Origin of the sequence: Microcoleus sp. Aus8_D2, assembly GCF_036702665.1 — a bacterium.
Classification (GTDB): domain Bacteria; phylum Cyanobacteriota; class Cyanobacteriia; order Cyanobacteriales; family Microcoleaceae; genus Microcoleus.
In genome coordinates, this window is sequence record NZ_JAUBUN010000004.1 from 64,490 (window position 1) to 120,685 (window position 56,196).

At 45.7% G+C, this 56,196-nt stretch carries 42 protein-coding genes and 1 pseudogene; 25 read left to right on the forward strand and 18 right to left on the reverse strand.

What is annotated here, in order from left to right; translation table 11 throughout:
- Positions 1 to 142: 142 nt before the first annotated feature.
- Together QUB64_RS04420 and QUB64_RS04425 are read left to right on the forward strand one after the other, a co-directional pair.
- On the forward strand, positions 143 to 994 hold the full coding sequence (locus tag QUB64_RS04420) for a hypothetical protein (RefSeq protein ID WP_333269557.1): 852 nt from the start codon (positions 143 to 145) through the stop codon (positions 992 to 994).
- A 258-nt stretch (positions 995 to 1,252) separates the two neighbouring features.
- Positions 1,253 to 2,428 carry a sulfotransferase family protein gene (locus QUB64_RS04425; RefSeq protein WP_333269556.1) on the forward strand — a complete coding sequence of 392 codons (1,176 nt, stop codon included), beginning with the start codon at positions 1,253 to 1,255 and terminating at the stop codon, positions 2,426 to 2,428.
- Positions 2,429 to 2,744: 316 nt separating this feature from the next.
- On the opposite strand, the gene QUB64_RS04430 is transcribed toward QUB64_RS04425, so the two are convergent.
- The 3 genes from QUB64_RS04430 to QUB64_RS04440 all read right to left on the reverse strand — a co-directional run bounded on the left by QUB64_RS04430 (position 2,745) and on the right by QUB64_RS04440 (position 7,315).
- Positions 2,745 to 4,226 (reverse strand): S-layer homology domain-containing protein, encoded by a 1,482-nt coding sequence (locus QUB64_RS04430; RefSeq protein ID WP_333269555.1) that lies wholly within the window; start codon positions 4,224 to 4,226, stop codon positions 2,745 to 2,747.
- Between the two features lie 186 nt (positions 4,227 to 4,412).
- On the reverse strand, positions 4,413 to 6,509 hold the full coding sequence (locus tag QUB64_RS04435; protein WP_333269554.1) for a M10 family metallopeptidase C-terminal domain-containing protein: 2,097 nt from the start codon (positions 6,507 to 6,509) through the stop codon (positions 4,413 to 4,415).
- A gap of 131 nt (positions 6,510 to 6,640) precedes the next feature.
- Positions 6,641 to 7,315 (reverse strand): polysaccharide deacetylase family protein, encoded by a 675-nt coding sequence (locus QUB64_RS04440; RefSeq protein ID WP_333269553.1) that lies wholly within the window; start codon positions 7,313 to 7,315, stop codon positions 6,641 to 6,643.
- Positions 7,316 to 7,395: 80 nt separating this feature from the next.
- Here QUB64_RS04440 and QUB64_RS04445 point away from each other — a divergent pair, with 80 nt between their 5' ends.
- The 4 genes from QUB64_RS04445 (at position 7,396) to QUB64_RS04460 (ending at position 10,552) form a co-directional block, all read left to right on the forward strand.
- Positions 7,396 to 7,695 carry a DUF433 domain-containing protein gene (locus QUB64_RS04445; RefSeq protein ID WP_333269552.1) on the forward strand — a complete coding sequence of 100 codons (300 nt, stop codon included), beginning with the start codon at positions 7,396 to 7,398 and terminating at the stop codon, positions 7,693 to 7,695.
- A gap of 220 nt (positions 7,696 to 7,915) precedes the next feature.
- Positions 7,916 to 8,683: a ChaB family protein gene (locus tag QUB64_RS04450; protein ID WP_333269551.1), complete on the forward strand. Its 768-nt coding sequence runs from the start codon at positions 7,916 to 7,918 to the stop codon at positions 8,681 to 8,683.
- Between the two features lie 426 nt (positions 8,684 to 9,109).
- Entirely contained in the window at positions 9,110 to 9,274 is a 165-nt protein-coding gene (gene rd, locus QUB64_RS04455) for a rubredoxin (protein ID WP_333269550.1), read from the forward strand.
- Between the two features lie 12 nt (positions 9,275 to 9,286).
- A complete protein-coding gene (locus tag QUB64_RS04460; protein WP_333269549.1) occupies positions 9,287 to 10,552 on the forward strand; it encodes an NAD(P)/FAD-dependent oxidoreductase in 1,266 nt (421 codons plus the stop codon).
- 302 nt (positions 10,553 to 10,854) lie between these two features.
- Here the strand turns inward: QUB64_RS04460 and QUB64_RS04465 are convergent, their stop codons facing one another.
- Together QUB64_RS04465 and QUB64_RS04470 are read right to left on the reverse strand one after the other, a co-directional pair.
- Complete coding sequence (locus QUB64_RS04465) at positions 10,855 to 12,729, reverse strand: GAF domain-containing SpoIIE family protein phosphatase (protein ID WP_333269548.1); 1,875 nt, start codon at positions 12,727 to 12,729, stop codon at positions 10,855 to 10,857.
- Between the two features lie 9 nt (positions 12,730 to 12,738).
- Positions 12,739 to 13,836, reverse strand: a complete 1,098-nt coding sequence (locus QUB64_RS04470; protein ID WP_333269547.1) for an RNA-guided endonuclease InsQ/TnpB family protein — start codon at positions 13,834 to 13,836, stop codon at positions 12,739 to 12,741.
- A gap of 115 nt (positions 13,837 to 13,951) precedes the next feature.
- Here QUB64_RS04470 and tnpA point away from each other — a divergent pair, with 115 nt between their 5' ends.
- A complete protein-coding gene (gene tnpA / locus QUB64_RS04475) occupies positions 13,952 to 14,353 on the forward strand; it encodes an IS200/IS605 family transposase (RefSeq protein ID WP_333269546.1) in 402 nt (133 codons plus the stop codon).
- Here tnpA and QUB64_RS04480 read toward each other — a convergent pair.
- The gene (locus QUB64_RS04480) at positions 14,316 to 15,248 is read right to left on the reverse strand and encodes a hypothetical protein (RefSeq protein ID WP_333269545.1); all 933 of its coding nucleotides are present in this window, start codon (positions 15,246 to 15,248) and stop codon (positions 14,316 to 14,318) included. The two genes, tnpA and QUB64_RS04480, sit on opposite strands and share 38 nt — an antisense overlap.
- A 253-nt stretch (positions 15,249 to 15,501) precedes the next feature.
- Between QUB64_RS04480 and QUB64_RS04485 the strand changes: the two genes are divergently transcribed.
- Positions 15,502 to 16,182: a hypothetical protein gene (locus QUB64_RS04485; RefSeq protein WP_333269544.1), complete on the forward strand. Its 681-nt coding sequence runs from the start codon at positions 15,502 to 15,504 to the stop codon at positions 16,180 to 16,182.
- Between the two features lie 333 nt (positions 16,183 to 16,515).
- Positions 16,516 to 17,289 carry a class II aldolase/adducin family protein gene (locus tag QUB64_RS04490; RefSeq protein ID WP_333269543.1) on the forward strand — a complete coding sequence of 258 codons (774 nt, stop codon included), beginning with the start codon at positions 16,516 to 16,518 and terminating at the stop codon, positions 17,287 to 17,289.
- Between the two features lie 245 nt (positions 17,290 to 17,534).
- On the opposite strand, the gene QUB64_RS04495 is transcribed toward QUB64_RS04490, so the two are convergent.
- The 3 genes from QUB64_RS04495 to QUB64_RS04505 all read right to left on the reverse strand — a co-directional run bounded on the left by QUB64_RS04495 (position 17,535) and on the right by QUB64_RS04505 (position 20,085).
- Positions 17,535 to 18,434, reverse strand: a complete 900-nt coding sequence (locus QUB64_RS04495) for an Rpn family recombination-promoting nuclease/putative transposase (protein WP_333269542.1) — start codon at positions 18,432 to 18,434, stop codon at positions 17,535 to 17,537.
- Positions 18,435 to 18,489: 55 nt separating this feature from the next.
- Complete coding sequence (locus QUB64_RS04500) at positions 18,490 to 19,236, reverse strand: HEAT repeat domain-containing protein (RefSeq protein WP_333269541.1); 747 nt, start codon at positions 19,234 to 19,236, stop codon at positions 18,490 to 18,492.
- 333 nt (positions 19,237 to 19,569) lie between these two features.
- On the reverse strand, positions 19,570 to 20,085 hold the full coding sequence (locus QUB64_RS04505; protein WP_333269540.1) for a GNAT family N-acetyltransferase: 516 nt from the start codon (positions 20,083 to 20,085) through the stop codon (positions 19,570 to 19,572).
- A gap of 345 nt (positions 20,086 to 20,430) precedes the next feature.
- Here QUB64_RS04505 and QUB64_RS04515 point away from each other — a divergent pair, with 345 nt between their 5' ends.
- Entirely contained in the window at positions 20,431 to 21,801 is a 1,371-nt protein-coding gene (locus QUB64_RS04515) for an Mbeg1-like protein (protein ID WP_333269538.1), read from the forward strand.
- A 232-nt stretch (positions 21,802 to 22,033) separates the two neighbouring features.
- Positions 22,034 to 23,392, forward strand: coding sequence for a calcium-binding protein (locus QUB64_RS04520; RefSeq protein WP_333269537.1), 1,359 nt, complete (start codon positions 22,034 to 22,036; stop codon positions 23,390 to 23,392).
- A gap of 219 nt (positions 23,393 to 23,611) precedes the next feature.
- Here QUB64_RS04520 and QUB64_RS04525 read toward each other — a convergent pair whose 3' ends face one another.
- Positions 23,612 to 24,976 (reverse strand): MFS transporter, encoded by a 1,365-nt coding sequence (locus QUB64_RS04525; RefSeq protein ID WP_333269536.1) that lies wholly within the window; start codon positions 24,974 to 24,976, stop codon positions 23,612 to 23,614.
- A gap of 265 nt (positions 24,977 to 25,241) precedes the next feature.
- Positions 25,242 to 27,800, reverse strand: a complete 2,559-nt coding sequence (locus QUB64_RS04530; protein WP_333269535.1) for a BsuBI/PstI family type II restriction endonuclease — start codon at positions 27,798 to 27,800, stop codon at positions 25,242 to 25,244.
- 155 nt (positions 27,801 to 27,955) lie between these two features.
- On the opposite strand from QUB64_RS04530, the gene QUB64_RS04535 reads away from it, so the two are divergent.
- Positions 27,956 to 29,572: a family 10 glycosylhydrolase gene (locus tag QUB64_RS04535; protein WP_333269534.1), complete on the forward strand. Its 1,617-nt coding sequence runs from the start codon at positions 27,956 to 27,958 to the stop codon at positions 29,570 to 29,572.
- A gap of 190 nt (positions 29,573 to 29,762) precedes the next feature.
- On the opposite strand, the gene argF is transcribed toward QUB64_RS04535, so the two are convergent.
- Together argF and dusB are read right to left on the reverse strand one after the other, a co-directional pair.
- Positions 29,763 to 30,683, reverse strand: coding sequence for an ornithine carbamoyltransferase (gene argF, locus QUB64_RS04540; protein ID WP_333269533.1), 921 nt, complete (start codon positions 30,681 to 30,683; stop codon positions 29,763 to 29,765).
- Between the two features lie 395 nt (positions 30,684 to 31,078).
- The gene (gene dusB, locus QUB64_RS04545; RefSeq protein WP_333269532.1) at positions 31,079 to 32,089 is read right to left on the reverse strand and encodes a tRNA dihydrouridine synthase DusB; all 1,011 of its coding nucleotides are present in this window, start codon (positions 32,087 to 32,089) and stop codon (positions 31,079 to 31,081) included.
- 659 nt (positions 32,090 to 32,748) lie between these two features.
- Between dusB and QUB64_RS04550 the strand changes: the two genes are divergently transcribed.
- The 3 genes from QUB64_RS04550 (at position 32,749) to QUB64_RS04560 (ending at position 36,609) form a co-directional block, all read left to right on the forward strand.
- Positions 32,749 to 34,341 carry a glucose-6-phosphate isomerase gene (locus QUB64_RS04550; RefSeq protein ID WP_333269531.1) on the forward strand — a complete coding sequence of 531 codons (1,593 nt, stop codon included), beginning with the start codon at positions 32,749 to 32,751 and terminating at the stop codon, positions 34,339 to 34,341.
- 72 nt (positions 34,342 to 34,413) lie between these two features.
- Positions 34,414 to 35,148: a DNA-binding response regulator gene (locus tag QUB64_RS04555; RefSeq protein WP_333269629.1), complete on the forward strand. Its 735-nt coding sequence runs from the start codon at positions 34,414 to 34,416 to the stop codon at positions 35,146 to 35,148.
- 48 nt (positions 35,149 to 35,196) lie between these two features.
- Positions 35,197 to 36,609, forward strand: coding sequence for a hypothetical protein (locus tag QUB64_RS04560; protein ID WP_333269530.1), 1,413 nt, complete (start codon positions 35,197 to 35,199; stop codon positions 36,607 to 36,609).
- Here the strand turns inward: QUB64_RS04560 and QUB64_RS04565 are convergent.
- From QUB64_RS04565 to murC, 4 genes are all read right to left on the reverse strand, one after another.
- Positions 36,606 to 37,109 (reverse strand): low molecular weight protein-tyrosine-phosphatase, encoded by a 504-nt coding sequence (locus QUB64_RS04565; protein WP_333269529.1) that lies wholly within the window; start codon positions 37,107 to 37,109, stop codon positions 36,606 to 36,608. The two genes, QUB64_RS04560 and QUB64_RS04565, sit on opposite strands and share 4 nt — an antisense overlap.
- A 319-nt stretch (positions 37,110 to 37,428) precedes the next feature.
- Positions 37,429 to 37,776, reverse strand: coding sequence for a YbaB/EbfC family nucleoid-associated protein (locus tag QUB64_RS04570; protein WP_333269528.1), 348 nt, complete (start codon positions 37,774 to 37,776; stop codon positions 37,429 to 37,431).
- A 62-nt stretch (positions 37,777 to 37,838) separates the two neighbouring features.
- A complete protein-coding gene (murB, locus tag QUB64_RS04575; RefSeq protein ID WP_333269628.1) occupies positions 37,839 to 38,795 on the reverse strand; it encodes a UDP-N-acetylmuramate dehydrogenase in 957 nt (318 codons plus the stop codon).
- A 148-nt stretch (positions 38,796 to 38,943) separates the two neighbouring features.
- Positions 38,944 to 40,500, reverse strand: coding sequence for a UDP-N-acetylmuramate--L-alanine ligase (murC, locus tag QUB64_RS04580; protein ID WP_333269527.1), 1,557 nt, complete (start codon positions 40,498 to 40,500; stop codon positions 38,944 to 38,946).
- 384 nt (positions 40,501 to 40,884) lie between these two features.
- On the opposite strand from murC, the gene nadD reads away from it, so the two are divergent.
- The 6 genes from nadD (at position 40,885) to QUB64_RS04610 (ending at position 51,686) form a co-directional block, all read left to right on the forward strand.
- Positions 40,885 to 41,559: a nicotinate (nicotinamide) nucleotide adenylyltransferase gene (gene nadD, locus QUB64_RS04585; RefSeq protein ID WP_333269526.1), complete on the forward strand. Its 675-nt coding sequence runs from the start codon at positions 40,885 to 40,887 to the stop codon at positions 41,557 to 41,559.
- A 191-nt stretch (positions 41,560 to 41,750) separates the two neighbouring features.
- A complete protein-coding gene (locus QUB64_RS04590) occupies positions 41,751 to 42,770 on the forward strand; it encodes a type I glyceraldehyde-3-phosphate dehydrogenase (protein ID WP_333269525.1) in 1,020 nt (339 codons plus the stop codon).
- 642 nt (positions 42,771 to 43,412) lie between these two features.
- Positions 43,413 to 44,372: a GDP-mannose 4,6-dehydratase gene (locus QUB64_RS04595; RefSeq protein WP_333269524.1), complete on the forward strand. Its 960-nt coding sequence runs from the start codon at positions 43,413 to 43,415 to the stop codon at positions 44,370 to 44,372.
- A gap of 210 nt (positions 44,373 to 44,582) precedes the next feature.
- A complete protein-coding gene (rfbF, locus tag QUB64_RS04600) occupies positions 44,583 to 45,359 on the forward strand; it encodes a glucose-1-phosphate cytidylyltransferase (RefSeq protein WP_333269523.1) in 777 nt (258 codons plus the stop codon).
- Positions 45,356 to 45,655 carry a hypothetical protein gene (locus QUB64_RS04605; RefSeq protein ID WP_333269522.1) on the forward strand — a complete coding sequence of 100 codons (300 nt, stop codon included), beginning with the start codon at positions 45,356 to 45,358 and terminating at the stop codon, positions 45,653 to 45,655. The genes rfbF and QUB64_RS04605 overlap by 4 nt, the downstream gene beginning before the upstream one ends.
- Positions 45,656 to 45,779: 124 nt before the next feature.
- Positions 45,780 to 51,686: an FkbM family methyltransferase gene (locus QUB64_RS04610; RefSeq protein WP_333269521.1), complete on the forward strand. Its 5,907-nt coding sequence runs from the start codon at positions 45,780 to 45,782 to the stop codon at positions 51,684 to 51,686.
- A 170-nt stretch (positions 51,687 to 51,856) separates the two neighbouring features.
- Here the strand turns inward: QUB64_RS04610 and QUB64_RS04615 are convergent, their stop codons facing one another.
- Entirely contained in the window at positions 51,857 to 52,846 is a 990-nt protein-coding gene (locus QUB64_RS04615) for a methyltransferase domain-containing protein (RefSeq protein ID WP_333269520.1), read from the reverse strand.
- Between the two features lie 487 nt (positions 52,847 to 53,333).
- On the opposite strand from QUB64_RS04615, the gene QUB64_RS04620 reads away from it, so the two are divergent.
- The 4 genes and pseudogenes from QUB64_RS04620 to QUB64_RS04630 all read left to right on the forward strand — a co-directional run.
- Positions 53,334 to 53,942 (forward strand): DUF5678 domain-containing protein, encoded by a 609-nt coding sequence (locus tag QUB64_RS04620; RefSeq protein ID WP_333269519.1) that lies wholly within the window; start codon positions 53,334 to 53,336, stop codon positions 53,940 to 53,942.
- Positions 53,943 to 54,027: 85 nt separating this feature from the next.
- Positions 54,028 to 54,213: a hypothetical protein gene (locus tag QUB64_RS04625; protein ID WP_333269518.1), complete on the forward strand. Its 186-nt coding sequence runs from the start codon at positions 54,028 to 54,030 to the stop codon at positions 54,211 to 54,213.
- 408 nt (positions 54,214 to 54,621) lie between these two features.
- On the forward strand, positions 54,622 to 54,762 hold the full coding sequence (locus QUB64_RS32890; RefSeq protein ID WP_369124805.1) for a hypothetical protein: 141 nt from the start codon (positions 54,622 to 54,624) through the stop codon (positions 54,760 to 54,762).
- Positions 54,763 to 55,012: 250 nt separating this feature from the next.
- Positions 55,013 to 56,196, forward strand: a pseudogene (locus QUB64_RS04630) (hypothetical protein); the annotation flags it as partial.

Sequence of the window (56,196 nt, forward strand, 5' to 3'; positions counted from 1 at the left end):
ACGGACTAAAGTCCTTACTACGAACCTGGAGTTTTGAGGAACGGACTAAAGTCCTTACTACGAACCTGGAGTTTTGAGGAACGGACTAAAGTCCTTACTACGAACCTGGAGTTTAAGAATTGCGATTTATACATATTTAATAATGTACAGTCTCCGTCAAAGTATAGTAATTTATCGCTGTCAAAATTGCGAGTTTCCAGCTAAAGAAGAGTCCGAAATTCCGCGATTGTGGCTGAGTTCGGGCACGCAGTTAGCTGTTGACAATGTGTCCGATCGCCTTCAGTATTGTGAAGGGGCTTTTATGCCGAAAGCACCCTGGAGAAAACCGACGCCCGCAGAGTCCGCACTGCTTTGGACAGACGAACCGCCACCCCACTATGCAGGTGTTGGAATTGTGCGTTTACCTGCGGATGTTTTGGCTTTGTTAGCCGATCCTGCTATCGCTTCGCTAACCACTCCGCTACAGGTGGCTGAGTTTAAATCTCAGGAAAAATGCGCGCAAATACTCGATCGACTAATTGACTATTTTCAGCCTTTTTGTCTGTCGGATGCGCCGCCAGTTATTAGCGGTATGGGCGGCCGACAGCCCGGATTGAGTACGGCGACAATTGATAACAAACGCGGTTGTCGCAACGGTTTGCATACTGATAGTTGGGACAATCTGTCCCTGGATAAAAAGCAGGAGGCGACTAATCGGATTTGTGTAAATTTAGGGCGGGATAGCCGTTATTTTTTGTTTGTGAATTTAACTGAGATGGATCTTTTTGAAATGCTGGGATATTCTGATTCCCTTATTGGGAAACTTTGGACGCGACAGTTAACTTATGAGTTTATGCAGCGCTATCCAGAATATCCGGTGGTGAAGCTGAGAATTGCACCGGGTGAGGCTTATATTGCACCGACTGAAAATATGATTCACGATGCTTCTACGGCAGATATGAAGCATTTGGATGTTAAGGTGATGATGCGCGGTTATTACAGGATTCCGGTATGAGTTTTGCGGTTATATCGTTTCCGATTGTATCGTCAGGTGATTTAACCGCAGAGAACGCAGAGGGCGCAGAGAGAGAAGAGAGAAAGATGAATAATTCAGATGCTACCCGATTTGATATTAGCGAAGCTTGGGCGAGAGGATGGCACTTTCAAATATCTTTTCTAAAGAGACCCAAAACAATGGGGATAAATTGCATATTTTGGGCAGCGTCGAAGTCCACCCCACAATAATTTGATTGTTTCTTAAAATACAATTTAAATGCAGAACAGCTTAAACGATCGCGAAAAATTGCAACAGTCGATCGCGCTTTACGAAAGAGCGATCGTCCAAAATCCCCATTCGCCCTCAGCTTACCACGATTTAGGAAAAGCCTTGCAACAAAACGGCCAAATTGCCGCAGCCGTCGCCTGTCACCAAAAAGCCATTCTCCTGCAACCAAACTTTACCGCCGCTTACTTCCCGTTAATGTACGCGCCCCTCCCCAAAGATTCTCCTCTGATTGACGGTTTGGTGGCTCTTTACCGCGAAGTTATCGAGATTTTGCCAAATTTTCCCTTAGCCTATATTAACTTGGCAGTGACGCTCAGCAAGCAGGGAAAAATCCAGGAGTCGAGATCGCTTTTTCAAACCGCAGTCCGCTTGCAAACTGTAGCATCTCGCCCGGAACTCTCCCAAGTTGAATGGAATGCAAAGGCATTGCGCGAACCCGATTTCATCATCATCGGTTCTCCGAGGTGCGGCACAACATCTCTCTACAAATATATCACTGCACACCCTCAGATTTTACCCGCGGCAAATAAAGAAATCTGTTTCTTCTCAGAACATTTCAACAAAGGATTAGCTTGGTATCAAGCGCACTTTCCGCCGCACATAGAAACGCATCATTTTTTGACGGGAGAAGCAACTCCGACTTATCTAACTCACCCGCTAGCTGCGTCAAGATTGCACGGATGTTTGCCAAAAGTTAAGCTGATTGTGATTTTGCGAAATCCAGTCGATCGCGCTTTTTCGCACTATCAAATGCTGGTGAGGCGCGGCACGGAATGCAGGACGTTTGAGGTGGCGATCGATGCCGAGTTGCAATTACTTGCTGGCACTACCGAAACAAGTTTAGCAGATCAAAGTTATTGGAAAGATTGTCACTACATTTATAAGAGTCTTTATGCTTGCAGCCTCAAACAGTGGATGAATCTTTTTCCCAGGGAACAGTTTTTGATTTTGCCGAGTGAAGAATTTTATGCAAATCCGGCTGCGACACTCAGCCAAGTCTTTAATTTTTTAGGTTTGCCAGATTATCAACTCAGCGATTACAAACAATATAACGGGGGTAATTATCAGCCTGCGGATGATGTTGTCAGCCAGCGATTGCGCGAGTATTTTCAGCAGCACAATCGAGAATTAGGGGAATATGTGGAGAGAGAATTTGCATGGTAAGTATCGTATACTGTAGGGTGTGTCAGCTTCTGACGCACCTTATATAATTCAATAAATTTCAGTTAGGTTCGTCATTGCGAGGAACGAAGCAATCGCAGTGTCTATTTTTCCGTTCGTTTTGGCTCCCAGACGATCTTAACCCAACGGTATTGTCATATAATGATGTTCAATCATTAACTAGGATCGATCCCCCCTAACCCCCCTTAAAAAGGGGGGGACAAGAGTCTTCAACGTCCCCTTTATTGAGGCGAAAACAAGAGTCTTCACAGTCAACCCCTACTCCCCTTTTTAAGGGGGATGCGAGGGGGCTCTTTATCTACTTACTCGCATAACCAGTGTTCACCAAAAACTCGCGCAACTTCCCAAAGAATTGAGTGCGATCGCGCCCTTGATAACCCCCCTCCAATAACCGCCAGCCTTCCGCCTCCTGGCCCGTGACATATTTGCTCGCCATGAAGGCCGCCAACACCCCTTTCACCTCTCCATCTTCGCTTAAGCGCTTCCGAGACTCCAGCCACAGCTCAGCAGAACTCGTGTACACTTCCACCGGATACTGCTTGGTAACATCTTCCATTTTACCTTGGCGGTACTGCCAAATTTGCAGCGGTAAGCGAGAATCCGCATAATTTGTAAAAGCCTCGGCAAATCGCCCGTCCTGACTCTTGAACTCCGGGATATCATTTTTGCCAAAATCGACAATTTCGTAGCTCACATTGCCCCAGAAATGCTTGATGTGAGTGTATTTCTTTGTCGCCGAGTCGTAGCGGTAAATAAACGAATAATTGCAGCAGCGGACGCCGCTTTTGATTGAGACTAAATCTGCCAGCACTTCCGGTTCCTTGTCCCCGTCTACATCGCGGATTCGCACCGATAACAAACGCCCTTCGGATACTTCATCGCTGGCTTTTATATCGGGATTGTCTGCTAGAGAACGAGTCGGAATTAGCACTGGTTCTTCTAATAAACTTTGACCGTCGCGGATGATTTTGATGCGGATATTTTTAGCATTTTCTGCTTCCTTCGCGAAAGAAACTTCTACCCTAACTTTCCCCGAATCCGAGGTTTCTGTGGTTCTCGGCGGGCCGATATCCGGCGGAACTTGCGCGATGTATTCGGAAGGAACTAGGGCAGTTTGGCCGGGTTTGGCGATCGCCTGACACAAGAAAGTTGCTACTTCGGCGCGGCTGGCATTCCGAGTAGGTTCTAGCTGTTTGACGGCGGGATAATTGACAACAAGCCGTTTTTCTGCGGCGGCGGCGATCGCATTTCTCGCCAATTCGGGAATATCTCGCGCATCTTCAAAAGTCGCATCTAAAATCTCAGGTGCTGAACCCGCCGGCGTATATTTCAAGCCGCTGCTTAAGGCTACCAAAACCTGCCAGCGGGGAATGTTCAAAGTCGCGTTAAAAATACTGCCACTGGAACCGGACATAAAACCCGTTTGATAAGCTTCTCGAATTGCTTTATAACCCCAGTAGTTCGTGGGGATATCCGCAAAGTCGATCGGATTGCGGACGGTTTTCGCATCAGGAAAAGCTCTGCGCAGCATCGCCGCAAATTCAGCGCGGCTGACTGGGCGGTTCGGGCGAAAAGTGCCGTCTTCGTAGTAGCCGCTGATGATTTTTTTCTCGGCTAATTCTTCTATGCAGGCTTGAGCCCAATGGTCTTTGACATCTTTAAATTTGGCTTCTGCCAAGGCCGGCGCTACATTCAGGCCTGGAAACACTAAATTCCCGATGATTGTACCCAGGGCTACCACTAAAGCAATGACAGCTTGACGTTTGTGCGATCGAACCATATAACAGCCTCCTCATAATTCGCAAATATACCAAAACCTACAGCACTTATGCACTCATATTAAAGAAACCGGCTTTGATGGACGAAAATCTTTGGCTGTAGCCCTCAAATTAGGTGAAAAACCCGGTTTCTTTGGTGGGAATGCGTAAGTCCTATGGTAAAAAACCCTCGTTTCTGACTATCTCTGCTAAAACAAAGCAGCAGTAGCGCCTGATACACGGAAACGTGGAATAATATAGCTGATAGCAACTTTGTCACCTGCGATCGCGATGTTATCCCCAAAGGAACTAGCTGGCTGAACTTTACCCAAAACGTAACCAAAGTCTGTACCCAAATAAGTCTCTATCAAGTTCCCTGTGGTACTGTTAAAGCGATATACAGCGCCTTGAGACTCATAAGAGCTGGCTCCAATCAGAATCTCACTGTCTGTAACTGCCAAACTACCTCCGAAACCATCGTTTGTGTATAAGTCGAAATCGGGTTGGTTTGGGTTGGAAAATTTTCGGATCAATGAGCCTGTATTGCCGTCAAACAGGTACGCTGCACCCCTACCGCTATCGGCAAATGGCGCTCCGATGAGAACATCATTACCAACTGCTGCGATCGCTTTACCGAAAGTAAAGCTACCGTCTCTAGGATCTGGGCTTGGTAAAGTCTGGATAAGTTGACCGGTGATGCTATCGAACAGATAAACTGCTGCATTAATGGAGGGTTTGTCTGTTAAGCCTGCGATCGCAACTTTGTTTCCTACAGCACTTGCATATTCAACCGGAAAAAGATTTCTCGGGATGGGACTGAAAAAGCTTTGCAGTTGCACGCCTGTATTGGAGTCGAACACGTATGCAGGAGCCACTGTTTGATAACTGAAAGGTAAGTCTGGAGTGGGAGAAATCAGGACGTTGTTACCAACAAAGGCGACTTTTATAGGAGTGCCGGAACTAAAAGGTTTGGTATCCCCAGTGCTGAAGCTTTGCCGCAGTACACCTGTATTCGTATCAAATAAGTATGATTTGTTGTTACCTGATGAAATCAGGGCTTTGTTATCAGCTATAGCGACGTTGTTACCAAAGAAAACAGATTGTGTAGGTGGCCCAAAAGTCTGGAGGTACTTCCCCGTATTGCTGTCAAACAAGTCAGCAGATCCTGGTTGTTTGTTATCACGGCTTGGGCTGCCAAGGAGCAGTCGATTGCCGTCGGCTGCGATCGCATTGACGAACTCGAAGGTTTGAATCGGAGAGGGTGGGTTGCTATCGTCTAGAACTTTTAATGTAGCTGTATTCTGCGTGCTAATATTAGTGAGGCCCGTAGGTTCGGTCAATGTTAGCAAAGCCGAGCGAGGATAATGACGAATTGCATCATCGACTAAAGGAATATTAATAGTTTTAGGTGTAGTGTCTCCAGCGGCAAAATTGACCGTACCTAACTTGACTGGAAAAAAGGCAGCATTTAAGTTTGATGGCCGCAAGCTGGCCTCCACAAATGGATTGGGATAATCCAGCGTTACTGTGGCGCTGACAGCAGCGTCACTGCCGTCCGTGCGAGTCACGGTGACAGTTTGGGAAACACTGCTTTCATTGGTTATGAAATCATTGGTGCTAAAGGCTAACGTGCCGGGAACAATAAAGTCCGATCGAGCTAAAGTGCTGCTGCTAACATCTTTTAAAACTGCCAAAAACTCCCCTGTATTTTGCTGAATTACAGTGTTATTTTGATTTTGAGAGTCCGGCAAAATTATGAGATTTTCAAATTTAAGCCCGTCTGCTAAGGCAATTTTATCCTTACCCTTGTCAAAATCAGTAATAGTATCTGCTAGAGCAACAGTAGAACCGCCAAGTTTATTTGTGAGTACAAATACGTCATTGCCTTCGTCTCCGGTGAGAGTATCTACACCAATATCGCCGTAGAGAGTATCGTTACCGAAGCCGCCAAATAGTGCATCGTTACCTTTGCCGCCCCGCAAAATGTCGTCGCCGGTCAAACCGATCAGAGTATCATTGCCTACTTCGCCTTTGAGTAAGTCGTTGCCATTTTCTCCTACCAGCAAATCGTCGCCTTTGCCACCGTAAAGTGAATCGTTGCCATCATTGCCAAAAATGCGATCGTCACCAGCATTCCCCAGAATCAATTCTACACTTGAGGAACCCGTTACAGTATCCTCTCCGCCCAACAACCACGCTCCCTCAGAAAAATTAGCAAGCTGTCCGGGGGAAAGCGTAACATTTTCCGATGTGTTGTCTCCTACCAACCGCGGCAGGTTATAAAAAGTGTCTGCTTTTAGTGCCATCTTCGCCTCCTCTTTCCTAAATTGAACTTTTGGACAGAAACCGGGTTTTTCGAGCGCAATACTTGCTGAAACCCCTTAATATCCGTTAAAAACCAGATTTTTGGTTCCCAAGAGCGATCGCACTGACGCAATCAGACAGAAATTTGTTGCCAAAGGCGATCGATTGTTACAAACTTGTAACCTTTATACAAAAGCAATGGAATTATTTTATCAGCAGAAGTCGCCACATCTTCGCCGCCGCAATAGCCGTCGTGCAGTACAATTATTGAACCATTTTCTGTTTGCTGCACGACGCGACTCATCACTTTTTTCACCCCCGGCCGCACCCAATCTTCCGGGACAACACTCCACATTACCGGGCGATATTCCCACTGTTGCAATAACTCTAATGTTCGTGGCGTAAAAATGCCGTTTGGCGGCCGCACGTCGCGGATTAATTCTGGGTCTAAATCGCAAGCTTTGCTAATTGCTTTTTGCGTGTCTGCTAAACTTAGTTTGAGTTCGTGAGTTTTGAGTTTTGCAAAGGATACGTGCTGGTAGCCGTGGAGGCCGATCCAGTGTCCGCGATCGTATACTTCTTTAGCCGTTTCTGGATGCCTGTCCACGCAAAATCCCAGCCAGAAAAAACTCGCTTTGATGTCGTATTTATCTAAAACTTTTAGCAGTTGAGGTGTGTGCAGTCGGTGCGGCCCGTCGTCAAATGTGAGGGCAATTTCTCGGCTGTTGATATCTCCCGTCCACAGGCATCTGGGAAAAGCTGTTTTGAGAATGGGATGAACGACAGGAAACAAAGGTGCTAAGGGCATTGGTTAATGTTGCAAAAGTGCGATCGGGTAGAAATGAAGCTGCGTTACAATAGAATAAAGTTAACTCAATCGAGGCAAATATGACAACTGCTGTTGATATTGGAACCCTAATTGTCAGCACGCCGGGAACTTGCGGCGGCCGCCCCCGCATCGCAGGTACAAGAATGTCAGTGCAAAGCATAGCCATTGACTACAAAGCGGGAATGACTCCTGAAAAAATCGCTGAAGAATTTCCGCACCTGACCTTAGCACAAATTTATGCGGCTTTGGCTTACTATTATGCTAATCAAGACCAGATTGACGCGGATATAGCAGTAGAAAATTCTGAGTGGGAGCGTTTGGAAGCAGAATATACCACAAAGATTAAACCGTTACCATAAAATCCTATTTGGGGCTAGTTGAAAGCTTATATGAGAGTTAAATAACTGTTCATAAAAAAGGAAATCTCGCACCAGCATAAAAAGCTTTAACTCTTTTGATAGAGCCTCAAACTATCTCCGATCGCACTTACCTCTATCTCAAGATCGATGCGATCGCCCTACAGTGTCCTCCTATACTGAAAACAAGCATAAATAATCGATAAACCATTAAGGAGGAACAATGTCAGAGGAATATCTAGCAGAACGCACAGTTTCAGCCGTATTTAAGGAAGAAGAACAATTAGACGGCGTAATTCGGCGCTTGCTCGATCGCGGAGTCTCCCGCGACCACATCTCAGTCATGGGCAAAAACTTTCAGTCCAAAACTAAAATTGCCGGCTTTCTGACTAAAAAAGATGTGATTTTAGGAGGCCTGAGAAGCGGCGCGATTTTTGGTTCCTTATTCGGTTCTTTTTTGGGTTTGCTAACCGGCGTCGGCGTGCTGTTTATTCCCTTTGTCGGTGCAGTAGTATCCGCAGGCCCGCTGGGTGCTGTATTGTTGGGTGCAGCTAGCGGCGCGATCGCAGGTTCGGCCGGTGCGGGCTTAGTTTCGGCATTAGTCGCTTTGGGAATGCCCGAAGACAAAGCAACTATCTATCAAACCCGCGTTGAAGCAGGCGAATTTCTCGTGATGGCGGAAGTTCCCGCCGACAAATCGGGCGAATTTCAACTATTGCTAGAAAGTGCAGGCGGCGAAGAGATAACTACTAGCGAAATGACACTACCGCGCGCCGTCAAAGGTCGCTGCAACAGTCCGGCTGACTTGTCTCCCGAAGTGCGATCGCACCTGTCGGAACCAGCACAAAAAACCTTTATGGAATCCTACAACGCCGCATTTGATGAAAGCAATGACTCGATCCAAGCCGAACACGCCGCTTGGGAAGCCATTCACAAGGAGTACGAAGAAGATGAAAGCGGCGTTTGGACTAAGCCTTTAGCAAAAGTCTAGTACCCCGATTGTGGTTAACTAATAAAAGATAGAATGCAGCCTCTAAAACTTCGGTTTTAGAGGATTGTAATATTTGAAAGTTTACATTAGATAGACAATATTGTCTCAGTCCTTTTATATCAAATCCGGTAGCATCGTCCTGTATTCATCTCTCTATGCTCTCTCTGTGTTCTCTGCGCTCTCTGCGGTTAAATCACCTGACGATACAACCGGAAACGATATTAATCAAATTTGGGCACGATGCTCAAAACCCATCCCACAATAAAAAAAATTGTGGGACGTTGCTCTAAGCAGCGTCCTATTTATTTTTGCAAGAGGTCTATTTTATAATTGTGAATTGTGAAAAATTTAATTCCTCTGGTATTGCACAAAGTTGCGTTATCAAGTACAATCTACAGGCTGACAATATAAATTTGAGCGAACCAAATGAAAAAATACGTTTGTACAACTTGCAATTACGTCTACGATCCAGAAGTAGGCGACCCCGACGGAGACATACCGCCCGGTACTGCCTTTGAAGATATCCCTGACGATTGGTCTTGTCCCACTTGTGGGGTGACAAAATCCGATTTTGAACCAGAAGAAGAATAAGCGAGAATAAATTTGTCCGATCGAACCCTCAAAATTACAGTCATAGGTGGCGGTGCAGCAGGTTTTTTTAGTGCAATTACTTGTGCTAAAACATACCCCCAAGCCCGCGTCACTTTACTAGAAGCAGGCCGCCAACTCCTAGCAAAAGTTCGCATCTCTGGCGGCGGACGCTGCAACGTCACTCATGCTTGTTTTGACCCTGGTGTTTTAGTGCAGAATTACCCCAGAGGTGGAAAAGCTCTGCGCGGTGCTTTTACTCGATTTCAACCCCGCGATACGGTTGATTGGTTCGCCACTCACGGCGTGAAGTTGAAAACAGAAGCAGACGGGCGAATGTTTCCAATTACAGACGATTCGGAGACAATTGTTAACTGTTTGATCCGCGCCGCTGAGGATGCAGGCGTGAAAATTCGCACGGGCGATGCAGTTGTTTCAGTCAAGAAATTAACCGGGAATACCGCAGAGGGCGAGGGCGGGCACGGGGGCACCGCCCCTACGTTTATAATTGAGTTGAAATCGGGGGAAGAGTTGAAGTGCGATCGCATCCTTCTCGCTACAGGTAGCAATCCGTCGGGTTTCAAGTGGGCAAAAGATTTAGGTAATACCGTAGAATTGCCCGTTCCTTCTCTATTTACTTTTAATATTGCTGACGGCAGAATCAAAGATTTAGCCGGGGTTTCGGTTCCGAATGCTAAGGTGAAATTGCCGGGAGCAAAATTAGAACAAAGCGGGCCTTTGTTAATTACTCACTGGGGTGTCAGCGGGCCGGCTGTACTCAAACTTTCGGCTTGGGGTGCGAGATTTTTGCACGATCGCCATTATCGAACATCTGTGCTGATTAATTGGCTTCCCCAGTACAATGCAGAGGTTTTGCGCCAGCAACTCCTAGGGGTCAAATCGCAGTTGTCGCACCGCTTAATTGTCTCTAGCTGTCCGTTTCCGATGCCGCGCCGCCTCTGGGAACGTTTGACAAGTGCGATCGGCATTGACGAACAAAAACGCTGGGCTGACTTATCCAACAAAACCCTGGATCGCCTTTTACAAGAACTCGTCCAAGGCGAATATCAAATCGCAGGAAAAGGCGCATTTAAGGAAGAATTCGTCACCTGTGGCGGTGTCAATCTCAAGGAAGTCGATTTCAAGACAATGGAAAGCCGCCGCTGTCCCGGACTTTTCTTTGCTGGGGAAATCTTGGATATCGACGGCGTGACGGGCGGTTTCAACTTCCAAAGTGCTTGGACTACGGCGTGGTTGGCTGGAATCGCGATCGGCAAATAAGAAGTCATTGGTCATTGGTCATTAGTCATTAGTCATTAGTCATTGGTCATTGGTCATTGGTCATTGGTCATCAGTCATCAAGAAGAAAGAAGAAGGAAAAAGGCTTAGGTTTCTTGGGAATTCTCTGCTATACCTTGCAGAGGTTAGCGGTGGGAGGATATTATACCATGTCTGGTCGATTACTCTGAATATGGTAGGGGCTCCCTTCACCAACAATATTGGCTAAAAATCGACCATCTCAAAAACCCGCCCCGACCTATGTATCATGGTCAATTGACCGGACATGATATCAATGGTTGGCATTAAATTTGGCGCTTGAGAATGAGTAAGCTGATATCATCAAACTGCTTTTGTTCGCCGATAAATTTGTGGACATCTGCGATCGCTGCTTGTTTGATTTCTTCTGCGGATTGTTGCCAATTTTGACTCACGATCGCGCAGAGTCGATCCAATCCATACTGAGCGCGCTGCATATTCTTGGCTTCTGTAATGCCATCTGTGTAGAGAACAATGCCATCACCCGGGTTCAGATCGATCGAGGTGCTATCGATGAAATCCGCGATATCGTCATCCAGCGCAATCGGCATTCCTAAATCCATCGTGTCAATCCGTTCCACTAGCCCTCCGGCGCGGACGATCAGGACTTCTTCATGCTGTCCGCTGATGCGGACTTTGCCATTGGCGTAGTTGAGAATCGCCAAGGTCAGATTTTTGTCAACGTTCATCCGCTGCACGTTCTTGTAAAGGGTGCGATTCAGGGTATCGAGAAAGCAAACGGGATCGATATCTCCCATTTCTTGCAGCGTCCGCACGGCGGTTTGCGCCATCACCATCAAGATACCACTTTCTAACCCATGACCGGTCACATCTCCGATGCCTAATGTCACCACGCCATCGGCATAGAGCACGTCGTAATAATCTCCGCCAACTTCATCGGCGGGTTCCATATAGCCGACGATATCTAACCCGGCGATCGCTTCTAGTTCTGCGGGTTTTGGTAAAATCATTTGCTGGAGTTGTTTGGTAACTTCTAACTCAGCACTCATGCGAACATTCTCGACTTTGAGCCGATCGTTCAACAGAGTAATTTCTTCGTTAGCTTGGGCTAATTGATTCGTGCGTTGTTGTACTTTATCTTCTAGGGTTTGATACAGACGTGCATTCTCGATCGAAATCGCGGCCTGCGCTGACAGCACTTTAATTGCTTCTATGCGATCGGGCGTGAACACACCAGGGCTGAGGTTATTTTCGAGGTAAACAATGCTGATTAACGCTCCTTGGTTGAGCAGAGGCACGCACAACACGGATTTGGTTTGGTGTTGGCGGATATAGGAATCGTTAGCAAAGTTTCCAACAACGCTTGCATTGTTTAAAACCACAATGTCACTCGTCCGCGCCACGTATTGAATAATCGATCGCGGAATAGAGGAACTTGCTGCAATCGGAATCGATTGGAGTACAGTTACTTCTTCAGAGTCGATCGCACCTTGAGCTTCAATCAGCAACTGGTTCCCATCCGCCAAAATCAAGTATCCCACCTGGGCACCTGTATTCTGAAGCAAAAGGGTCATTAAAGTTTTCAGTAATTTCTCCAGCACAATTTCCCCAGAAATCGCCTGGGATGCTTTAGTAACGGTGGCAAGATCCAGCGATGTACCGGGGCGATTGGTTGTGTATATCGCACCGGAGGCGGGAGAGGACACTCGCGGATCGGAGGAAAGGGCTGAACTGGGGACTTGGCATTGGACGATCGTCTCGGAATATTGTTGGCAGAGGGCGTCTGCTTTTGCCCAGGCTTGCCAGCGCACATAGCGCTCGTAGGCGGCTTGCAAATGGCTTTGAGCCATGCGTTTGAGACCTCGCGACAGGTAAAACTCAGCAGCCAGTTCGTGGGCGAGGGCGACTTCTTGACGGTAGCCGTGGGCGATCGCCCCTTGAATGGCTTGTTCGTAATATTCTGTAGCTTGCCAGGGATTGTCTAAAATCCGCGCGGTTTCCGCTGCTACCAACTGGTATTTGTGCTGAAAATTCATCGGGGCATGGATTGCCCACTCTTGCAGCACCGCCTGATTTGCCTCTACCTGACGCAACACTTCAACCTGTCGGGCTGCGTCTAAATTGGGATATACAGCTAACAGAGAGAGCGATTGTTGAAATACTCCCCGGCGTGAACGCACGGGGATTCTTCACGCTTCATCAACAGATGCTACCGAAGTAGTCTTCTTCCGTCTCGACGTGCATTTAGAGTCGTGGCGATTCCCCATCCCGACTTTGTTGATAATTTTGGCTGCGTTCTCGTCTCGATCATGTTCAGTACCGCAGTTTAGGCACTGCACCGACCGCACTTTCAGCTCCAACTTGCCCCACTTGTATCCACATTCGGAGCAAACTTGGCTAGTCGGTTCCCAACGACTAATTACGACGAATTCTCTGCCGTACTTGACGGACTTGACGGAGCAAAATACCCTGAATTGTCGCCACCCCTGAAGGCTAATCGCCCTAGAAAGTTTGCGATTTTTCATCATTCCTGACACATTCAAGTCTTCTAAGATGATGGCTTGGTTTTCTCTCACCAGTTTAGTAGATAGCTTGTGCAGAAAGTCTTGGCGCGTATCTGCAATCTTATTGTGCGTTTTGGCTATTTTAAGTCGGATTTTATTCCGACGCTTAGAGTCTTTTTCTTGTCGAGCAAGTTTCCGTTGCAACTTCCTGACTTTGCGGTCAAGCTCGCGCAAGTTTGGGCTTTCGGCTTTTGTGCCATCACTCATAAAGGCGAAGACATTAATCCCCAAGTCAATCCCAAGACTTGGGTTTTTAGCGTCAATTTGAACTGGCTCAACATCGACTACAAAGCTGAGGAAATAACGGTTAGCACAGTCCTTAATTATAGTGACTGAGCTAGGCTCCGAAGGCAGTTCTCTTGACCAGACTGGGTTAATATTCCCAATATGAGCCAAGTAAACTGTCTCCTTATTGATCGAAAAACCACCACGAGTTAATCTTGCTGACTGTTGGCTAGTCTTTTTCTTGAATCGGGGACTGCCTAGTTTTTTGCCTTTGGGCTTCCCTTTGAGGGAGTTGAAAAAGTTTTTATAGGCAACTCCTAGGTCGGCTATCGACTGCTGCAACGCTATTGCTGAAACCTCGGATAGCCAGCATCGCTCAGACGTTTTCTTCGCCTCAGCGATCAACAACTTCTGCAAATCTCCGCTGCTGGGCAACTTGGAAGAAGCCTTGCACAAAGCCAGCGCATCATTCCATACAACTCGACAGCATCCAAACAACTGAGCTAGGCTCTGTCGTTGCTGGATACTGGGGTAGAAGCACGTATTGATATCTGGCTTTTACGTTGGGCATTATAATTGGTCTGTTACTCGATTATATATTGGTTAGCTCAGAATGACAAGTGGTTTACGGAAAGAAAGACACAGTGTTACCGACTTGAAGATTCACTTGGTCTGTGTGACAAAATACCGTAGGTCTGTACTCACTGCCGAAAGCCTTGCGGTGATTGAGGCTTCGTTTAAGGATGTGGCTCAGAAGATGAATTTTCAGATCCAAGAGTTCAACGGGGAATCTGACCACATCCACGTTTTAATTGAATATCCACCCAAGCTCTCTATTTCTGCCATAGTGAATGCGCTCAAAGGTGTTTCTAGTAGGAAATACGGACAAGGAGGTTTCCCGAAGCCCAACGGGAAAGAGGCTTTGTGGAGTCCAAGCTATTTTGCTGCTTCCGTGGGAGGTGCGCCACTGGCAGTGCTCAAACGCTATATTCAGAATCAAGAAAAGCCGTCTTGAAAGACGGGGCTTTAAACCCAATTTTTTGGTAACTGTACAGCATCCAGGTACTTTGGGCGCGATCGGTCAACGATTGATACTCTCCATCCGACGCCCATCGATAGAGCACCCGAGTGGGCAAGGGGTTACTGTTCTTGTCCACTGGGGTCATAAACACGGTCATGCCGAAGTTGGCATTCCACTCAAATAATTTATAGCCATTGGGATTGCCCCAACTAAACCCGAAAATAGGGGGAACGCCGTACCATCGTTGGGGAATGCGACCGACGGGGGAAAACTGCGGAAAGTAGACGAACGAATACATCTGGAAAAACGCCAGTTTAGAGGTATCCCCTTGGTAAGGGGAAGGTGGCGGAGCACCAAACATCATCCGGAAGGGCAAATTAGTGGCAGGCCCGTCAGCATTGAACCAGAACCAGGTGGCTGCGGGGGATGGGCTGGGGTCGGGCTGGCGCCACCAGGCGAGTTCTTGGGCTTGCATCCAATTCAAGTAAGACAATCCGGCACAGGAGGCGTCGGCACTTAGCCAATTTGTCGAGGGTAAGGCCCATCCCATGTCTACCTGTTTCCAGGTCTCGCCTCGATCCATTGAAACGTAAGTCTCATTGGTGGGCAAAATTTTATACCACCAGTTTTTCCCTGACTCCCCAACTATTTGGGCATCCATGCCCTCTCCTGCGACATAAGTTACCCAGGCTATGCAAAGTTCAAAAAAAGGCGTGTCGGGGTTGGGATCGTTCGGTAAGGGGGGACTAAAGGGATGCAGCAATGCTACACAAGACCATGACGAGGGTAGCGTTGGGGGCTGGCTACCGGGAGGGCAGGGTTGAAATTCCGGGAATCTGATTTCTGGGACGGAGTTAACCGCAGTCCATTCAAGATTGGGTGCTGTCATTGATAGGAGTTTCCTGAATACCGTTTATGCTTGTGTCAGGTGTAGAAGCGCCAAAAAGGGGGAGATATCACCAGCTAACTGCTCTCATGGTTGAGGTCTCTTGATGAACCATCGTACAATAAAGGTTTGGGAGTTGCGATCGGGCGATCGTTAAAATTTGTGTTAATTTTGAATTAAAGCGCACTAAATGTGCGTCAAGTTCTGTTTGCTGACAAAATTCGCAGTTTTGCAAACTTCACATCGGGTGAGAGACATGAAAAACTTGAATCTACCAACCGTAAAATTAGACAACAACCTTGACAGCCATTTTGACTCACCTTTCATCGAAAAAAATGGCTTGCTGGAATTCAACCCCAAATTTATCACTCCCGAATTTTTGACAACCTGGACGTTTGAGACAAAGCTGTACGGAGAATTGGTATCAATAGACCACTTTGTCATCACATTTCCCGATCGCACTCAACTCGAAAACTACGCCGAATCTTTTCGCCCCTTCGGCGCCAAAACAGTTGAAGGCCCAGACTTATTTCCCATTAACTTTTGTACCGGAAACATCAACATTCCCTCAGATTTGTGGCTGCATTTAATGACCTTATTAATGCCAGCCGGCGGCTTAGTAGTATTGGATGCGCCCCACGCCGCAGGAGATCAAAAAAACCGCTTCCAACAAGAAAGGGGATTGACAGCAGTTCACCACATCGCGATTCGAGTCGAAAACGTGCAGAATGCTGCTAGAATATGGCAAAACAAAAACTTTCAACCGCTATCGGAGCAACCTTTAGATTACGGCTCATTAACCCAGTGGTTTATGCAAAATCCCGCCGGACAAATCATCGAATTAATCGAACGCCACCCCGGCAATAACGCCACTTTCGACTGCAAAAACATAGCAGGTCTGCGCTGGAGTGAATATGAAACAATGACTAATGACTAATAGACAATATTGCAGAAGTCTTTGATCGATCCTTCAACCCCAGATATTAGCCAGATGCAACCGACGATGCAACGCAGATAATTTCAGGGTATTTTCCGATTTTTGTAATCTTGTCTAATGACCAATGACAAATGTCTAATGACCAATGACGGCAGGACCAATGACCACCCTTCGACTTCGCGAGCGGGTAAAATGACCACCCTTCGACTTCGCGAGCGGGTAAAATGACGGCAGGACCACCCTTCGACTTCGCGAGCGGGTAAAATGACGGCAGGACCAGCCTTCGACTTCGCGAGCGTCTAAAATGACTACTGACTAATTACCAAACAGCTTATGATAGCAGTAAAAGTTCCCAAAGTCACTTTTCAACCCCCAACATTCAACTCAATTGAAGAAGAACGCCGCCATCGCAAACAGCGTTTAGCCGCTGCACTTCGGTTATTTGCTCGCTTCGGATTCAGCGAAGGAATTGCCGGACACATCACCGTCCGCGACCCCGAACACCTCGATCATTTCTGGGTCAATTCCTTTGGAATGCACTTTAGTTTAATTCGAGTCAGCGACCTAATTTTAGTCAACCACAAAGGCGAAGTTGTTGAAGGAAATAAACCCGTAAACGAAGCAGCTTTTGCGATTCATTCCCAAGTACACAATGCCCGCCCCGACGTAATTGCAGCAGCGCACGCCCATTCACCCTACGGCAAAAGTTGGTCGAGTTTGGGGCGCCTCCTCGACCCGCTAACGCAAGATGCTTGCTCTTTTTATGAAGACCAAGCTTTATTTGACGATTACACCGGAGTTGTTTTAGAAATCGAAGAAGCCAAACGCATCGCCAAAACTTTAAGTAACAAAAAAGCGATTATTTTACAAAATCACGGACTGTTAACAGTAGGTGAAACCGTAGATGAAGCGGCTTGGTGGTTTATTGCGATGGAACGTTCTTGTCAAGCACAGTTAATGGCCCAAGCAGCCGGAAAACCGATTCTCATCAAGCCAGAATGTGCGCGTTTGACACAGCAGCAAGTCGGATCGCACCGCATGGGATGGTTTAGCTTTCAACCGCTTTATGACATGATTGTGCGCCGGGAACCAGACTTGTTAGATTAGCACATGATATCCGTAGGAAAGCAGCATTTCCGTGTCCTGATATCCGTAGGGAAACGGCACTGCCGTGTCCTTTTTCTGGACATAATATTAGAAATTATACTCGTTACCAGGCTGTGCCTGGTAACGCAGATCGGGAGGAAGAGCCTCCTTTTTTTCCAACCGAGGCAGAGCCTCTAGATATGGGTTCCCAGGCTGGAGCCTGGGAACCAGTTAGATGATAAATTTCTGCTGAAGCTGATTCCAGTTTATGCTGAAGCCGATTCCAGCCAAGCCATCAAATCCTCTTGACTGGTAAAATCTAACAAGATTTCACCTAAATCATCCAATTGTTCGGCAGATAGCTGCTGGATGCGAGTTTGAATTTCTGGGGAAATCTCACCAGTACGTCGCCGGAGTAGACGCAGGATTAATGCTATTTGTCCCTCGATTCTACCTTCTCGGATGCCTTTAATCACAGCACCGCGCTGATCTTCAAAGAACATTTCACGCTTTTCTAATGCTTGTAATTCCTCAAGGCTTAAACTCGACCTGTTAGCGATATTAAAAGCTGTTTGGATTTCGGGTACTGAGGCAAATTTCTCTGGTATTTCCTCCATGTCGGGAGCATTTTTGATAAAATAAGCCCAGCTTTGAATCAAGTCTTCAACTTCTTCTAATCTTTTATTGAATTTGGGCAGCTCCAGAAAAACTAACTCTATTTCTCTGTAATATTCGATATTTTCTTCGACTTCTTTAAATACAAAATGGGTGAGAAATTTTTCGGTATTGTCAAACAGAACAAAATCGGTAATTGTTAAAGCAATCAAAGGATTTAATTTTGAGTAGCCTTCTCTCGGTTTGAGTTGAGTTGCGTAGGTTTTGGCTGCATTAAATATGACGCGCTTGGTAAAAGCTTCTACATTAATTACCTGCATCTCGATAATTACAGTTTTGTCGCCTGTAATTTTGGCTTTGACATCCAGGTAAGTGTCTTTTAAACCAGTAATTGCTGGTGCGGCGTAGGGGTCGATGATTTCTAAGTCTTGAATTGTCGGCTCTGCGTTGTAGAGCATGGCATTCAGGAAGCTAATTAAAACTTCTTTGTGCTGGGGGGAGGCAAAGATTTTTTTGAACCCAAAATCTGTTTTGGGATTGATGAATATCATAATTGGTAACGGGTAAGGGGTAATTTGTAAAGGGTGTTTAATTGGGAAAATTTAATCATAACAGTCCTTCCATTTCTAAGTCTTCAATAATCTGCAAACCGCGCGGGTCGCCGACTCGCAACAGCGAAGATTTAGCATCTTCCCGCACGCCCATATCTTCATCTTCTTCTAAAGATTCAATTAAAGCGTCGATCGCCCCAGCGTACACTACATTATTCGGCAACTCCCGCGCCAGTTGCCCGATCGCCCAAGCGGAGTTACTTCGCACCGCAGATACAGCATCTCCCCGCAACGATTCAATCAACGGCGGAATCCCCGCAATCACGACATAGTAACCAACTTTTGCCATTTGACCCAGAGAACTCGCCGCCCACAAACGCACCGCCGAAATATCAGTTCTCAGAGCATCAATTAAGGGCGATAAGGCGCGGTGATCTCTGCAATTTCCCAGGGCCCAAACTACCCCTTTGCGAACGTAACCGTTCCAATCGCGGTTGAGCTGAAGAATCAGCGGTTCCACAGCATCGGGACTGGGATTTCGCCCCAAAGCATAGGCCGCACTCACCCGCACCAAGGGGCAGCCGTCTCTCAATAAATTAATTAAATGTGGAATCGCGCGATCGTCCTGCAATTCGCAAAAAGCCCGCGCCGCCATCATCCGGTGCTGAGGTTCCGGAGATTCCAGCAAAGGCAGCATTTCCTCTGGATCTGGTAGCGGGGGCTCGGATTCGTCAAATTGATCCAAAGGGCTTTCCAGTTCCGTGTCAATATCAAGGTCGTTGGGGAAGTCGTGATTGTTCATAAAAAAACTTTACCGCACAGAGGATGCTCCGAGTGCAACTCAGTCAACGGTCAATAATTGTAGGGTGAGCCATCAGCACATGACTACAAACAAATACCTCTGCTGTTACCTAAGTTTGTAGCCCGGACTTCAGTCCTCCATAAACTTCGCAGTGAGGACGAATAGTCCCGAGCATTTGGATGAATCAGAACTCAAGTCCTGACTACAAACAAATATAGTGGTTCTCAAGTTCGGTCAAGCACGAGCGATTGCTTTATTACCAATTACCAATTACCAATTACCAATTGCCCGACATACCTCGCCGTCCTTGAGAATGGCTATACTTGTAGTTTTTCAAAGAGATTTGAGCATCCAGACAGAATGACTCTCATAGCCTAATTTTTGATAGAGATTCATCGCAGGCTGATTGCTCAAGAAAACTTGCAAACCAATTTGTCGATCGCCCCTTGAACGCGCCCAATTTTCTGCTTGAATAACTAAAGCTGCACCGAGTCCCTGACGGCGGTGTTCCGGTGCTATGTAGAGCAGAAAAATGTGACCGTGGCGTTCTCCAGTGGTTTGGTCGATCGCATTTCCCAACCACAAACATCCGACAATCGATTTGGGATTTAGAGAACCCGAGGGCAGCGAGGGCAAACTTTCTGCCTCCAAGGGGTTGTTTTTCAGGCACTCTACCCACCAAAGCGGCGTCTGGTTAGAAAAATACTGCTCGACAGTTTGAGCCAAATGTCCCAATTCTCGCTCCGGGTAAAGCTCTCGGTAAGTATGGTGGAGGAACTTTAGCAGTTTTGGGCGATCGAGTCCAGAACCCGATCGCAGCCCGTAGCCCGGTATCAGATCAGCCGACATCAGCGGATTCGGACAGGGAGAGGGGAATAATTTAGCCCCAAGAAAATCGGATTCACTCCTGCCGCTTGCTGCTGCGGGATCGGTTCCTCAATCGGTGCCGGGGCAGCCATGTCAGCCGGCAAAAAGATGCGAGCGCTGACTGCTACCAGAGCCACGAAAAATACTAATATCGCTATCAATGGAGCAATGTATTGACGAATGATAGTCATAACCGCAAAAAAATGATTCTTGAGTAGATCTTATCAAGTGTACCATACAAATCTTGTCAGTTATAATGGCTGGCAGTGGAAAATTAGCTCAACACCAGAGCGATCGCAAATACCAACAAACACCAAATAAAATATTATGAGTGCCTCGCCTGCTGTTTATGAAGCTCTGGCTAAGTCAATTGTTTTTTTGAATCAAAAGCCGAACGCGCAAAATCAAGTTTCGCGCTTCCTGGACACTAACGGCTACTATATCGATCGCATATTCGACGACCTAGAAACAGGCTTTTATGCGATAGGCTTCGGTTCATCCGACCCCAAAAAACCGCCCGTCATAGTATTTCGAGGTACAGACTTCATCGACGGCGATGCTATGTTTTCCGACTCCCGCGACATAGGCTTGCCCGAATTTGAAAAAAACAAAGATAGTGTCAAAAACTGGCTCACAGAAATCGGTCAAGATACCGCTAAAAACCCCAGCAAATTATTGCCCGATGTCGTCGGCCACAGTTGGGGCGGAGCTGTTGCTCAAATTGTAGCGAGCGAATATACATCTATCACCGGCGATATCTTTACTTTCAACTCTCCAGGAGTCTCAGCGAGTATCGCCAACAATTTTCGGAAAAATCTCAGCAAAGCAGGCAACAAAAATGTCACTCACTACATTGTCAGCGGCGATTTTGTCAGCTTATTTGGAGAAGCATTTATAACGGGAAAAGTATTTCTCCAAAATTTCACAGACCAGACTATTAATCCCTTAACTGTTTTAGCCAAACATCGAACAGAAAATTTGTTAACTACTCCGCCAGCAGATTTTTTCCAGAGGCAAATTTCCCTCGAAGACTTAAACAGTCCCGAGTTTGTTTATAGTAACAACGACTCAGATTTTAACGAGTTTATCGCTGCGCTAAATTTCCCCCTAGCAAATGTGTCAGTGGCCATCAGAAACCGAGCCGGTGCAGAGAGTTTGAGAGCAGCCCCAGAATTTTCGTTTGTGGACTTAATCAGACAAATGCAATTCGGTTTAGCTCCTCTGCAACCGAATTACTTATTAGGCGACGCTCGCAACAATACTGCTAGCGGCGGCCCTGGAGAGGATACAATTATCGGCAACGGCGGTAACGATACTCTCAGAGGCAATCGAGGTAATGACAGCATCATCGGCGGCGGTGGCGACGATTTTTTGTCCGGCGGAAGAAATAACGATTTTTTGGATGGTGGCGACGGAAACGACTTGATTTCCGGCGAATTTGGCAACGATTTTTTGATTGGCGGCGCAGGGCGCGATCGCTTTGTATTAGAATCTGGTGGCGGAGCAGATGTGATTTCCGATTTTCAAAAGGGTGAAGATTTAATTGCACTCTCCCGGGGTCTAACTTTTCCTCAAATTATTGTTACCCCAAGTGTTGACGGAGCTGTAATTACTATCCCGATTACTGGGGAAATTCTTGCTACTCTCAGAGGCGTGTCGGCGAACGACATTACGCGGGCAGATATTGTGCAGCTTTAATGGATAAAAAATTGTAGTTTGGGTGGCGGAAAAACAGCAATTTTTTGCGCAATAATCGTTTGTTTTCGGATGGTTGGCTCTTGCTAAATCCGCTACCATAAGCCGACTATTTTCTGGTTTTAGGAGCGTGGAATAGGAGAAATTAATATTGTTAATAAACGCAATTTACTGTAAAATGAGTTAACTAGCTTAAAAAGCCAATCCCAATCAAACGACAGGAAATAACAAAAATATGCCATCCTCCCCCGCCGCTTACGAAACTATAGCCAAGCAATTAGCTTATATAGATAACAACCCCCAGTTACAAACTGTAGTTCAAACTGGTTTGACGGCTGCTGGCTACCAAATCGATCGCACTTTTGACGATCCGACAACTGGATTTCACGCGATCGGCTTAATTTCCACCACCCCCGACAAACCGCCCGTATTGGTATTTCGCGGCACCGACTCGATCGTAGACGATGCTGCCAACGGAGACAAGCGAGGTGTCGGTTTCAACCAATTTGAAGCCAACAAACAAGCCCTAGGAACTTGGCTGACACAAATTGGTCAAAATACAACAAAAAACCCCCGACGCTTGCCACCAGACCTTCTCGGACACAGCTTGGGCGGCGCCATAACCCAGCTAGCCGCAACAGAATTCACATCTGCGATCGGAGATATAGTCACCTTCAATTCTCCCGGAATTGCTCAGAGCACAGTCAATACATTTAAGCAGAAAGCCGGCGCCGGAAAAAATGTAACTCACTATATAGTTAGTGGCGATTTTGTTAGTTTGGGAGGAGAAGCTTTTCTCCCGGGGAAAGTAGTTATTGAAACATATACAAACCCGATTATTAACCCGCTACTTGTCTTGGACAAGCACACTCAAACAGGTTTGTTAAGCTCTCCTCCTCCAGGTTTTACTAAGACAGAAATCTCTGTAGACCAGTTGAATCGCCCTGATTTCACTTTCACAGATTCAGATTATTTAGAGCTGTTAGCTGGCTTAGACTACGCACTGCCGCCGTTAGAAGCAGCGCTGCAATCGCGCGGCAGTTTAGAAAAATTGAGAACCACTCCAGGAACCTCCTTTATAGGCAACGTTGTGGCAATGAAAACTGCCCTCGATCCGTCACAACCTAACAAATTAGTAGGCGACGATGCCAACAATACAGCATCAGGTTTTGCCGGGGAGGATATTATCATTGGCAATGGGGGAAACGACACTCTCAGCGGCAATAAAGGTAACGATATTATCAGCGGTGGCGCCGGCAATGACCTGCTATTAGGCGGCAAAGGAGACGACAATTTGAACGGTGGAGACGGAGACGATACGCTCATTGGCGGAGTGGGTGCAGACCTCTTAATTAGCGGCGCTGGACGCGACGTATTAGTATTAGGAGCAGGCGCCGGTACAGACACAATTGTAGACTTTCAACAGGGTCAAGATTTAATCGGTTTAAGCAAAGGTTTGAGATTCAACCAACTGAAAGTTACTCAAGGCGATGTTTCAACAACGATCGAAATTGCCAGTAGCGGCGAAGTTCTTGCCAGTATTCCCGGCATTTCAAAGAGTCTGCTAACAGCTAGCGATTTTATTTCGATTTAGCAATATAGATATTCGGTAGGGACACAACAATGTTGTGTCCTCTATTTTGTGATCCCCAAGTAGGAACGTCAACAGATACAATTTAATTCAATACGCTTCAGTTAACCCTAATGTCATTGCGCTCCGAGAGAAAGCAATCGCAAAGACTATGACACTTCTCAATTAATTGATGTGCGCGCAGAGCAATTAGCTTTTTAACCCAAGCGTATTGCAATTTAATTAATCGGGATCGTCAAGTCCAGGCCGGGGCATAGATGCTAATTTTTTCTCATCTTCTAGCGGTAAAAAGAAAATCGTCACCATACCGGGAATCACAGCCAGTGAACTGAACAAGAAATAATTTTGATAGCCCAAGTCAGTCTGTAAATAGCCGCTAAAAACGCCAGGAATCAGCACGCCTGCGGCCATAAAAGCCGTTGTAATCGCATAGTGTGATGCTTCGTATTCAGGGCGGACAGTCCGCATCAAGAACACTGTATAGGCAGCTACACCAAGTCCATAGGTAAATTGCTCGATCGAATTTACAACATAAGCCCATTCAATCCCCGGTTGATTCATTGCCAACATCCAATACAGTACATTAGTCGAATTTTGCAGAATTGCCGTCGGCCACATCCATTTTTTCAATCCTTGTTTAGCAATCAAATAGCCACCTAACAACCCTCCGATTAACAGAAAAATCACGCCGATAGTACCAGATAGCAATCCCATATCCGAGGTAGAAACTGCTAATCCTCCCTTCTCAACCTTATCCATTAAAAAAGGGGCGGCCATTTTAAATGTCAAGGCATCGCCCAACCTAAAAATCAAAACATAAGTCACAATCCAACCAATTTTTTCTTGCTGGAAATAGGTTTTAAATGACTCAAAAAAGCTCGTTTTCCGCTGTGGCGCGCCATCTTCGACAGCATAATTTCTAGGATAGGGAAGATACCAGCGCTGGAACAGATAAATCAGCACAAACATAATGGCACAAATGCCAAAAGCTGTCGCCCATCCATATTTAAGTGCAGACACGCTAAAAGACGAGCCCAAAAGTGACAATTGAATGTCCTGATATACTTTCGTATCGCCTGCGGTTCCTGTGACTAAATGCTGTTCTGCGATTTTCCCTGCTAAGAACACCAATAAACCACTGCCGACAATGACTGCGCCTCTGTAGGCGGTGTTGCGAACGCCGACAAATAGGGCTTGTTTGTCTTTATTGAGAACGTTTAAGTAAAATCCATCAATGGCGATGTCGTGAGTAGCGGACACAAAGGCGATCGCCGTAAATATCACCAATGATATAATAACAGGTTCCGGCGTCAATACACCAAAAGCCAGCAACGCAAACAAAAAAATAGAAATAACTTCCGTTGTTAAAATCCACTTACGTTTAGTGGAATACATATCAACGACTGGGCCCCACAAACCTTTTAATACCCAGGGAAAAGACAACAAACTTGTCAATCCGATCAGTTCGTTGCTGGTTCCCATCCCTTTCAAAAAAATCACCGACATTAAATTAACGACGGTGTAGGGTAGACCCTGAGCGAAGTATAATACTGATACCCACAATCCATCGATCTGTTTTTTTTCCATTCCAGACATATTTGGGCTAACTACTGATCTGATTTACTGATTTGGTTTACTGAGTGCGATCGACAATTTCCGGTCAACGCAACCACTTGCATCACAGTATATTAGTTTTGGACGCACGGGTAGCGAGAAACCGGGTTTTTTAGCAAAATATTTCATTCGGGCCAGTACAATTGGTAAAAACCCGGTTTCTTCGGTCGGAAATGTGTAACTCATGTATGCGTGATTATGATGTCAGCGCTAGCCATATAAATACTGTGTTTTAGAATCATTCTGACTCAGAAATCTTTTCATCTTTTGAATAAGCCTGCAACAGATGTTGTCCGTTAAAATGAATCAGGTGAGTAGCTTCTTCTGCTACCCAGACATCAGTTTCCCAAGAAATATCAGATAAATATTCCGCCATGGCCTTGCGGCTGAGAAAAGCTGTCACCATCACCAAAGGTACTGTCGAACTTCTAAAAAGATTCTCAAGCTCAGTTTTGCGTTTTGGATTAATCGGGCCGTGAGAAGTAACAGCTTCAATCAACACCAACCAGTTTTTTTCAGTGAAGTAAATAATTACATCGGGCATCTTACCGTGAGCATCAACTGTAACGCCTAGTGCAGTTAGCGATACTTCGTTGAAATAAGCAAACTTGTCATCTGTATCTCCAACATAAAGCAGCCTGCCAGCAGGAGTAAACCGAGCTGCAAACTCACTAACAATCAGAGAAATTAAAACATTATGTCCACCGGGCGAAAGGCTTTTAATCTCCCCTGCAATTGTAATTGGAATTCGCGCCATTTCTCGCTCTTGTGCATATCGTTTTTTGAGGGTTTCGACGGATGCGAGGTAAGCACGAATATTCTTCTCCCACTCAGAACTGTTGTAAGTTCGCAGCAGTTCCAAAGCACTGTCTTCTATCCGATATGCTGTTTTGGGACTGTTCACCGGACGTTCGGGACTGTCAGGATTAACAACAATTAAACCTGCATCTAAAAACTGATGCACAGTCTGGCGCCGGACAGTTTCCCGCGTATTTGGTGCATATTTTTTACCATACTGCTGCTCCATAAATTCCATAATTGGCGTTATTCCCCGAAGTGGAGATTTCGCCGATTCCCAAGTATCCTTTGGCTTGATGTCAAGCAAAGCCAGAAGTGTTAAAGCTGAACGTTCGTTAAGCTGACCTTTTGGAAAACCCAGCGTTGCAAGTATTTCTAAAGATTCATCGATACGGTTTTTGATTGTCATCGGGCTATTTTCTAATGGATTTGTCACCTTCAGCAGTTGTCTCTCGACAAGTTGATCGATCTCTCGTTGTGTAGGAAATATTTCTCCTATTTCAGCACCAAGTAGAAATAGTTGTTTTAAACTAGGATACTTCAAATTACGCAAATCAGTAGCATTAACTTGAGTATTTCCATTGAATAGTCGAAAAAAATCATCTATCAAGCTCGAATTAAGATAAACTGCCAATCCCCGCGCGAGAGTGAGGTTTAATCCGCGTCCTTGTTGGTGAAAATAATTTAAATGGTTCTCAAAACCAACGCTAGAACTATTGATTTTATTGGCATCCCAGACAACGGCAACAATTCGCTTTTTCTCTTCCTTGGATGAGAAGCGCTTGGTCAAAACATAATGTTCGTTAGGTACGAGTAGTGCCACCGTTTTTTCCGTAATAGCTAAAGCTTGATGCTTTCTTGTGGCTGTGGGATATTCAACACCACCAGCCGAGAAGTGTGCGGGATAAATCAGCGGAACTGTATTGTTTTCTAGTTCTAACCGCAAATGGGAGCGAACGCGAAAGTCTACAACTTTTCCGGTGGAAACTGTTAAGCCTAATTCTTGTAGAGTACAAGTGAATTGAGCCATTTGCTCGACTACTTGCTGGCTGACAGCATCCGGTAGAATCCGAATGAATTGGTCGGAATCTTTGGGGTTAACGACATCAGCATATCGTAAATCATGAGACAAAATTAAGTCGTCCTCAACAATGTTGCTGGAAGTGATAAGTACAGTATCTGGCTTTTCTATTTGTTTGACAGCTCGCATAATAATAGTTTCTTGCAGCACCGCATCATCGCGAAATATTTCCTGTCTGGATTCAAAGATGTGTATTTGGCGTAAAGCCATCATTTGCAGGAAGACTTGGCGGAAATCTCGAAAGTATAAACCGTTGCAAAAGCTGCGGGGAGTTATCGAAACTAATTCACCGTTTGGTTTGAGCAGTTTAGCTGCTGCAATGGTGAATCCAGCGTAGAGATTGCTGGTTTCTACTCCTATAGCACGCAGCAATGTTCTGACTTGGGATTTAGCGTCTATTTTGGCATAGGGAGGATTGATAATTGCATTTGTGAATTCTAGTTTTACAGACTGTGTAAATAGATTGGGATGCAACATATCTGCTGCGTCTTTGATGAAATCTACTTCACGAATTTCACTCGTAAAAAATATGCCGCAGTTCTGACATTCAATTTTGCATAACTCTAAATTTTGCTTGAGGTATTCAATCAGAATAATGTCTATTTCATAGGCTGTAATGTGCAGGCTGTGCGGTCTGTTTGGGCGCTGACATAGCTCGCAAACAACTGCGGCTAATAGGGAGCCAATACCTGCACCGGCATCTAAAAGCGATATATCTGGGTACTTGAATTCAAACATTCCAGCCATTAAACTTGCTACGGAGGAAGGCGTTAAAAATTGTCCTTTTTCTCCCCTTTGGCTTTGCTGCAATTTTTGGGTAGCTTCTAACCGAAATAAATCTACTCGATCGAGTAAATTGTTGGCTGTTGTTTGGCTGTCATTAGGAATGACTAGGGTTTGAAAGTGCGGTGCTATCATTTGTTGAGAAAAGTACGCGCGGCGCAGCTATCCCGTAGGAAATCGCCAGTTCAGTCTATTTTCGTCCAAACTTGCACTAATGTGCGAAAATGTCAAGCGGACGCTCAAGCCAAAAGTCCGTAAAGGACAGTTAAACGCTCTCTCACACATTCCTCATGCGAAAGACTAAAACATTCTTTTTGTCAAGCCTGTTCTCGATCGGCTTAACAATCAGTTTTCTGCTGACTCCCGGTTGGTTATCAAACTTTTTCCCTTCACGGGCGATCGCCATTATGCCCCCACAAACCCAAATCAGCGAATTTCGCGCCTTCTGGGTGGACGCCTTCAACCCCGGTTTCAAAACGCCCCAAGAAGTCACCAAGTTGATTGCAGACGCCCAGAAAGCCAATGCTAACGCGATCGTCGCCCAAGTCCGCCGCCGCGGCGATGCTTTTTATACGAGTGCGATCGAACCCCGCACCACCGATCCGAATGTTCCAGCAGGTTTCGATCCCCTCCAAGATTTGATCGACAAAGCCCACGCCGCAGGTATAGAAGTACACGCTTGGATGGTGACGCTACCGGTGGTTTCCGGCGGCAAACTTCCCGCCAATCATGTTTGGCAAGAACATGGGCCCAATGCCTCAGGAAAGGACAATTGGGCGATGCTGACTTCGAGCGGCGAAGCGAAAGGTTTCCTCGATCCCGGTAATCCAGACGCCCTAGATTATACTGTTTCTGTCTATTTGGACTTGCTGAAGCGCTACGATGTGGACGGCGTACAGTTGGATTACGTGCGCTACGGCGGGCCGAATTGGGGCTACAATCCTACTTCGATCGCCCGTTTCAACCAGCAAAACGGTCGATCGGGCAAACCCTCATCCAGCGATCCTCTGTGGATGCAGTGGCGGCGCGATCAAGTGACAAATTTAGTGCGGAAGCTTTATGTAGAAGCCATGGCGATTAAACCGCGCGTTAAAATTACCGCAGCGACGATCGCCTGGGGAGACGGCCCAACCAACGATGCAGCCTGGTATAAAACGCAGCCTTACCAAGAAGTATTGCAAGATTGGCGTGCTTGGCTGGAGGAAGGTATTCTCGACATGGCGATGCCGATGACTTACCAGCGCGAGTACAAGCCGCAGCAGAAGATGGGTTACAACCACTGGATCGAGTACGCTAAAGACCACCAGTACAACCGCCAAATTGCGATCGGCCCCGGCAATTATCTCAACTACATCGAAGACACCCTCGCGCAAATCCGCCGCGCTGAAGCGCCTTCAGCCAAAGGAAATAACGTCGCGGGTACGGTGTTGTATTCCTACGCTAGCAGCAATATTTACACAAACGGCGAACTGCGATCGGGCGGCAGCGGAGATTTGCCCCGCCAGCCTTGGAAATACGTTCCGCAAACCAACGATTTGTTTTACACGGCGCTTTCGCAGCCGAGTCAATACGTTGATGCTGCGACGGGCAGAACTATTCAAACTCAGCCTGTTTGGGCAATGCCGGCAGCGGTTCCCGATATGCCTTGGAAGTCGCGGCCGACTGCTGGGGCGATCGCCGGAAATTTGCAACGGTGCGATCGATCTTGCGACGGCGCGAGCTTGACATTACAGGCAGTTAATGCTGGTGGTAATGTGCGCCAACTGCGCGCGGATGGTCAAGGATGGTTTGGGGCGATCGAGCTTTCGCCCGGTTCCTATCAGTTGAAAGTTGACGGGAGTCAAATTCAACAAACAGTTAATGTTGTCGCCGGTGAAGTCACAAAAGTGAATTTCGCCAGCTTGTAGGGTCTTTGCTTAGCCCTAAAGACCGCCGGGGAATCAATTCCCCGTTGTCATTATTGGGGAAGCTGCGAACATTTCACCGCTGCAATTTGCCGCTTTTAATATCGCAATTCAGGAAATGCTGCTACCTATTTTAGCCAGGGGTTAAAACCCCTGGCGGAAGGACTTGCATTCCTCACTACGAACCTAATTCCTAATCGCTTTCGAGAATGCCGGCTAGCAAAGCTTGCTGAGCGTGCATCCGATTTTCGGCTTGATCCCAAACGCGCGATCGCGAACCTTCAATCACCGCATCGGTAATCTCTTCATCCCGGTGTGCCGGCAAACAGTGCAGTACAATGGCATTTTTATCTGCCATTTCTACCAGTCGTTCATTTACCTGATAAGGTTCAAACAAAGGAATTCTGAGTTTAGCCTCCTCTTCCTGTCCCATACTTGCCCAAACATCAGTATAAATTACTTGAGCATTCTTCACAGCAGCTTCCGCATCAGCAGTCACAGTAACTTCGGTTTTTCCATTAGCAATTGCCTTAGCTTTTGCCACAATCTCAGGATTTGGTCGGAAATCTTCAGGACAAGCAATTCTGACATTCATCCCCATCATTGCACAGCCCAACATCAACGAATTCGCCATGTTATTGCCGTCTCCCAAATAAGTTAATGTCAGTCCTTCTAGTTTTCCAAAACACTCTTTGACTGTCATTAAATCCGCCAGCACTTGACATGGATGTTCGTCATCTGTCAGGGCATTAATTACAGGAATCTTGGCATAATTAGCAAAAGTGACTAAATCCTTTTGCTCGAAAGTCCGAATCGCCAAAATGTCTAAATATCGGTCTAAAACCCTGGCGGTATCGACCAAAGGTTCGCCGCGGCTGACTTGCGTTACATTGGGATTGAGGTCAATAACTTGCCCTCCCAATTTGTACATCGCCACTGTAAAACTCACCCGCGTTCGCGTTGAAGCTTTGGAAAATAACAAGCCGAGAACTTTATTTCGTTTCAGCTTGACCATTCCCGATTTTAAACTGGCTGCGAGATCCAGCAAATAATTTAATTCGTCAATACTTAAATCTGCCAGACTTAATAAATCTCGTCCTTTTAATGAGTCCATGCTTTCCCCCACACAAATTTCTAACTGTGTCTTAAATTTTAGCCGACAGAGGCGGGTTTTATTTCTGTAATCTGTTGTTTACTTTGTCCAAAAACTAAGACAAGTCCCGGATGCCAAAAGTATCTGTAGGGTGTGGATCCATCGACAATCTCTAAAAAAGAGGGAAAATCTAATAGATCCGCACCTTACACATTAGGTAAACGAAACAAACCCAATAATTCTCTTGTAGCAAGGATTTTTAAAATTGGTATTACTTTGCCCAAAAACTAAGACGATTCCCAGATGCCAAAAGTGGAGATATCAGAAATTTAGACCCTAGTTGTTGCTCCCAGATCCATCTGTAAAGCAAATCTAAAATCTAAAATCTAAAATCTAAAATCGACTGTGGATCGGGTTTATGCGGGTAATTGCTCGATCGCGCGATCGATCGAATCGCAACCTTGCTCAACCGTTTCTACCACCGCCAACACGCCCCGCAATTCCGCAGCACCAGGGAAACCCTTAGCATACCAGGTTAAGTGCTTCCGCGCTTGACAGACACCGCTTTCACCTTTATATTCCCACAAAGCCCGCAGATGTTCCTTAGCACATTCGAGCAGTTCAATTGGTGTCGGAGGTATCTTTTCCACACCAGTTTTCAAGAAATGATCGACTTCTCCCACTAAAAAAGGATAGCCCAAAGTTCCCCGCGAACACATCACTCCGTCGGCGCCGGTTTCTTCCAGACAGCGCACCGCTGCTTCCACTGAAAAAATGTCTCCGTTACCAATCACGGGAATCGATAAAACTTCCTTAACGCGGCGAATCCATTCCCATTTTGCCGGGCCGGTGTAACCTTGCGATCGCGTGCGGCCGTGGATGGTAATCATTTTTGCTCCCGCATCTTCCATCCGCTTGGCAAATTCCAAAATATTAATTTCTTTGTCAGTCCAACCGATGCGAGTTTTCACAGTCACAGGAACATCTACAGCTTCCACAACCGCCCGCACAATTGCTTCGGCATTTTCGGGATCTCGCAGCAGCGAAGAACCGCCGCCGTTTTTAGTGATCTTGTTAACGGGACAGCCCATATTAATATCAACTGTATCCGCTCCTTCTGCCACAGCTTTCTGGGCCGCTTCTGCCAAGAAATTCGGCCGACAGTCAAACAATTGAATGCTAATTGGGCGCTCGTTTGGATCGATTTCCATAATTCGTGGCAGTTGCTTCACGTAGTGCAAACCCGTAGCGTTGACCATTTCGGTGTACATCATCGAATCCGGGGCGTAGCGGCGCACCAAGCGGCGAAATACCAAATCGGTAACGCCGGATAAGGGTGATTGCAGGACGCGGCTTTTCACTTCAAAGTCGCCAATTTTGAGGGGAGTTGCTAATCTTTCTTGTAATTCTGGAGATAGAGTAAGCATAGTCGATCGCACTTTTAATTCTAATATCTGTATATTCCAATACGGTTCAATTAGCGCTGTTTATTGCTCGGAGATCCCCCTAAATCCCCCTTAAGAAGGGGGACTTTGAAAATACTCTTGTTCCCCCCTTAAGAAGGGGGACTTTGAAAATACTCTTGTTCCCCCCTTAATAAGGGGGGTTAGGGGGGATCAGTCTTAAGTGAACCCTATTGCTGTATATTATACTACACTTCACGTAATTAACGGTTATTCATTATATTTTTAGCTGATGATTGAGTGACAGCTAAAAGTATCTTTAACCAGACTGCAACGTCTATTTTACAGCGGGCGATCGCCAGAATTTGATTATTGTTAAACCAGAGACCAAAGCCCAACCCCGACAACGCTTAAATCTATTGACCGCTATCGCTTGACTTTTTTTCTATCTATGGGGCGTTGCCGCCAATGGGCGATCTACCTACTAAGACTGTTGCCTAAGTCACATTTTTCTTCTAGAATTCTGCCGCAGCCTGATGCCGAAGGCAGCCGGATGCCTTCAGACGACTCATGCTTAAATTTATTGGGATTCTGCAAAAGCCATACATAACATCGTTTTAAACTACAATTGGTTGATTCCCGACTAGCCCGATCGAACTTTATAAGAATCGTAGAGAATTTATATGGACGCCGCAGCACTCTGGCAACGCTATCAAGACTGGCTTTACTATCACTCTGGATTGGGACTTTACCTCGATATCAGCCGGATGGGATTCGACGACGATGCGGTAGCAGCACTGAAGCCCAAATTTGACAAAGCTTTCAAAGATATGACAGCTTTGGAAGCAGGTGCGATCGCCAATCCCGACGAACACCGCATGGTGGGCCACTACTGGCTGCGAAACCCCGATTTAGCTCCCACTCCAGAATTAAAACAAGAAATAGTCGCAGGAATATCACAAGTCGAAGAATTTGTCAAGAAAGTTCAAAACCGCGATATCAAGCCGCCATTTGCTCCGCAATTTACCGATATTATCTCGATCGGCATTGGCGGTTCTGCCCTCGGCCCTCAATTCGTCGCCGAAGCCTTATCCCCAGACATTCCGCCCCTAGCAATTCATTTTATCGACAACACAGATCCCGCTGGGATCGATCGCATCCTCAACAAAATCAAAGACAAACTCAGCAGCACTCTAGTAATTAGTATCTCCAAATCCGGCGGCACCCCCGAACCCCGCAACGGCACGATCGAAGTTCAAAAAGCCTTCGCAGCCCAAAAACTCGACTTCGCCAAACAGGCAATTGCCATCACCGGCACAGACAGCAAACTAGACAAATTAGCCAAATCCGAAGGCTGGATTGCCAGCTTCCCCATGTCAGACTGGGTGGGAGGACGCACTTCGGAACTCTCAGCAGTCGGACTTTTGCCAGCAGCTTTGCAAGGTATCGACATTCGGGCGATGCTCGACGGCGCTAAAGTCATGGACGAAGCTACCAGAATTCCCGACATTAAAAACAATCCCGCCGCCCTTTTAGCCATGTCCTGGTATTGTGCCTGCAACGGACGCGGCGAGAAAGACATGGTAGTTTTGCCTTACAAAGATTCCCTGCTATTGTTCAGCCGCTATTTGCAGCAGCTAGTCATGGAATCGATCGGCAAAGAAAAAGACTTAGACGGCAAAACAGTTTATCAAGGAATATCAGTCTACGGCAACAAAGGCAGCACCGACCAACACGCCTACGTCCAGCAACTGCGAGAAGGCGTGCCGAATTTCTTCTTAACATTTATCGAAGTTTTGGAAGACCGGCAAGGCATTTCTGTTGAAGTAGAAACCGGCGTCACTTGCGGAGATTATTTGTCAGGTTTGTTGCAGGGAACTCGACAAGCTTTGTACGAAAATCACCGAGATTCAATCACCGTCACCATTCCTCAAGTCAACCCTCGGACAGTAGGAGCGTTAATCGCCCTCTACGAAAGAGCCGTAGGTTTTTACGGTTCCTTGGTGAATGTCAACGCCTATCACCAACCGGGCGTCGAAGCAGGCAAAAAAGCTGCCGCTGCTGTTTTGGAGTTGCAGCAACTGGTATTGGAAGCGATCAAAAACGCTCAAACACCTCTGTCTGTATCAGAAATAGCCAAAAAAGCAGGAAAGCCAGAGCAAATTGAGACAATTTACAAAACTCTGCGGCATTTGGCCGCCAACGGGCGGGGCGTAGCTTTGCAGGGAACATTAGCACAGCCTGCTACTTTAACTGCAACTTATCAAGAGAATTAAACAGTAGAATTAAAAATTAAAAGTGATTAATTTCACTTTTAATTTTTCATGTTTAATTTTAAATTTCCGCCCATGCCCTTGACGATTCTGGTTGCTGACGACGATTTCGCGACTCGCTTGTCGATTACGGATTATCTGGAAATTACTGGATACTCTGTAATCGCTGCTGAGAACGGCAAACAAGCTTTAGGCTTGGTAGAGGAATTTCAGCCCCACTTGATTGTTACCGACATTACAATGCCCGAGATGGATGGCTACGAATTCGTGCGCCGAGTTCGGACTCGTCCCGCCTTCCGCTTGCTACCGGTGATTTTTTTGACGGAACGCACGAGCACGCAGGAACGGATTCGCGGCTATCAGATGGGCTGCGACAATTATCTGGCTAAGCCTTTTGAACTCCCGGAGTTGGGGGCGGTAATTCGCTCTTTGCTCGATCGCTACGCTCTAATTGCTCAGGCACCGTCTCGTACCCCCGAGATCGAACCGATGCCAACAGAGGCAGGCAGCAGAGCCAATGGCAAGCCGGAAGCGGATTTTTTCAGTCAAAAGTCAGAAACGGGCGATTCCCTACGGGATAGCTCCGCCGCGCGTGCATCTGGTAGCCGGAATACTCCGACTTTGACGCAGCGAGAGCGACAAGTCCTAGATTTGGTGACAGAAGGTCTTTCTAATGTTCAAATCGGCGATCGGCTCCACCTCAGTCACCGAACCGTCGAAAAGTACGTCAGCAGCTTGTTCAGAAAAACTGAGAGTAACAATCGTGCAGAACTGGTTCGCTTTGCGATGGAACACCATTTAGTCAGATAACCGCAAACCGCTTTTGGCACGAAAATTACCTGCACTTATCCCGCAAATATGAATAACAGCCCCCTCGAAAATTACTTAAAAAATCATAAAATTCTATATGCTGTCGCACTAGCAGCTTCCATAATATTCTGTATTTCCATGACATCAATGGGAATCACCAAGTTTTACAGCGTTTTACAGGGTGGAGAAAACTATGGCGATTTCCCTACCAGGGGTTTCAGTGCGATCAGACTTCTAATTAACGGTTCCTACTTGATAGCAACAGTTACATATATTATCTGGTTAATTCAAAAAAAGCCGACCAGTTCCAGCTTTTTAGACATTTGCAAGTATGCAATCCCCTTTCTGGCACTTGCCCTCATAGCTTATCCCCAAAGCAATGACATTTATATGTACTTGCAGTACGGAGCGATGAACTTAAATAAAATCAATCCTTATCTTAATATTTCCTCTACATTTGTTTCTAACGTATCTCCCTTCCTCAACTGGTCGCAAACTTCTACCTACGGCCCAGTTTCTCTATTCTTTTTTTCGGTATCAGCACTTGCTGTACCAATTAGCCCTTTAGTGGGAGTGTATATTTTTAAACTAATCTGCGTTCTTGTACATACACTAAATGATTACTTAATTTGGCGATTGCTAACAAATTCCGATCGCCGCAACCATATCGCAATGGCCTATTTAGTCAATCCCATGCTGTTGAACGAGCAAATAGCTAATGCTCACCTTGACGTTTTGGTGGCTAATACATTGATTGTTTTAATAGGATGTCTTTACTATCGGCGATATATTTTCGCAGTCTTAGCAATTTGGGTAGGCTTTCTAGTAAAGACCTTACCTATTATTTGGATGCCCTTAGTTTTGGCTTTCCTCTGCAAGCAGCGTCGATGGAAAGATTTAGCAGCATCATTCTTGCTTTCTTTATTAATTATCGCGGCGATCACTTCTACATTTTTACCAACAGTTTCAGATTGGAAAAGTCTGTTAAATCCTGGAGTATCCTGGGTTACAGCTCGCTCTTTTCACGATGTGATAAATTTGTCTCTGCATTTTTTGCCAAATGTCAGTCTTAAAACAGGAAACCGTATTCAGTTATTTATCAAATATTTTGCGTATTTAAGCTGGATAATTTATTATGCACGGACGTTAATTAAATCCTACTTCAGTAAAAACTATTCGGAAATTAATTTGGTATCAGATATTGGCTGGACGACTCTCACTTTGTTTTTGTTTGCTACACCCTGGCTAATGCCTTGGTATCCATCTATTTTGCTGCCAATTGCTGCTTTGAGTATCAATTCTCCCAATTTTGTATTGACAACTTTAACTTTTTGCTTATCAATAAGTATAATTTTGGGGGGGGGAGATGGCAAAAGTGTACTCTCCCTAGTTACCAGTTTGCTCAGCGTTGTCCCCACTACAGCAGTGCTAATATTGGGGCGGAAAAAGGCACTTTTTTAAATTGATTGCTGGCCGCCCACTTGGAATTTTTCCTGACCGATAACGTAATCCAACAAACCTTCGGAAGCATCCAGCAGCAAATCAATTACTCGATCGAATCCCTCCGGGCCACCGTAGTAAGGATCGGGAACTTCCTTCAAGTCGTGCGATCGGCAAAACTCGCACATCAAGCGCACTTTATCTTTATATTTTCCCGCAGTATCAAGAGCAAGAATATTGCGATAATTGTCCAGATCCATCGCCAGAATCAAATCGAAATCTTCAAAATCTTTCCTCTGAAATTGGCGGGCTTCGCCTAACAATTCAATCTTGCGCTTCCTCGCCGCCAATGCCATCCGCCTGTCAGGGGGGCTGCCAATGTGATAGCCGCCTGTTCCGGCAGAATCGCAGGTGATGCGATCGCTCAAACCAGCTTGTTTGATTAAGTGATTCATAATATTTTCTGCTGAGGGCGATCGGCAGATATTTCCGAGGCAGACAAACAATAATTTATAAGACATTTAATTGGTCATTGGTCATTTTACCCGCTCGCGAAGTCGAAGGGTGGTCATTGGTCATTGGTCATTTTACCCGCTCGCGAAGTCGAAGGGTGGTCAGTGGTCAGTGGTCATTTTACCCGCTCGCGAAGTCGAAGGGTGGTCAGTGGTCATTGGTCATAAAAAAAATCTTTTCCTTTTTTCCCAATGTTCGCGGGTTCAGAGAACTCAACCAGTCATTAGCTATCAAGCCGTTAGTTAAACATAAATCACTAATGACTGATGACTGATAACTAATGACTGATGACTAATGACTGATGACTAATGACTGATGACCAAGGGCTTAGAAACCGGGGAGATTCAGTCCGCCAGTGAGTTCTTCCATTTTCTCCCGCATCGTCATCGTAGACTTAGTGTAGGCATCCTGCATCGCCACCGTGACGAGTTCCGAAACCACATCAGCCCCTTCACCCAGGGCATCCGGCGAAATTTCGACGCGGCGGGGTTCTTGGTTGCCGCTGAGAAAAACTTTAACCAAGCCGCCGCCGGCAGTTCCCTCAATTTCCATTACATCCAACTCTTCTTGGAGCTTTTTAGCTCCCTCTTGAACCTGCTGAGCTTTTTTGAAAGCTTCAGTCAGTTCTTTCATTTTGCCTAGGCCGAAGCCAAATCCTTGTCCTGATTTTGTCATAACTCGTTTGTGATGGTGTGTGGGCTGGCAGTGTGCCGTTTCCGTATTACTTCAATGATGCCTTAGAAGGGGAACTCTCCCAGTATTCTAACTTCTGGCTCCAACAACAGCGACCACCGCTGCTCGACTTGCTGTTGAACGTGGCGGATCACTTGAAAAATATCATTGGCCGTTGCCGACCCGCAGTTAAGAATAAAATTAGCATGGCGCTGAGCTACTTGCGCGCCGCCGATCTGGTATCCCTTGAGTCCCGCTTGTTCGATCAGCCAGCCTGCCGCCTTCGGGGTGGGGTTGCGGAATACTGAGCCGCAGCTAGGCAGATGGTAGGGTTGACTCGTCCGCCGCTGGCTGAAATTGTTATTAGTTTCTGCCATGACGATCGATCGATCGAATCCCGGCTGCAACTGGAAAGTCGCTTCTGTTACCAGGCGATCGCCCCCTTGCAGCACCGAAGTCCGGTAGCGGTACTTCAACTCTTGGGGAGTCAGAGTTTCCACCTTACCGCCAGGCGATAGGACGCGAGCGTTGACTAGAATATCAGCAGCACAGCCCCTGTGAGCGCCTGCATTCATCACCACAGCCCCTCCCACAGTGCCCGGTATGCCAACGGCCCATTCCAGGCCTTTCCAGCCCCGTTTAGCCGCCAACCAAGCGAGGCGGGGGATTGACTCCCCCGCCCCGGCTGTAACTTGACCTGTTTCTGCATTAAAATTTACCTGTTTCAGGTAGCGAGTGGCGACGACCAAACCGGACAAACCCCGATCGCTCACCAACAGATTAGAACCCGCGCCTAGCAGAGTCACCGGTATCCCTTCATCGTGTGCCCAGGCAAAACTCGCTTGCAAAGCCTCCAGACTGCGGGGAGCAACGTACCACTCGGCAGGGCCACCGACTCGGAAAGAAGTCAGGCCCGCCAGCGAAACTTGAGAATTAATCTTACAGTCAGTTCCCCGCAAAGAAATAGGAGAATACACTCGCCGATTTTCCTTAACAGAGGAGTCATTCGAGATAGTCACCATCTTGAAAATCCTTAAAAATACATTCGCTTGAGGAGGTCGTTGAAAATTCATTTACGTAACTTATGCGGCTGCTTGGAGCGAGCCGCCAGACAGCAGTGTCGGTACAACCTGCACCGCCATCATGTCGAGCTAATCCGGGTTCTGAGAGCTAATCCGGGCGATCGGCTGCTTGATAAAAAGCCATAACCTCTGGAATAATCTGATTCAGATTACCAGCACCCAAAAACAGAGCCAAATCCCCCGGTTGCAGATTTTGGGTTAAAAACTTACTTACCGACTCCAGGGAAGGCGCAAACACAACTTCTCGGCCTTCTTTAGCAATCAAATCAGCCACCTGCTGCCCGCTAATCTCTCCTAAATTCGGTTCCCCAGCACTATAAATATCGCAAACCACAACCAAATCTGCATCCCCAAAAGATTGAGCAAATTCTGGCAAAAATGTCATAGTCCGGCTGTAACGGTGCGGTTGAAAAATAGCAACTACTCTTCGGGATTTGGGATTCTTGTCGCTACCTTCGATGCGCAAGCGAGCAGCGGCCAAGGTGACAAGAATTTCGCTCGGGTGGTGGGCGTAGTCGTCCACAAACAGGATGTCATTGTGAAAACCCCGCACCTCAAAACGCCGGCGAGCACCTTCAAAGCCGGCAATCGCTTTCGCAATCGCCGAAAACTCCAACCCCAACAATCGACCCACTGCTACCGCAGCTAGTGCATTGCTGAGATTGTGTTTCCCCAGCAACTTCAACTCCATTTCCCCCAGGAAAGCTCCTCGCTCCCAAATGTGAGCCTTGGTGCTTTCGGCTCCGTACTCCACGCCCGAAGCCGTGTAGTCAGCACCGCTGTCCGGATGCAAGCTGTAGCTGACATCAGGCTGAAGGCAGTCTTTGACGATTTCGTCGTCAATGCAGCCCACCAAAGTTTGACAGTTTTCGGCAAACACCTTAAATGTGTCTATTACCTGGTCGAGAGTATCATAATGGTCTGGATGATCCAGTTCCACATTCGTCACTATGCCAATTTTGGCTACCAGCTTGACGAGAGAACCGTCCGATTCATCAGCCTCGGCAACTAAGTAGGGGCCTTCCCCTAAACGGGCATTGCCTTCCCAAGCATTTACCTCGCCTCCTACGACAATTGTCGGGTCTAGACCCGCAGCCATCAGCATAAAGCCAATTAAGCTGCTAGTAGTAGTTTTGCCGTGAGTCCCCGCTACGGCTATGCTTTGGTAATCTTTAATTAAGGCCGCCAACACATCCGAGCGATGAAAAATCGGACAGCCTAAATCTAAAGCAGCTCGATATTCGGCATTTGCCGGGTGAATTGCCGTCGAACAGACTACTTGAGGCAATCCCGAAATTGCTTGGGCGCCCGAACCGTTGCCATTCAATTTGAGAGCTTCGGCTGTCGCCACGGAAGTCCCTACCGTGCTAACGACTGCCGAGGATGCGACCCTTTCGGGCGCTCCGCGATCGTCCCGGCTACCGTTGAGGGCCGTTTGAAATACTTCAAAATTGCTGGCGTCCTGACGCCAAAAAATGTTAGCTCCCATTCCTTGCAAGCGCTGGGTTATATGACTCGATTTAATATCGGAGCCGTACACGGGCAACTTGCGTTTAGCTAGAATGTAGGCAAGGGCTGACATCCCAATCCCACCAATGCCGATGAAATGAAATGGTCTACCGCTGAAATCAACAGAACTCGGCATCTTCGCTCCTCACACACCACGCCACGCCAATAACACGCGATATCATATCAAGAATTGTTTTTTCAGGATACAGTTCGCGAGAGATTTTGTACAAAATTCTCTGCGCGTCCCTAGATTTGCGGGACTTGTAGAGATGTTTGTCTTGTATCCTATATGACTTAGTACCGAGTAGTTTTCCGGAACAGTCACAGCTCGAAAATTGCAGGTCAGATAGAAGGGGGTATGGGATCGGGACCAACTGACTGATTTTGGGCGATCGCATATTCCTGTATTTTTTTCCATCCCCTTGCTGTGCTGGGATACGGCAGCAAAGGCCCCGCGATGTTGTTTTTATGCCCGATGTGGGGTGAAACCCACAAAGATTTACCAAGACTACCACTTTGTATGAAAAAAGTAGCGATTTTGGGGGGGACTTTCGATCCGGTTCACTGGGGCCATTTGTGGATGGCCGAGACGGCGGTGAGTCAATTTGGTATCGATCGAGTCATTTGGGCGATCGATCGCACACCGAGTCACAAGTCGCACAGTGTTTTGGCAAGTTTTGACCAACGGCGGGAAATGGTGGCTCTGGCAACGGCCGGGCGACCGGATTTTGTACTTTTACCCCTAGATACCAATCCCTCTGGCACTTCTGGCGCTATTGACACTCTGCTATATTTGCAAAATTTGTATCCAGAGGGTCAGCGTTACTGGATTATCGGTGCTGATGCACTCCAAACTCTGCCCAAATGGCCGCGCTGTGGGGAAATTGCCCGGTTGTGTGACTGGTTGGTGGCCGGACGGGAGAGTGCCAGAGTGGGGGAGTGTCCGATGGGAATATCGATCGTCGGTGATTCAGTCGCAGACAAGATGCAGGTTGAGACAAATGCTGTTTGTTGTAAAGTTGCTGAACAGATGGCTGTTTTGGGAGTGCAAATTCGGTGGCAGGTTTTGGCGATGCCCGCGATCGAGATTTCCTCGAGCCACATCCGCCGCTGCTCGGCCGAAAGTCGCGATTTCCGCTACTTAGTCCCGGAAGCTGTCCGAACTTATATTGCCGCCCATCAGCTTTACCAGTAACCAGCGACTGAAAGCCGAAGGCCTTGGGCCTGGTAATTTCTTCTTTCAATAAAAATTTACATTTTTTCGATACAGACGAAAAGTTAGAAAGGATCAGCCTTTGCGATATGATCTTGTCTCATAACTCAATTCTTAAATTTTGCCAAAATTTCAGCCTGAGCTAAGGGCTGCCATCGTTAGGAGGTACTAAGGTGATTCGAGTCGCGATTAATGGTTTTGGACGTATCGGGCGCAGTTTTGCGCGCTGCTGGCTGGGCCGAGAAAACAGTGAGCTAGAGCTGGTAGCAATTAATGACACTTCCGATCCGAAAACTAATGCCCACTTGCTGAGATACGATTCCATGATGGGAACGTTGAAGGGTGTGGACATCAGTACGGATGAAAATTCGATTATTCTCAATGGCAAGACAGTTAAATGCGTGAGCGATCGCAATCCGCTCAACCTGCCTTGGAAAGATTGGGGTATTGATCTGATTATTGAAGCGACCGGCGTCTTCGTTGACCAGGCTGGTGCCTCGAAGCATATCACTGCCGGCGCTAAAAAAGTGCTGATTACAGCTCCCGGTAAGGGGCCTGAAGTCGGCACCTATGTGATGGGAGTCAACCACCACAACTACAAGCACAGTGACTACACTGTCATCAGCAATGCTAGCTGTACTACTAACTGTCTAGCTCCCGTACTGAAAGTGCTGCACGAAAATTTTGGCATCGTCAAAGGCATGATGACCACTACCCACAGCTATACTGGCGACCAGCGCTTGCTGGATGCCAGCCACCGCGACTTGCGGCGGGCGCGGGCTGCAGCAATGAATATTGTGCCTACTTCAACTGGTGCTGCTCAAGCTGTGGCTTTGGTAATTCCAGAATTGAAGGGTAAGTTAAATGGCATCGCGATGCGCGTTCCGACTCCTAATGTGTCGGTAGTTGATTTTGTGGCTCAGGTAGAGAAAAAGACTTTTAGCGAGCAAGTAAATCAAGTTTTCAAAGAAGCAGCCGAAGGCCCGATGAAGGGGATTTTGGAGTACAACGATTTGCCTCTTGTTTCTTGCGACTATCGCGGAAGTGATGCTTCTTCGATCCTGGATTCTAGCTTGACGCTGGTGATGGACGGCGACATGGTGAAGCTGTTGGCTTGGTACGACAATGAGTGGGGCTACAGTCAGCGGGTGGTTGACTTGGCTGAATTGGTCGCCCAACGCTGGGAAGGCTAGTTTAACTCGTTTCCAGGCAAAGATCAGACGGCGGTTGAAACCGCGCCAACACAAACTTTCGTCCGCCAACACGGACTAAGGATCGGACGTGCGGTTGAAACCGCGTCTACACAAACGTAGGCGTTAGCCTTCCCGAAGGGTAGTCCGGATCGTGTACGGACTGAAGTACAACTACTTATTGTAGGGTGTGTCGCTTTGAGGATTTTTGCCACTATTTGAAGATATTAATGGCGACGCACCAGACAGTTTAAGGTGCATCGGCATGAGATTTTTCGACACTATTTGAGGTGATCTGAGCGCGACACACGCTACAGTTTAATTGTTGTATGCTGTATCGCTTTCATTTGACACGAATAGCCTAGGCTATAGGCCAGATGAAAGCGATGCTCGATCGCACGGATGGGCAGAAACCTGGTTTTTTAACCCAAATATTTGGTTCAAAGCCTGAATATCGGTAAAAAACCAGGTTTCTTTAGTCCCACGCGTAAGTCCTGAAATTTGTTGGTTGTAAGCGCTTAAACTCGCTCTGGTAAGTCCTGGAAAAATCCAAAATATTAAAAACAATAAAAATTATGACGGTAAAAGTTAAACTACTGGAAAAATAGCAACAGCTACGGTAGAGTTCTGCAAGCAAAATGTGATATGAAAAAAGCGTTAATTTCTGGTATCTCAGGTCAAGACGGAGCTTATTTAGCTAAACTACTTCTGGATAAAGGTTATGAAGTTTCGGGCACCTCTAGGGACGCCCAAATGTCGAGTTTCGGAAACCTGGCTCGTTTGGGCATCCGAGACCAAGTAAAACTAGAATCGATGTCTCTCAACGATTTTCGCAGCGTCTTGCAAGTATTGGCAAAAATTGCACCCGACGAAGTGTACAATCTAGCCGGTCAAAGTTCCGTCGGCCTGTCTTTTGAACAACCCGTAGAAACCCTGGAAAGCATTGCCACAGGTACATTAAATCTGTTAGAAGCAATTCGGTTTACAGGCGGCAAAATTAAACTTTACAATGCCAGTTCCAGCGAATGTTTTGGGGATACCGGAGGCAGTGCAGCGGATGAAAACACGCCCTTTCGCCCCAGAAGTCCTTACGCGGTGGCGAAGGCTACAGCATTTTGGGAAGTAGCGAATTATCGGGAAGCGTACAATTTGTTTGCGTGTTCTGGCATCCTGTTCAATCACGAGTCGCCGCTGCGCCCGGAGAGGTTCGTCACCCAAAAGATTGTATCTGTTGTGTGCCGGATTGCTGCGGGTAGTTCCGAAAAACTCCACTTAGGCAACATTTCGGTGCAGCGGGACTGGGGTTGGGCACCGGAATATGTGGAGGCGATGTATTTGATGTTGCAGCAGTCTGAACCGGATGATTATGTAATTGCTACGGGTGTAAGTTATCCTTTGGAGGAGTTTGTGCAGAGTGCTTTTGTTTCTGCTGGTTTGGATTGGCGGGAACATTTAGTAACCGATGCCAGTCTCTACAGACCGACGGAGATTGCGGTTGGGTTGGGAAATCCGGGTAAGGCAAAGCAAAAGTTGGGATGGGAGGCGAAGTATCGGATGCCCGATGTGGTGCGGATGATGGTGGAGGCAAAGCTGAAGAAAGTTTGAGGAGTTTTCAATAAACAATATAGCAGTCAGGATTTGCTCGCTCTTGCCCGAGAAACGCGGTTTCTTTCTAGAGATCTCGCTGTCAAACCCAGGACTTTTTGTATAAACCGGGTTTCTCGGGCTGAATCAAGGTAAAGATTGCTTTTTGTTTTAGCAATGTACCTGTTTGGAATTATAAGTGATTGTGTACCATTTGAAAGATGGCGAAAAATGCAAGTAGTTATACTAGCCGGTGGTTTGGGGACTCGTCTGAGAGAAGAAACAGAATTTCGTCCTAAGCCCTTAGTTGATGTGGGCGGGCGGCCGATTATTTGGCATATTATGAAGACCTATGCCCATTACGGTTTCCGGGACTTTATTGTGTGTTTGGGCTATCGCGGCAACATGATTAAGGAGTATTTCCTGAATTATGAAGCTATGAATAATGATTTTACTATTTGCCTCGGTCGTCAAAACCAGATTACCTATCACGAGGATCATAAAGAGCAAGATTTTAAGGTGACACTGGCGGAAACTGGCTCGGAAAGCATGACTGGGGGGCGGGTAAAGCGGGTGGAGAAATACATCGATCGCGATAACTTTATGGTGACATACGGGGATGGAGTTGCTGATGTAGATATTAGCAAACTGGTTGATTTTCACAAATCCCACGGCAAGCTGGCAACTGTGACGACAGTGCGTCCTATTTCTCGCTTCGGAATTTTAGACGTAGACAATCATGGTAATGTGCTCGAATTCACCGAGAAACCTCAAGTAGACGGCTGGGCAAGTGCGGGATACATGATACTCAACCGTCGCATTTTTGATTATATTGGGGAAGATAAGTGCGTTTTAGAGCAAGAGCCGCTACAGCGTTTGGCTGCGGAAGGGCAATTGATGGCTTATCGTCACGACGGTTTCTTTTTCGCGATGGATACTTACCGGGAGTATAAGTATTTGAACGAACTGTGGGATAATGGCGAGGCTCCTTGGAGGGTGTGGGAATGAAGGAGGAAGGAAGAAAGGGCGATCGATATTATAAAAAAGTAAAATACATTGATACCTACAATTTGTTTGCGTGTTCTGGTCTTCTGTTTTATGAAAAACTTTGTGCAGACAGCTTTTGTTTGTGCCGGTTTGGGTGGGAACATTTGGTAACAGATGCGAGTCTCTACAGACCGACGAAAATTTCTATTAAGAAGGACAATCTCGGTAAGACAGAGCAATATTTGGGAGCGGAGGCGAATTACAAGATGCAGGATGTGCGGCGCCTGATGGTGGAGGAAAAAATAGGTAATGTTTAAGGTTTTTTTTGGGATGAAGCTTGCTACTTTTGGGTAATGAGTTTTGTGCCAAATAGAGTAATAAATAAGCTGGTTTCTACAAGTTATTTGGAATTTTGATAAAATATACGCAGGAGTAAGTGAGATGGGTGTGGGAGATTGCAAACAGCTAATTATATTGCTAAAAAATCAATATAATTTGCCAAGCTTTGTAGAGACGGGGAATTTTCAAGGTGGTACATCTGTGTGGGCCGCAGGACATTTCCACAAGGTATTCACAATAGAATTTGCTAGGCACATATATGAATCAACATCTAATGCTTACAGCCATATAAAAAATATAGAATTTTTGTGGGGTCATACAAAAGAGCAGCTTAAATTGGTTGTCCCTCAACTTAAGGAACCTGCTCTATTTTGGTTAGATCCTCATTGGATGGGTGGTGGCACGGCAGGAGAAAATGATGAGTGTCCGCTGCTGGAAGAGTTGCAAATTATTAATGATTCAGAATGCGAACACTTTATACTAATTGACGATGCCCGACTGTTTTTGTCTCCCCCGCCAAGTCCTCACCGTATAGAACAATGGCCTGGTATTCATGAAGTTATTGCTACATTGTCTGCGGGTAAAAAAAGATATACGGTTATATTTGAAGACGCGATAATCTCTGTGCCTGAACGAGCAAAAGCAGTGGTTGCTCAACACTGTCAAGATGTTAATACTAAGGCATGGGAAAACTTGGGAAAATCGGTTCAATCGCAGCCAGAACCAGTTTTGCCTGAAGATCAGGAAAAAACTAAAAAAGAAAAAAATAGTAGCCTTGAAAGCAGCGGTGAGAATCAAGTTATTGCTAGGTTTGTTAATGAGGCTAATGTCGTCTTCGATGTGGGGGCAAATGCAGGCGACTGGACACAAGAAGTATTGAATCAAGGTCATGATGTGGAAGCACACATATTTGAACCAATTCCTCATGTCTACAAAACGCTGATTAAAACCCTCGATGCTCGCCAAGTAATTGCTAACAATTTGGCTGTAGGTAAACAGGAAGAAGTTAAAACATTTTATTATTACGAAGCTAATTCACTTCTGAGTACCTTCTACCGCAGACTAGATGTGGAAAAGCAAGGGTTGCTCAATAAGCCCAAAGAAATTACAGTTTTAACAACCACTATCGACAGTTACTGTCAGCGGCACGGAATTAAAAGAATTAATTTTCTAAAAATTGATGCTGGGGGTAGCGAACTAGATGTAATTTGCGGTGCGAATCATTTCTTAGAAACAGGTCGTATTGATTATCTACAATTTGAATATGGCGGAACTTATTTAGATTCTAAAACAACTTTAAAAGAAACATTTGAATGTTTGCAAAAATTTCGGTATTCAATTTTTAAAATATTGCCTGATGGGCTAGAATACAAACAAAAATTTCAGCCAGAAGATGAAAATTTTGAATACAGTAATTTCTTAGCAGTAAACGAGCGATTCCGACAAAATGTTCTCGGTGAGACACCGCGAATGCTGGACTTGCAACAAATTTTCAGCCAATACGGAATAGTGCCACGCGGAGTTATTCACGTTGGAGCTCACGAAGGCACAGAAATCAGCACTTATCAAGCAATGGGTGTTCAAAAAGTGCTGTTTGTGGAAGCTAACCCGGTTGTGTTTGAACGGTTGCAAGCTAATATTGCTGGAGTGCCAAATGTTCAAGCCGTGAACTGTGCTGTTAGCAATGAAAACGGTACAGTAAACTTGCGGGTAACTTCGAGCGATCAAAGCATTTCTATTTTGCCACTGAAGCGTCACCTAGAACTTTATCCCAACATTCAGGAAACTCATCAAGTTACAGTAGAGTCAAAAACCATTGATACGCTGCTGCAAGAAATGCAGCTCAATCCTGATGACTTTAATATCTTAAACATAGATATTCAAGGGGCTGAACTGTTGGCTTTGCAAGGAGCAACTGACTGGTTGAAATGTGTGGCGGGAATTAACACAGAAGTTAATTACGAGGAACTGTATGAAGGTTGCGCGTTAATTGACCAGTTGGACGAATTTCTGGAAATGCAAGGCTTTCAGCGGGTGGCAACGATAACGCACCATCCCTACTGGGGCGACGCTTTCTATATCAAGAAGTCACTGATTACGATGGCAGCATTCGCGATCGCACGATTTGGAAATCAGATATTTGACTATGCTTTCTTGAAAATCTACACCAAAGAACATGGGATGCGGCTTCAGTTGCCAGCTTGGCCCGGTCAATATCTCTTCGGTCACAATGAACCCCCAATTGCTCATCCATTACCGGAAGTGAGGGAGCAAGAATATCCCTATAAACTTTCGGAATCGGCAATACTGAATGCGCCAGAACCAATTACGAATGCTGATTTTTTGGGATTTTTTCAGTTTCACACTAAGTATCACGCTCAGCACAAAGAATATTTTTGTTCGCTGTTTCAACCAGTGCCGGAAGTTGAAGCAAAGATGAAAGAAGCTGTTGGTCGTCTGCGGGAAAAAGGTAAAACGGTTGTCGGGTTACATTTGCGGCGCGGCGATTATAGTTGGGCTCAGGATATTGTTCCTTATCTAGCCATCGCTCCTAATGAATGGTACAAACAATGGCTGGACGGTCTGTGGGAAACTCTGGATGAACCAGTGTTGTTTATCGCTAGCGATGAAATAGAAAATGTGATCGGCGATTTTGCTGATTACAACCCAATAACAGCAAAAGATTTGGGTGTAGAAATGCCCGAAGCTACTTTCTATCCTGATTTTTACATATTGAGTCAGTGCGATGTTTTGGCTACTTCAAATAGCGCGTTCTCTTTTGCAGCAGCTATGTTGAACGAACAGTGCAAGTTTTTCTTCCGTCCTAACTTGAAAAAGAAAAAACTGATTCCCTTCGATCCTTGGAATAGCGAACCGTTGCTGCGGGATAATCCCAAGGAACAATCTGCGCTTGAGCTTCTGCCAGAAACTAGCCGAAAAAAGTGCAAACTGAGTGTGTGTGCAATTCTCAAAAATGAGGCTCCTTATCTGATTGAGTGGTTGGAGTTTCATAAAATAGTTGGTGTTGAAAGGTTTTATTTATACAACAACAACAGCACAGATAACCCCCTTGATGTTGTGCGTCCGTACATCCGTTCGGGTGAAGTTGTTTGGAACGAATGGGAGTTAAAACCGGGACAACTTCAGGCTTACGAACACTGTGTAAAAAGCTACAATAATGAATCTGAGTGGATAGCTTTTATAGATTTGGATGAATTTTTATTTGCAACCGAAAAAAGCGATTTGAAAGATGTATTGGCAGAATATGTTGATGTTCCGGCGGTGGCAGTTAATTGGTTGGTTTTTGGTTCTTCAGGTCACAAGACTAGACCTGAAGGATTGCAAGTAGAAAATTTTACTAAACGAGGAGAAGCCAATTGGGATATCAACAAGCATATCAAATCTATTGTGCGTCCTGTAGAGCCTATTCGCCCTACAACTCCTCACAGTTTTATCTACTTGAATAATCAGGTTGCAGTTACAGAGAATAAAGAACCGGTAGAAGGGCCTTGGTCGGCAACAGTTTCAGTTAAAAAGCTGCGGATCAATCACTACACTACGAGATCGCTGCAAGAAAGTAAAGAAAAAATGATCCGAGGTATAGCTGATTTACTGATTCCCAGACCGTGGATGTTTGATAGCACCGATCGCAATGAGGTAGAAGATTTAACGATTCAACGTTTTGTTCCCAGACTGAGGCAGGCTGTTGATGCAGCGATTGCTCAATCTCGAATAGCACAGATTGTAACAGAACAGTGGCGATTGCAATCTAAGCTTTACCAAATGCAAATAGAATTAGAGGAATCTCAGACCGATCTCGATAGGACTCAACATAAGTTGGCTTTGTCCGAAGCTCAACAGCATCACAATGAAGAACAACTCAACCATAGTAACGATCGGCTTGACGAGTTGGACGTAGACTTACAAAGGATTCCGATTGTTGAGAAATCAAATCCCATGCAACTGAAAATTCTGGCTGTTCTGGATGTTGCATCTGCTTACCCTGAAGCTCTGGAATGGCTGCGCGGATTTTATATAGATTCGCCTGCTATTGGTCAACTAGATAACAGTAAAATTTTGATCTCTGGTTGGGTGTTGGGCAAGAGCGATCCCGCTGTGGCAGTTGAGTTTATTTACAATGGCGAAACAGTCTGTACAAGCCCTGTAGACGGGTATCGATCGGATGTGGCCAGTGCTTATCCAGAAGTACCGCTAGCAGCACATAGCGGCTACGAAGCAAAGCTGGAAATCGCAGGAAAGCAGCCAGAATCTGAGGTGCTGATTCAAGCAGTTTTAGCCGATGAAACCCGCGTGAAGTTAGGATTGGTTCGATTGCAGGAATTTGTATATCAGTTCCCTTTAGGCAATCAGAAACAAAAGTACCGGATGAAATGGTTTTTTGCAATTAATGCAGCTAGTCATGGTTTTGAAATTTATTCGCAAATGATTAAAGTAGCAGTTTATACTGCTCAGCAAAATACATCACTAGAACCATATTGCATTTATGATGGCGAAGATAATGAATTGACAGATTGGCTGCAAAAAAATGGTGTGAAGATTATTTACCACAGAACACCTCATTATGAGAAACTACAGACTCAATATCCTGGGTATTCAACCGTAGCTTTCGGTGCATTCTTGAGAATTGAAATTCCCAAAATTGTACAGATTCATGAGATGCCGGACGAGTATGTTTTATATACTGACTGCGATGTAATGTTTTTTGATGATGTGGTTGACTATTTGCAAGATATAACTTGTGAGTATTTGGCCGCAACACCGGAACACGATCCCAATAACTGGGAATACTTCAATAGTGGTGTGCTGTACATGAATGTCAAAAATCTTCAAAGAATCCAGAAAGAATTTGACGATTTTATTGACGGAAACTTGGATAAAATATTACAGCTAGCTTTTGACCAAGGAGCCTATAACTTATTTTTCAAAGATAGGTGGGATAGGTTAGATATCCAGCTAAATTGGAAATCATACTGGCATTTTAGTCCGGAAGCACAAATTATCCACTTTCACGGGCCAAAACCCACTCAAGCAGAAGAGATAAGGAGTCAGACAGCACCGGCGAGTTCTATGCTGTTTGCTAATGGTTTTTATTGGCTAAATACGGAGATTTGGCAATTCACTTACGAAAAACTTGAAGAGCTAGATGCAGGAATTTTGGGCAAAACAGCAGAAGGCGAACAGATAGATACTCAGTTAGAGGAGAATAGCGAAGAATTAGCGCAATCTCAGACAAAACTGCACCATAATCCAGATGGATTTGAGCAATTGACAACTCAACAGCTACAAGTTCAAGAGGAACTTCAACCAATTAAAGAGGAACTTGAAATCTGGCAGACTCAATACCACAAAACTCAGGAAGAACTAGAACAAACCAAGTCTCAGCTAATGGAAGTTAAGACTCAACTGCAAGAGATGGAGACTGCTGCTGCTCCGTTAAATCAACTGGCAGAGTTGTATTTAGTTCAAGGAAAGTTAGAAGATGCGATCGCAGTTTGTGAGCAAGTATTAAAGATTAAACCCAAATTTGCTCCGGCGTACAAGACTTTGGGGAATGTATTCCAAGCTCAGGGTAAACTGGATGAGGCAAAGAATTGCTACATTCGCGCTCTTGAAATTCAGCCGGATTTTGCCCAAGCTTTAGCGAACTTGGGAACTATTCACGCACAGCAGCAACAGTGGCCACTGGCGATCGCATCTTACCAACAAGCGATCGCCATTCAACCCAATTTCGCTGGCTTTTACCGCAACCTGGCTAAGGTCTTTTCGCAAATTGGCAAGCCTGATGAAGCGACTGAGTGCTGGTATGCAGCAGTAGTTTTGGCACCGGAAACAACAGCAGAGGAATATCTCAACTTGGGCAACACTCTGTTAGAACAAGGGAAGCAGGAGCGGGCGATCGTATGTTACCGCAGGGCAGTTTATTTAAACCCAAGTTTTGCTGAGGCTCATGACAAGTTAAGAGAAGTTATGTCTGTTGTAGGGGAGTAGGATGAAAAGATCGCTGATTATCAAAAAGCGATCGAACTACAGCAAAACCTCTCTTATACCTTCAATTAACCATCAGCCACCTAATGCCGCGCTGACTCTGGCAACTCAAGCAATTCACCTAATGTCTGCTTTCAGCTTCGCTAAGGCTGAAAGCATAGGGAACAGAACACTTAAGTATTTGGCTTTGGGTAATGGCTGCCTGGTATTAAAACATCTTCCAGTGTTACATCCCATCTGAACTTGTCAGAATTAATCTCTGCTACTTTTTTAGCAAGGATGACTACTCCTCCAAATACAGGAGTAAGCGGAAATCTTTCTTGGCTAGACCTCAGACAATCAAAGTGCAAGCGCATCGGTTCGTGAAAAGCAGCTTTGATCACTTCAAATCCTAACGCTGGCGTAAATAAAGCCTTAAGACCTTCGTCAGTGAAACGCCAAAAGTCCCAAGGTATCTCATGGGAGGGCCAGGAAAAATGAGTGTGATGAAAGGTAAATCCTCCTATTTCTAGCACCTTATTAATTTCCATTGCGGCTACCCAAGGCATTGCTAAATGTTCCAAGACAGACATAGAAAAAACTGCATCAAACCGTCTATCGGGAAAATATTGAGACAACTTATGAGCGTCCCCCACCACATCTGTATTGGCGTCTGGATAATAGTCAAAGCCAGTGTAAGAAGCTGCGCCACTCAATAATTGCCTGTGGCTGACAGTTCCGGGCGATACGATTCGCGAACCAATTTCTAAAACTTTGAGATGTTGATCGTTGACTAACTGCATAAACTCGCCGTGAATGCCAGCACCTTCGGGGAAGATATTTCTGTCAGGTTCAGGCGGTCTCGATCCGGCGAAAGCTATGGTCTTACTTGATATTCCTCCCTGAACTTTCGCGAAAAATGTGGCATTGTGCTGAGCAGTGCGGTTGAGATGAACGACAAAACCACATTTTTCGTTGTAGTATTGCGGTAGCGCGATCGCTATGTCAGGGCGCGGATGCCAAGAAGTAATTGGCACGCAAGTATCGCCCACACAGATTTCTACTTGCTCTAAACTTCCCTTTTTGCTGACAATCCAGCCCCGAATCCCAATAGCATAGTCATCCGACCAGGACTCATCTACGCACAAAATTAAGTTCTCATCTTGCTCTACCATCTTGCTCATGCCGCTTCTCCTTAAGCTATGTTCAAATTTTTATTTCCGAGGTACTTGTCGGATTTGATGTTAATTTGCTATCTATGGTGCTGTTGAGGCTGTTAGCTCTCTAGAGTTGCCTCCTTGTAGAAGTTGATTGCCTTTGTCGAATTTGGTCACAGCTTTTTTTGGGTAGATTTTGGGTTGTTTACTTTATGATTAGAGAATAATGTTCTAAGCTGAATTGCTTAGGGCTTGGCGGCGATCGCCCATCTATAATACCTGAATACCTGGTGCGTGCGGGAACATCCTCAGAGGCCTGAAGTCTGATATCCTTGGTACGGCAAGGGCTTGAGTTGATTGCGGGCGAGCGGGCAAAACTTACCCTATGTAGTAGAATGGGATACAAAAGCCCGATCGCGACAGGAGTAAATTATGTTTGAGAAAATTTGGTAGCGACAGATATCATTAACCCAACGATAGATGATTTTCTAAAATACAAGAAAGTGATTTAATTATGGAACCAGAGTATCCTACAGCCAATGATTGGTATAAAGCTCATCGACCGGAGTTAAAAAAATATCGGGGTGAGTGGATAGCTTATACTAACAAAGGAGTGATCGGTCACGATCGCGATTATCGAAAGATGAAGGATGCGCTCGATCCGAGTTTGTCTGGTTTAGATTATGTAATTGAACGGATATTTGAAAGCGAGTTTGTCGAACCAGTCAGATTTTATCCAGTCAGAATGAGAACATTAAAATCTCACGATTGGCAACCTAAATACCAGTTGTTATTGAAATTTCAGCATACCGTAACAGTAAAAATTTTGGTTGATTCAGGTGCAGAACTTAGTTTGATTACGAAAAAACTTGGTGAAGACTTGGGTTATACTAAAGGGTCTGAAGAAATCAACAATCAAGCTGAAGGAGTTGGTGGCAGTATTGAATATCTATTACGACAGATAGAAATGCAGTTGGATGGTCATATTTTTACTGCGCCTGTCGCTTGGGCACAAACAGATTTTTGCCAGGAAATACTTTTGGGCAGAGAGGTGGTGTTTGATTTGTTTGATATAGAATTTAAGCAAGCTGAGGAGACAATTATTTTTAAGCGGCGACCGTAGTGAACTACCTCGATCGACTTTAAGTTAATTTTTTGTGTGCTGAGTCCAGTGCTTCACTCTAATGCACAAGTTGGGTTCTGAGTCAATGGCACAGGGTAGAGCCCGATCGACCTTTCTAGTTTACCCGATCGCGCGGGGAATGTCGATCGCCTGCGGTTATTTATTGGTGAACACAATTTATTATCAGCTCGACGGCTTAGGGCTTGGTGGCGATCGCCCATCTATAATACCTGAATACCTGGTGCGTGCGGGAACATCCTCAGAGGCCTGAAGTCTGATATCCTTGGTACGGCAACGGCTTGGGTTAATTGCGGGCGATCGGGGAAAATTCCCCCAAAATTGTGGTAAACTCCTCAAAAAGCTTTGTGGCAGTCGCTGATCTGAGGGAAACTGGAAACTCAAAATTACCTTGGGGCAATGTCTCTATTCGTAAGGACTGGGGATCAACTGGAAGATGTAGAGAGTTAAATCAACTTCTACGACAGATAGAAATAGACTTGGATGCTCATACTTTTACTGCCAACTATAAGTGCTTGCCGTGCAACCGAATTTAGCTGGAGTTTCTCGCAATTGAGCTAGCGCATTTTCACAGCAAAACAAGCTAGAAGAAGCGACTGATTGTATGTATATAGTATTCACACTAGAAGCATAAAAATCTACTGCCTTAGATTATGTTAACTTGGGTAACACCCTTTTAAGTCAAAATCGGGTAGAGAGAGCAATTATCTGTTACCACAGAGCTATTTACTTAGATCCAAGTTTTTCTGAGGCTCATCGCCTATTGAGGGAAGTTATATCAAGTCCGATCGAACGCTTATAATTATTTCAGTGCGAGCGGGACGCTCGCACTGAAATAATAACTGATTAACCGAACATGATATTATGACTTAAAATTTAATGTTATTAGGTAGAATAGCAAAGTTCGCGATTGGGTTGTATTATTGTGGTATGAGTGGGAGCGAGACAAGGAATCTTGATTTATCATCGAAATTTCTCCGCTGTCATGCTCGCTCAATGCTTCTCTACAATTTAAACAGAGTTGAAATTTGGAAAAAAGTGAGGGTTTGATTATGACTGAATGGCAAAGAACCTTTAGTTTAAATGGAAAAGATCTGTATTACAACCGAATCAGATACAACAATCCAACAGAAAGAACGGTTGAAGTTCCGACCGCGTTTGATTTCTTAGCAAGTCTAGACAAAAAAGACCGGATTCTTGAAGTTGGAAATGTACTGGCTTATTATGAAAATGCGCTCAGCGAACATACGGGAATTATTAGAAGAAAAATAGTAGACAAGTTTGAAAATGAGCTTGGTGTAGACAATGAAGATTTAATGGATCTGCGATCGGCAGAAAAATTTGATGCTGTAGTTTGTATTTCAACAGTAGAACATATAGGGCAGCAAGAAGAGCCTTCTGGCACCTATGGCGAACATATAGAGAACCGCGACCTAGAAGCTCCCCTGAAAGCGATCGCCAAAATATACGACTTACTTGATGTTGGTGGAAAAGCTTTGATTACTGTCCCTTTTGGAACTCTGACAGATGGGGATTGGTACATTCAGTTCAGCGGACAGTATTTAGCTCAATTAAAAAAATATGGAGTTCCTAAAGAAGCGATATCTACAAATTTCCTGAAACAGATTGATAGAAATCCAATCTGGGATAAAGCTCAGATGCTGTGGGCAGAAGTAGATGGTTTAGAAGTTAGCGATGCTGAATACAACTATCCCTTCCCTTACTCAAATGCGATCGCTGTTATAGAACTTACCAAGCTTTCAAACGATTTTCATTTAAACTTAGATGTCGAACCTGCGCCTTTATTTTACCACAGACCACACGATCTTCGGGGGCAATGGGAGCAATCGCAGTCTCAACTCCATCAAACTCAGACAGAATTGGAGCAATCGCATTCTCAGTTGCACCAAACTCAGACAGAGTTGACTCAATCGCAGTCTCAGTTGCACCAAACTCAGACAGAATTAGAGCAAACTCAGACAGAGTTGGAGCAATCGCAGTCTCAGTTGCACCAAACTCAGACAGAGTTGGAGCAATCGCATTCTCAGTTGCACCAAACTCAGACAGAATTGACTCAATCGCAGTCTCAGTTGCACCAAACTCAGACAGAATTAGAGCAAACTCAGACAGAGTTGGAGCAATCGCAGTCTCAGTTGCACCAAACTCAGACAGAGTTGGAGCAATCGCAGTCTCAGTTGCACCAAACTCAGACAGAGTTGGAGCAATCGCAGTCTCA

Bases quoted from the DNA above. Each gene is read 5' to 3' on its own strand.
- QUB64_RS04420 (WP_333269557.1), top strand. From the start codon at position 143: ATGTACAGTCTCCGTCAAAGTATAGTAATTTATCGCTGTCAAAATTGC.
- QUB64_RS04425 (WP_333269556.1), top strand. From the start codon at position 1,253: ATGCAGAACAGCTTAAACGATCGCGAAAAATTGCAACAGTCGATCGCG.
- QUB64_RS04430 (WP_333269555.1), bottom strand. From the start codon at position 4,226: ATGGTTCGATCGCACAAACGTCAAGCTGTCATTGCTTTAGTGGTAGCC.
- QUB64_RS04435 (WP_333269554.1), bottom strand. From the start codon at position 6,509: ATGGCACTAAAAGCAGACACTTTTTATAACCTGCCGCGGTTGGTAGGA.
- QUB64_RS04440 (WP_333269553.1), bottom strand. From the start codon at position 7,315: ATGCCCTTAGCACCTTTGTTTCCTGTCGTTCATCCCATTCTCAAAACA.
- QUB64_RS04445 (WP_333269552.1), top strand. From the start codon at position 7,396: ATGACAACTGCTGTTGATATTGGAACCCTAATTGTCAGCACGCCGGGA.
- QUB64_RS04450 (WP_333269551.1), top strand. From the start codon at position 7,916: ATGTCAGAGGAATATCTAGCAGAACGCACAGTTTCAGCCGTATTTAAG.
- rd (WP_333269550.1), top strand. From the start codon at position 9,110: ATGAAAAAATACGTTTGTACAACTTGCAATTACGTCTACGATCCAGAA.
- tnpA (WP_333269546.1), top strand. From the start codon at position 13,952: ATGACAAGTGGTTTACGGAAAGAAAGACACAGTGTTACCGACTTGAAG.
- QUB64_RS04480 (WP_333269545.1), bottom strand. From the start codon at position 15,248: ATGACAGCACCCAATCTTGAATGGACTGCGGTTAACTCCGTCCCAGAA.
- QUB64_RS04485 (WP_333269544.1), top strand. From the start codon at position 15,502: ATGAAAAACTTGAATCTACCAACCGTAAAATTAGACAACAACCTTGAC.
- QUB64_RS04490 (WP_333269543.1), top strand. From the start codon at position 16,516: ATGATAGCAGTAAAAGTTCCCAAAGTCACTTTTCAACCCCCAACATTC.
- QUB64_RS04495 (WP_333269542.1), bottom strand. From the start codon at position 18,434: ATGATATTCATCAATCCCAAAACAGATTTTGGGTTCAAAAAAATCTTT.
- QUB64_RS04500 (WP_333269541.1), bottom strand. From the start codon at position 19,236: ATGAACAATCACGACTTCCCCAACGACCTTGATATTGACACGGAACTG.
- QUB64_RS04505 (WP_333269540.1), bottom strand. From the start codon at position 20,085: ATGTCGGCTGATCTGATACCGGGCTACGGGCTGCGATCGGGTTCTGGA.
- QUB64_RS04515 (WP_333269538.1), top strand. From the start codon at position 20,431: ATGAGTGCCTCGCCTGCTGTTTATGAAGCTCTGGCTAAGTCAATTGTT.
- QUB64_RS04520 (WP_333269537.1), top strand. From the start codon at position 22,034: ATGCCATCCTCCCCCGCCGCTTACGAAACTATAGCCAAGCAATTAGCT.
- QUB64_RS04525 (WP_333269536.1), bottom strand. From the start codon at position 24,976: ATGGAAAAAAAACAGATCGATGGATTGTGGGTATCAGTATTATACTTC.
- QUB64_RS04530 (WP_333269535.1), bottom strand. From the start codon at position 27,800: ATGATAGCACCGCACTTTCAAACCCTAGTCATTCCTAATGACAGCCAA.
- QUB64_RS04535 (WP_333269534.1), top strand. From the start codon at position 27,956: ATGCGAAAGACTAAAACATTCTTTTTGTCAAGCCTGTTCTCGATCGGC.
- argF (WP_333269533.1), bottom strand. From the start codon at position 30,683: ATGGACTCATTAAAAGGACGAGATTTATTAAGTCTGGCAGATTTAAGT.
- dusB (WP_333269532.1), bottom strand. From the start codon at position 32,089: ATGCTTACTCTATCTCCAGAATTACAAGAAAGATTAGCAACTCCCCTC.
- QUB64_RS04550 (WP_333269531.1), top strand. From the start codon at position 32,749: ATGGACGCCGCAGCACTCTGGCAACGCTATCAAGACTGGCTTTACTAT.
- QUB64_RS04555 (WP_333269629.1), top strand. From the start codon at position 34,414: ATGCCCTTGACGATTCTGGTTGCTGACGACGATTTCGCGACTCGCTTG.
- QUB64_RS04560 (WP_333269530.1), top strand. From the start codon at position 35,197: ATGAATAACAGCCCCCTCGAAAATTACTTAAAAAATCATAAAATTCTA.
- QUB64_RS04565 (WP_333269529.1), bottom strand. From the start codon at position 37,109: ATGTCTTATAAATTATTGTTTGTCTGCCTCGGAAATATCTGCCGATCG.
- QUB64_RS04570 (WP_333269528.1), bottom strand. From the start codon at position 37,776: ATGACAAAATCAGGACAAGGATTTGGCTTCGGCCTAGGCAAAATGAAA.
- murB (WP_333269628.1), bottom strand. From the start codon at position 38,795: ATGGTGACTATCTCGAATGACTCCTCTGTTAAGGAAAATCGGCGAGTG.
- murC (WP_333269527.1), bottom strand. From the start codon at position 40,500: ATGCCGAGTTCTGTTGATTTCAGCGGTAGACCATTTCATTTCATCGGC.
- nadD (WP_333269526.1), top strand. From the start codon at position 40,885: ATGAAAAAAGTAGCGATTTTGGGGGGGACTTTCGATCCGGTTCACTGG.
- QUB64_RS04595 (WP_333269524.1), top strand. From the start codon at position 43,413: ATGAAAAAAGCGTTAATTTCTGGTATCTCAGGTCAAGACGGAGCTTAT.
- rfbF (WP_333269523.1), top strand. From the start codon at position 44,583: ATGCAAGTAGTTATACTAGCCGGTGGTTTGGGGACTCGTCTGAGAGAA.
- QUB64_RS04605 (WP_333269522.1), top strand. From the start codon at position 45,356: ATGAAGGAGGAAGGAAGAAAGGGCGATCGATATTATAAAAAAGTAAAA.
- QUB64_RS04610 (WP_333269521.1), top strand. From the start codon at position 45,780: ATGGGTGTGGGAGATTGCAAACAGCTAATTATATTGCTAAAAAATCAA.
- QUB64_RS04615 (WP_333269520.1), bottom strand. From the start codon at position 52,846: ATGAGCAAGATGGTAGAGCAAGATGAGAACTTAATTTTGTGCGTAGAT.
- QUB64_RS04620 (WP_333269519.1), top strand. From the start codon at position 53,334: ATGGAACCAGAGTATCCTACAGCCAATGATTGGTATAAAGCTCATCGA.
- QUB64_RS04625 (WP_333269518.1), top strand. From the start codon at position 54,028: ATGGCACAGGGTAGAGCCCGATCGACCTTTCTAGTTTACCCGATCGCG.